At 62.7% G+C, this 56,968-nt stretch carries 53 protein-coding genes (2 of these 53 cut by a window edge); 35 read left to right on the top strand and 18 right to left on the bottom strand.

The window, feature by feature from the left end; all coding sequences use genetic code 11:
• The 7 genes from AB8A38_RS27075 to AB8A38_RS27105 form a co-directional block, all read left to right on the top strand.
• Nucleotides 1-1,359 carry the 3' portion of a glutamine synthetase family protein gene (locus AB8A38_RS27075; RefSeq protein WP_439088010.1) on the top strand. Its footprint begins 78 nt before the window's first position, so 1,359 of the gene's 1,437 nt are visible here — the last part of the coding sequence; the start codon falls outside the window, past its left edge; the stop codon is at nt 1,357-1,359.
• A 108-nt stretch (nt 1,360-1,467) separates the two neighbouring features.
• Nucleotides 1,468-2,643: an ABC transporter substrate-binding protein gene (locus tag AB8A38_RS27080; RefSeq protein WP_231079751.1), complete on the top strand. Its 1,176-nt coding sequence runs from the start codon at nt 1,468-1,470 to the stop codon at nt 2,641-2,643.
• A gap of 79 nt (nt 2,644-2,722) precedes the next feature.
• Nucleotides 2,723-4,357 carry an amidohydrolase gene (locus AB8A38_RS27085; protein WP_439088011.1) on the top strand — a complete coding sequence of 545 codons (1,635 nt, stop codon included), beginning with the start codon at nt 2,723-2,725 and terminating at the stop codon, nt 4,355-4,357.
• Between the two features lie 8 nt (nt 4,358-4,365).
• On the top strand, nt 4,366-5,235 hold the full coding sequence (locus tag AB8A38_RS27090; protein WP_315843230.1) for a branched-chain amino acid ABC transporter permease: 870 nt from the start codon (nt 4,366-4,368) through the stop codon (nt 5,233-5,235).
• The gene (locus tag AB8A38_RS27095) at nt 5,232-6,233 is read left to right on the top strand and encodes a branched-chain amino acid ABC transporter permease (RefSeq protein WP_439088012.1); all 1,002 of its coding nucleotides are present in this window, start codon (nt 5,232-5,234) and stop codon (nt 6,231-6,233) included. Before AB8A38_RS27090 ends, AB8A38_RS27095 begins: the two co-directional genes overlap by 4 nt.
• Nucleotides 6,230-6,994, top strand: a complete 765-nt coding sequence (locus AB8A38_RS27100; protein ID WP_439088013.1) for an ABC transporter ATP-binding protein — start codon at nt 6,230-6,232, stop codon at nt 6,992-6,994. Before AB8A38_RS27095 ends, AB8A38_RS27100 begins: the two co-directional genes overlap by 4 nt.
• Entirely contained in the window at nt 6,975-7,688 is a 714-nt protein-coding gene (locus tag AB8A38_RS27105; protein ID WP_315843227.1) for an ABC transporter ATP-binding protein, read from the top strand. The genes AB8A38_RS27100 and AB8A38_RS27105 overlap by 20 nt, the downstream gene beginning before the upstream one ends.
• Before the next feature lie 28 nt (nt 7,689-7,716).
• On the opposite strand, the gene AB8A38_RS27110 is transcribed toward AB8A38_RS27105, so the two are convergent.
• The gene (locus AB8A38_RS27110; RefSeq protein WP_089265352.1) at nt 7,717-7,890 is read right to left on the bottom strand and encodes a DUF1328 domain-containing protein; all 174 of its coding nucleotides are present in this window, start codon (nt 7,888-7,890) and stop codon (nt 7,717-7,719) included.
• A gap of 354 nt (nt 7,891-8,244) precedes the next feature.
• Between AB8A38_RS27110 and AB8A38_RS27115 the strand changes: the two genes are divergently transcribed.
• From AB8A38_RS27115 to AB8A38_RS27140, 6 genes are all read left to right on the top strand, one after another.
• Nucleotides 8,245-10,542, top strand: coding sequence for a GumC family protein (locus AB8A38_RS27115; protein WP_439088014.1), 2,298 nt, complete (start codon nt 8,245-8,247; stop codon nt 10,540-10,542).
• Nucleotides 10,542-11,696: a glycosyltransferase family 4 protein gene (locus AB8A38_RS27120; protein WP_315843225.1), complete on the top strand. Its 1,155-nt coding sequence runs from the start codon at nt 10,542-10,544 to the stop codon at nt 11,694-11,696. Before AB8A38_RS27115 ends, AB8A38_RS27120 begins: the two co-directional genes overlap by 1 nt.
• A gap of 70 nt (nt 11,697-11,766) precedes the next feature.
• On the top strand, nt 11,767-13,266 hold the full coding sequence (locus AB8A38_RS27125) for a lipid II flippase MurJ (protein ID WP_315843224.1): 1,500 nt from the start codon (nt 11,767-11,769) through the stop codon (nt 13,264-13,266).
• Nucleotides 13,267-13,320: 54 nt separating this feature from the next.
• Complete coding sequence (locus tag AB8A38_RS27130) at nt 13,321-13,563, top strand: hypothetical protein (RefSeq protein WP_439088015.1); 243 nt, start codon at nt 13,321-13,323, stop codon at nt 13,561-13,563.
• A 6-nt stretch (nt 13,564-13,569) separates the two neighbouring features.
• Entirely contained in the window at nt 13,570-14,343 is a 774-nt protein-coding gene (locus AB8A38_RS27135) for a polysaccharide deacetylase family protein (RefSeq protein WP_439088614.1), read from the top strand.
• Complete coding sequence (locus AB8A38_RS27140) at nt 14,336-15,502, top strand: glycosyltransferase family 4 protein (RefSeq protein WP_439088016.1); 1,167 nt, start codon at nt 14,336-14,338, stop codon at nt 15,500-15,502. Before AB8A38_RS27135 ends, AB8A38_RS27140 begins: the two co-directional genes overlap by 8 nt.
• Before the next feature lie 15 nt (nt 15,503-15,517).
• Here AB8A38_RS27140 and AB8A38_RS27145 read toward each other — a convergent pair whose 3' ends face one another.
• Entirely contained in the window at nt 15,518-16,696 is a 1,179-nt protein-coding gene (locus tag AB8A38_RS27145) for a glycosyltransferase family 4 protein (RefSeq protein ID WP_315843221.1), read from the bottom strand.
• A 452-nt stretch (nt 16,697-17,148) separates the two neighbouring features.
• Nucleotides 17,149-18,072 (bottom strand): helix-turn-helix transcriptional regulator, encoded by a 924-nt coding sequence (locus tag AB8A38_RS27150; protein ID WP_315843220.1) that lies wholly within the window; start codon nt 18,070-18,072, stop codon nt 17,149-17,151.
• A 149-nt stretch (nt 18,073-18,221) separates the two neighbouring features.
• Here AB8A38_RS27150 and AB8A38_RS27155 point away from each other — a divergent pair, with 149 nt between their 5' ends.
• From AB8A38_RS27155 to AB8A38_RS27180, 6 genes are read left to right on the top strand one after another with little or no spacing between them, the layout of a single operon-like run.
• Nucleotides 18,222-19,448: an amino acid ABC transporter substrate-binding protein gene (locus AB8A38_RS27155; protein WP_439088017.1), complete on the top strand. Its 1,227-nt coding sequence runs from the start codon at nt 18,222-18,224 to the stop codon at nt 19,446-19,448.
• Nucleotides 19,449-19,478: 30 nt separating this feature from the next.
• Nucleotides 19,479-20,348, top strand: a complete 870-nt coding sequence (locus AB8A38_RS27160) for a branched-chain amino acid ABC transporter permease (RefSeq protein ID WP_092144790.1) — start codon at nt 19,479-19,481, stop codon at nt 20,346-20,348.
• A complete protein-coding gene (locus tag AB8A38_RS27165; RefSeq protein ID WP_439088018.1) occupies nt 20,345-21,292 on the top strand; it encodes a branched-chain amino acid ABC transporter permease in 948 nt (315 codons plus the stop codon). The genes AB8A38_RS27160 and AB8A38_RS27165 overlap by 4 nt, the downstream gene beginning before the upstream one ends.
• Complete coding sequence (locus AB8A38_RS27170; RefSeq protein WP_315843217.1) at nt 21,289-22,032, top strand: ABC transporter ATP-binding protein; 744 nt, start codon at nt 21,289-21,291, stop codon at nt 22,030-22,032. Before AB8A38_RS27165 ends, AB8A38_RS27170 begins: the two co-directional genes overlap by 4 nt.
• On the top strand, nt 22,025-22,747 hold the full coding sequence (locus AB8A38_RS27175; RefSeq protein ID WP_315843216.1) for an ABC transporter ATP-binding protein: 723 nt from the start codon (nt 22,025-22,027) through the stop codon (nt 22,745-22,747). The genes AB8A38_RS27170 and AB8A38_RS27175 overlap by 8 nt, the downstream gene beginning before the upstream one ends.
• A 33-nt stretch (nt 22,748-22,780) precedes the next feature.
• A complete protein-coding gene (locus AB8A38_RS27180) occupies nt 22,781-24,232 on the top strand; it encodes an aldehyde dehydrogenase (RefSeq protein WP_439088019.1) in 1,452 nt (483 codons plus the stop codon).
• Between the two features lie 22 nt (nt 24,233-24,254).
• On the opposite strand, the gene AB8A38_RS27185 is transcribed toward AB8A38_RS27180, so the two are convergent.
• A complete protein-coding gene (locus AB8A38_RS27185) occupies nt 24,255-25,061 on the bottom strand; it encodes an IclR family transcriptional regulator (RefSeq protein ID WP_439088020.1) in 807 nt (268 codons plus the stop codon).
• A gap of 141 nt (nt 25,062-25,202) precedes the next feature.
• Here AB8A38_RS27185 and AB8A38_RS27190 point away from each other — a divergent pair, with 141 nt between their 5' ends.
• Genes AB8A38_RS27190 through AB8A38_RS27220 form a run of 7 tightly spaced genes read left to right on the top strand, consistent with a single transcriptional unit; the run spans nt 25,203 to nt 32,585 of the window.
• A complete protein-coding gene (locus AB8A38_RS27190; RefSeq protein ID WP_315843213.1) occupies nt 25,203-26,081 on the top strand; it encodes an FAD binding domain-containing protein in 879 nt (292 codons plus the stop codon).
• On the top strand, nt 26,078-26,575 hold the full coding sequence (locus tag AB8A38_RS27195; RefSeq protein ID WP_439088021.1) for a (2Fe-2S)-binding protein: 498 nt from the start codon (nt 26,078-26,080) through the stop codon (nt 26,573-26,575). The genes AB8A38_RS27190 and AB8A38_RS27195 overlap by 4 nt, the downstream gene beginning before the upstream one ends.
• Complete coding sequence (locus tag AB8A38_RS27200) at nt 26,572-28,866, top strand: xanthine dehydrogenase family protein molybdopterin-binding subunit (RefSeq protein ID WP_439088022.1); 2,295 nt, start codon at nt 26,572-26,574, stop codon at nt 28,864-28,866. Before AB8A38_RS27195 ends, AB8A38_RS27200 begins: the two co-directional genes overlap by 4 nt.
• A gap of 9 nt (nt 28,867-28,875) precedes the next feature.
• The gene (locus AB8A38_RS27205) at nt 28,876-29,880 is read left to right on the top strand and encodes an amidohydrolase family protein (protein WP_439088023.1); all 1,005 of its coding nucleotides are present in this window, start codon (nt 28,876-28,878) and stop codon (nt 29,878-29,880) included.
• A gap of 53 nt (nt 29,881-29,933) precedes the next feature.
• Complete coding sequence (locus AB8A38_RS27210) at nt 29,934-30,962, top strand: ABC transporter substrate-binding protein (protein ID WP_315843209.1); 1,029 nt, start codon at nt 29,934-29,936, stop codon at nt 30,960-30,962.
• A gap of 22 nt (nt 30,963-30,984) precedes the next feature.
• Nucleotides 30,985-31,815: an ABC transporter ATP-binding protein gene (locus tag AB8A38_RS27215; RefSeq protein WP_315843208.1), complete on the top strand. Its 831-nt coding sequence runs from the start codon at nt 30,985-30,987 to the stop codon at nt 31,813-31,815.
• Nucleotides 31,812-32,585 carry an ABC transporter permease gene (locus tag AB8A38_RS27220; RefSeq protein WP_315843207.1) on the top strand — a complete coding sequence of 258 codons (774 nt, stop codon included), beginning with the start codon at nt 31,812-31,814 and terminating at the stop codon, nt 32,583-32,585. The genes AB8A38_RS27215 and AB8A38_RS27220 overlap by 4 nt, the downstream gene beginning before the upstream one ends.
• Here the strand turns inward: AB8A38_RS27220 and AB8A38_RS27225 are convergent.
• From AB8A38_RS27225 to hemP, 7 genes are all read right to left on the bottom strand, one after another.
• The gene (locus AB8A38_RS27225; RefSeq protein WP_439088024.1) at nt 32,582-33,940 is read right to left on the bottom strand and encodes an FAD/NAD(P)-binding protein; all 1,359 of its coding nucleotides are present in this window, start codon (nt 33,938-33,940) and stop codon (nt 32,582-32,584) included. The genes AB8A38_RS27220 and AB8A38_RS27225 overlap by 4 nt on opposite strands.
• A 34-nt stretch (nt 33,941-33,974) precedes the next feature.
• The gene (locus AB8A38_RS27230) at nt 33,975-35,264 is read right to left on the bottom strand and encodes an amidohydrolase family protein (RefSeq protein WP_439088025.1); all 1,290 of its coding nucleotides are present in this window, start codon (nt 35,262-35,264) and stop codon (nt 33,975-33,977) included.
• 115 nt (nt 35,265-35,379) lie between these two features.
• On the bottom strand, nt 35,380-35,745 hold the full coding sequence (locus AB8A38_RS27235; protein WP_089265330.1) for a response regulator: 366 nt from the start codon (nt 35,743-35,745) through the stop codon (nt 35,380-35,382).
• A 143-nt stretch (nt 35,746-35,888) separates the two neighbouring features.
• Nucleotides 35,889-36,710, bottom strand: a complete 822-nt coding sequence (locus tag AB8A38_RS27240; RefSeq protein ID WP_439088026.1) for a heme ABC transporter ATP-binding protein — start codon at nt 36,708-36,710, stop codon at nt 35,889-35,891.
• Between the two features lie 5 nt (nt 36,711-36,715).
• A complete protein-coding gene (locus AB8A38_RS27245; RefSeq protein WP_439088027.1) occupies nt 36,716-37,813 on the bottom strand; it encodes a FecCD family ABC transporter permease in 1,098 nt (365 codons plus the stop codon).
• A 1-nt stretch (nt 37,814) separates the two neighbouring features.
• Entirely contained in the window at nt 37,815-38,795 is a 981-nt protein-coding gene (locus AB8A38_RS27250; protein ID WP_439088028.1) for a heme/hemin ABC transporter substrate-binding protein, read from the bottom strand.
• Nucleotides 38,792-38,986: a hemin uptake protein HemP gene (gene hemP, locus AB8A38_RS27255; RefSeq protein ID WP_068735289.1), complete on the bottom strand. Its 195-nt coding sequence runs from the start codon at nt 38,984-38,986 to the stop codon at nt 38,792-38,794. Before hemP ends, AB8A38_RS27250 begins: the two co-directional genes overlap by 4 nt.
• 256 nt (nt 38,987-39,242) lie before the next feature.
• Here hemP and AB8A38_RS27260 point away from each other — a divergent pair, with 256 nt between their 5' ends.
• From AB8A38_RS27260 to hutX, 3 genes are all read left to right on the top strand, one after another.
• On the top strand, nt 39,243-41,624 hold the full coding sequence (locus AB8A38_RS27260) for a TonB-dependent hemoglobin/transferrin/lactoferrin family receptor (protein WP_439088029.1): 2,382 nt from the start codon (nt 39,243-39,245) through the stop codon (nt 41,622-41,624).
• A gap of 98 nt (nt 41,625-41,722) precedes the next feature.
• The gene (locus AB8A38_RS27265; protein ID WP_068735293.1) at nt 41,723-42,061 is read left to right on the top strand and encodes an antibiotic biosynthesis monooxygenase family protein; all 339 of its coding nucleotides are present in this window, start codon (nt 41,723-41,725) and stop codon (nt 42,059-42,061) included.
• A gap of 47 nt (nt 42,062-42,108) precedes the next feature.
• Nucleotides 42,109-42,615: a heme utilization cystosolic carrier protein HutX gene (hutX, locus tag AB8A38_RS27270; protein ID WP_315843199.1), complete on the top strand. Its 507-nt coding sequence runs from the start codon at nt 42,109-42,111 to the stop codon at nt 42,613-42,615.
• A 5-nt stretch (nt 42,616-42,620) separates the two neighbouring features.
• Here the strand turns inward: hutX and AB8A38_RS27275 are convergent, their stop codons facing one another.
• Nucleotides 42,621-43,526 carry a LysR family transcriptional regulator gene (locus AB8A38_RS27275; RefSeq protein WP_315843198.1) on the bottom strand — a complete coding sequence of 302 codons (906 nt, stop codon included), beginning with the start codon at nt 43,524-43,526 and terminating at the stop codon, nt 42,621-42,623.
• A 158-nt stretch (nt 43,527-43,684) separates the two neighbouring features.
• Between AB8A38_RS27275 and AB8A38_RS27280 the strand changes: the two genes are divergently transcribed.
• From AB8A38_RS27280 to cnbZ, 6 genes are all read left to right on the top strand, one after another.
• Entirely contained in the window at nt 43,685-44,902 is a 1,218-nt protein-coding gene (locus AB8A38_RS27280; RefSeq protein WP_315843197.1) for an amino acid ABC transporter substrate-binding protein, read from the top strand.
• Between the two features lie 80 nt (nt 44,903-44,982).
• Entirely contained in the window at nt 44,983-45,849 is an 867-nt protein-coding gene (locus tag AB8A38_RS27285; RefSeq protein WP_439088030.1) for a branched-chain amino acid ABC transporter permease, read from the top strand.
• Nucleotides 45,846-46,796, top strand: a complete 951-nt coding sequence (locus AB8A38_RS27290) for a branched-chain amino acid ABC transporter permease (protein ID WP_439088031.1) — start codon at nt 45,846-45,848, stop codon at nt 46,794-46,796. Before AB8A38_RS27285 ends, AB8A38_RS27290 begins: the two co-directional genes overlap by 4 nt.
• Nucleotides 46,789-47,550 (top strand): ABC transporter ATP-binding protein, encoded by a 762-nt coding sequence (locus AB8A38_RS27295; RefSeq protein WP_439088032.1) that lies wholly within the window; start codon nt 46,789-46,791, stop codon nt 47,548-47,550. The genes AB8A38_RS27290 and AB8A38_RS27295 overlap by 8 nt, the downstream gene beginning before the upstream one ends.
• Before the next feature lie 7 nt (nt 47,551-47,557).
• Nucleotides 47,558-48,274, top strand: a complete 717-nt coding sequence (locus AB8A38_RS27300) for an ABC transporter ATP-binding protein (RefSeq protein ID WP_439088615.1) — start codon at nt 47,558-47,560, stop codon at nt 48,272-48,274.
• Between the two features lie 27 nt (nt 48,275-48,301).
• On the top strand, nt 48,302-49,057 hold the full coding sequence (gene cnbZ, locus AB8A38_RS27305; protein WP_439088033.1) for a 2-amino-5-chloromuconate deaminase CnbZ: 756 nt from the start codon (nt 48,302-48,304) through the stop codon (nt 49,055-49,057).
• A 5-nt stretch (nt 49,058-49,062) separates the two neighbouring features.
• Here the strand turns inward: cnbZ and AB8A38_RS27310 are convergent, their stop codons facing one another.
• The 6 genes from AB8A38_RS27310 to AB8A38_RS27335 all read right to left on the bottom strand — a co-directional run.
• Nucleotides 49,063-51,276: an SLC26A/SulP transporter family protein gene (locus tag AB8A38_RS27310; RefSeq protein ID WP_439088034.1), complete on the bottom strand. Its 2,214-nt coding sequence runs from the start codon at nt 51,274-51,276 to the stop codon at nt 49,063-49,065.
• Between the two features lie 129 nt (nt 51,277-51,405).
• Nucleotides 51,406-52,827 carry a glycogen synthase GlgA gene (gene glgA, locus AB8A38_RS27315; protein WP_439088035.1) on the bottom strand — a complete coding sequence of 474 codons (1,422 nt, stop codon included), beginning with the start codon at nt 52,825-52,827 and terminating at the stop codon, nt 51,406-51,408.
• 198 nt (nt 52,828-53,025) lie between these two features.
• Nucleotides 53,026-54,417 (bottom strand): MFS transporter, encoded by a 1,392-nt coding sequence (locus tag AB8A38_RS27320; protein ID WP_439088036.1) that lies wholly within the window; start codon nt 54,415-54,417, stop codon nt 53,026-53,028.
• 255 nt (nt 54,418-54,672) lie between these two features.
• On the bottom strand, nt 54,673-56,079 hold the full coding sequence (locus tag AB8A38_RS27325) for an MATE family efflux transporter (RefSeq protein ID WP_439088037.1): 1,407 nt from the start codon (nt 56,077-56,079) through the stop codon (nt 54,673-54,675).
• Nucleotides 56,076-56,579, bottom strand: a complete 504-nt coding sequence (locus AB8A38_RS27330; RefSeq protein WP_089265316.1) for a helix-turn-helix transcriptional regulator — start codon at nt 56,577-56,579, stop codon at nt 56,076-56,078. The genes AB8A38_RS27325 and AB8A38_RS27330 overlap by 4 nt, the downstream gene beginning before the upstream one ends.
• A 316-nt stretch (nt 56,580-56,895) precedes the next feature.
• Nucleotides 56,896-56,968, bottom strand: the 3' end of a protein-coding gene (locus AB8A38_RS27335) for an AMP-binding protein (RefSeq protein ID WP_439088038.1). The gene runs 1,490 nt beyond the window's last position; the window shows 73 of its 1,563 coding nt (coding positions 1,491-1,563); the start codon falls outside the window, past its right edge; the stop codon is at nt 56,896-56,898.

Below are 56,968 nucleotides of genomic sequence, written 5' to 3' on the forward strand. Positions count from 1 at the left end.
GAGCATAAGCTCGAAGTGATCCGGCTGTCGTTTCCGGATCAGCACGGCATCCTGCGCGGCAAGACGCTGATCGCCAGCGAGGCATTGCGCTGTCTCGAAAGCGGCTGCTCGATCACCACGACCATGTTTGCCAAGGACACGTCGCACAAGACGGTGTTTCCGGTGTTCACTGCGGGCGGCGGCTTCGGCATTCCGGAAATGCAGGGCGCGGCCGACGTGTTGATGATTCCCGATCCCAGCACGTTTCGGATCCTGCCCTGGGCGCCGGAAACCGGCTGGGTGCTGTGCGACGTGCATTTCGCCGATGGCCGCCCGGTGCCGTTCGCGACGCGCAACCTCTACAAGAAGGTGCTCGGCGATCTAGACGCACGTGGCTACGATTTCGTCGCCGGTCTTGAAGTCGAGTTTCATATCTTCAACGTCGAGAATAACCGCATGAAGCCGGAGGATGCCGGCCAGCCCGGCAATCCGCCGGAGGTCAGTCTGCTCTCGCACGGCTACAACTATCTCACCGAGCAGCGCTACGACCAGATGGAGCCGGTGCTCGAAATCATCCGGCGTGACGTGATTGCGCTCGGTCTGCCGCTGCGGTCTGTCGAAGTCGAATACGGTCCGAGCCAGTGCGAATTCACCTTCGCGCCGACCGTCGGCCTTACGCCGGCCGACAGCATGGTGCTGTTCCGTAGCGCCGTGAAGCAGATCGCGCATCGCCACGGCTATCACGCCACCTTCATGTGCCGGCCAAAGATTCCGAACGTCGTGTCGTCTGGCTGGCATTTGCATCAGTCGATCGTATCGCGTGCAACCGGCGCAAACGCGTTCATGCCGACCGAGGGCACGGAGCCGCTGTCATCGTTCGGGCAGGGCTATCTCGCGGGGCTTCTTACGCATGCGCGCGCGGCAACCGTATTCACGACACCGACCATCAACGGCTACAAGCGCTATCGCTCCTATTCGCTGGCGCCGGATCGTGCGATCTGGGGCCGCGACAATCGCGGCGCAATGCTCCGTGTGCTCGGCGGTGTCGGCGATTCCGCGACACGTATCGAAAACCGTGTCGGCGAGCCCGCCGCCAATCCTTATCTCTATATGTCGTCGCAGATACTGTCGGGTCTGGACGGCGTCGATCGCAAGCTCGATCCCGGTCCAAGCGCCGACACGCCTTACGAGACCAATGCCGATCTGCTGCCGAAGTCGCTGCGCGAGGCGACCTTTGCGCTCAAGGAAGATCCGTTCTTCCGCGAGAAGATGGGGGCGACGATGGTCGACTATTATACCCACATCAAGAATGCCGAGATCGATCGCTTCCAGGCGGAAGTCTCCGACTGGGAGCAACGCGAATATTTCGAGATGTTCTGACGCGTCATTTCGGCGCGCTCACGCCGGATCAAACGGGCCATCTCGGCACGTTTATTGAATACAGGTTTGCCGAATAGTTTTCTTAACTTTCCAACGGGGACAATCACAATGAACAGACGCAGCCAATCGATTCTTGCACTGGCCGTTCTCGGCCTGATGACCGGCACGGCCTCCGCCGACACCATCAAGGTCGGCGTGATCGGCACCATGTCGGGCCCTTACGCGCTGTTTGGCAAGAACTTCAAGATGGGCATCGACGCCTGGGTCGCCGAGCATGGCACCAAAGCAGGCAAGCATGACGTCGAATTCATCTATCGCGATGAAGAGAGTCCGAATCCCGCCAAGTCGAAGGCACTGGCGCAGGAATTGCTGGTCAAGGACAAGGTGCAATATCTCGCTGGCGTCTATTTCACGCCGAACGCGATGGCCATCGCGCCGCTGCTGGAAGAATCCAAGACTCCGCTGATCGTGATGAATGCGGCGACCTCGTCGATCGTCGAGAAGAGCCCCTATATCGTCCGCACCTCCTTCACCATGTGGCAGAACACCGTGCCTGCCGCGAAAATTGCGTTGAAGAACGGCGCCAAGAAGGTGGCCATCGCGGTCAGCGATTACGGTCCGGGTGTCGATGCTGAAGCGGCATTCAAGAAGACGTTCGAAGGTGAGGGCGGCGCGGTGGTCGAAGCGGTTCGCATTCCGCTCGCCACCACCGACTTCAGCCCGATCATGCAGCGCATCAAGGATTCCGGCGCGGACACCATCTTCACCTTCCTGCCCTCCGGCCCGCCGACGCTGGGCTTCGTCAAGGCCTATATCGACAACGGGTTGAAGGCGGGCGGAGTCAAGCTGATGTCGACCGGTGACGTCGTCACCGAGCCGGATCTGCCGAATATCGGCGATGCCGGCATCGGTATCCTTTCGACCTATCACTATTCGGTGTCGCACGACTCCAAGGAAAACGCGGCCTTCCTTGCCACCATAAAGAAGGGCGGCGGCAACCTCGACGAAGTCACCATGACGTCGGTCGCGGCCTATGACGGCGCGCGCCTGATCTACAAGATGATCGAGGCCACTGACGGCAAGCGCGATGCCGCCAAGGCAGTCGACGCCGTCAAGGATATGAAGTGGGTCAGCCCGCGCGGTCCGGTGTCGATTGATCCGACCACGCGTCACATTCGCCAGAACGTCTATCTGCGCAGTGTGGAGAAGGTGGACGGCAAGCTGATCAACAAGGAAAGCCAGACCTTCGCCGATCAGCCGGACTGGGCGCTGAGCACGAAGTAGGCAATGCCGGGGATTCCGCCTCGTTGCGGAATCCCCCTCTTTCTGCGACATCGTCGCGCGACATGAGATTTCCTTCGACATGACCAGCCGCGCGCGCTCGCTTCGACTGATCAATGCCCGCATCTATCGTTCTGCCTGGGATGAAACCCCCGCGGACAGCATCGTCGTCAGCGATGGCAAGGTGGTCTGGATTGGTGCAGCGGATGTTGCGCCATCCGCCGACGAGACGATCGATCTCGCGGGTGCCACCGTCATTCCCGGCCTCACCGACGCCCATATTCATCTGTTCGCCATCGCCCATGCGCGACTGCAAGTGCCGGTGACGCCGCGCGATGCGCCCACGATACCCGATGTGCTTGATTTTCTGGTTGCGCGTGCGCGCGCCATTCCAAGTGATAAATGGGTCTACGGCGCGGGCCTCGATGAGAACGGACTGGCGGAGCATCGGCTGCCGACACGGGTTGAGATCGATGTCGTCATTCCCGATCATCCGGTGCTGATCCGCCGCTTCTGCGGTCATGTCGCCGTCGTCAACAGTGCCGCGCTGCGACTGCTGGGCATCGACGATGCCACCGCCGATCCGGAAGGCGGCACGTTCGGGCGCTCCGAGGATAGCCGACTGGACGGCAGCGCCAAAGAAAGCGCAGCCGAACTGATTTTCCGTGCTGCGCCGCCGATGGATCGCAATGAGCTCACCACGGCTCTGCGCGCGACAATTGCCGATAGCGCCAGGTTCGGTCTTGTTGCTGCCGTAGAAGCCGCGGTCGGGTTCACCGTCGGCTTCGATGATGAATTCGCCATCTGGAACGAGATCCGCGCGAATGGCGATGTGCTGCCAATGCGGCTCGGCTTCATGAACCAGCTCGACCCAGTTGAAGCGGCTGCGCGTGGGTTGGCGCCGACGCAAGACGCCAACTGGCAGTCCATGACGCTGAAATATTTCGCCGATGGCATCGTCGGCGCGCGAACTTCGGCGGTGAGCGAGGATTTCTTCGATACGCCGTCCCGCGGCATGTTCATGCGCGATGAAACCGAACTGCAGCGCGTGATCGCCGACGCGCATGCGGACGGCTGGCAGGTCGCCGTTCATTGTACCGGCGATCGCGGAATCGATTGCATCATCGAAGCCTATGAGAAGGCGCAGGCGGCACATCCCCGCGCCGATGTCCGGCACCGCATCGAACATTACTTCGTGCCGCCCGCCGGTGGACTGGCGCGGATGAAGGCATTGGGCGCGCTCGTCGTCACCCAGCCAAGTTTCCTCTCCCGGATGCGGCGCTCGATTGCCGGTGCCTTCGGTCCGCGCGCCGATCGTTGCTATCCCGGCCGCTCGGTGATCGACGCGGGTGTCACTTACATCGCCAGCTCTGATGCACCGACCGGGTCGTGGTCTCCGTGGGATGGCATCGCCGATGCGGTGAACCGCGCCTCGGACAGCGGTGCGCCGATCGGGCAGGGTGAAGTCGTCAGCGTCCGCGAAGCCATTCACAGCTACACGGTCGGTGGCGCCATCGCGATGAAGCAGGAAGACTGGCGCGGCACGCTGATGCCGGGCATGGCGGCCGATTTGATCGCCCTTGATCGCGATCCGTTCGCCGCTGAGTGCCTCCCTTTGAAAGAAACGAAGGTGCTGCTCACCATGGTGCGTGGCGCCGTCGTCCATGACGCCTTGCCGCAGTCGCCGGAATGGCGTTCGGTCGCTGCTTCGGTATAGGATCAATCATGCGTACCATCTTCAGCATCATGACCGACGCCGTCGCCTATGGGATGGTGCTGTTCATCATTTCCATCGGTCTGTCCATCATGATGGGGCTGATGCGCGTAGTGAACCTCGCCCATGGTGCTTTCGCCATGATTGGCGGCTATCTGGCCTCCTATGCTATCCGCGACCTGCATGTGCATTATAGCGTCGCGATCCTGATGGCAGTGATCGGTACCATCATCGTTTCGATCCCGTTCGAGATTCTGCTGTATCGTCGAATCTACCGGAAGTCCGATCCGCTAATTCAGGTGCTGATGACCATCGGCATCACGTTCTTCATTATCGGCATCGTCAATTTCATTTTCGGCCCGTCGCTGAAATCGATTCCGCTGCCACAGACCCTCAGTGGTCCGCTCGATATCGGTTTCCGCATGCTGCCGACTCATCGCATCTTTGTCATCGCCTGCGGCGTGGTTACGGCGCTGGCGCTGTGGCTTCTGATCGAGAAGACGGAGTTCGGAATCAAGCTACGCGCCTCGGTCGATCATAGTGGTATGGCGGACGCCTTGGGCATCCGCACCGAAATCATCTATGCAGTGACCTTCGCGCTGGCGATCGGGCTCGGCGCATTCGGTGGCGTGGTCGGCGCGGAGATCCTGCCGATCGAACCGTTCTATGCACTGCGCTATATGGTGACGTTCCTCGTCGTCGTCTCTGTCGGCGGCGCAGGCTCGATCCTTGGTGCTCTGTCGGCGTCGCTCCTGCTCGGCCTCGCCGACACCACCGGCAAATATCTCGCGCCGGAGTTCGGCGACTTCTTCTTCTATCTGTCGGTGATCGTCGTCGTGTTCCTGTTTCCGCATGGCCTATTCGGCAGGTCGCACGCATGAGCGAGATCGCCGCGACCCACGTTCCGCACAAGCGCAGCACTCCCTTCGGTCAGGAGGGCGCAGGTGCGCTGAGTATCGTCGCGCTCGGTGCCATCGGCTACTTTCTGTATCCGGACGATCTGGCGTTCCTGACGCGGCTGATCGGCATCGCATTCCTGGTGCTGTCGCTCGATCTGGTCACCGGTTATTGCGGCGTCGCCACCCTCGGCCATGCCGCGCAATTCGGCGTCGGCGCCTATGCCGCCGGCATTGCTTGCGTGCGTGGCATCACCGATCCCATCGCGTTGCTGGCGATCGGTGTATTCGCGGGAACGGTCATGGGGCTGATCTCCGGTGCGCTGATCACGCGGTTTCGCGGGCTCCCACAACTGGTGCTGTCGATTGCCGTGGGGCAATTGGTCGCCGCACTTGCGAACAAGCTGTCGTGGCTGACCGGCGGCAGTGACGGCCTGTCAGGCATCACACCGGGCAAGGTGTTCGGCATCTTCAATTTCGACATGTACAGCCGCACGGCATTTTTGTTCTCGCTGGGCGTGCTGGTCATTGTCTTCGTGCTGCTGCAGCGTTTCGTGCGCTCGCCGTTTGGTCTGATGTGCCGTGGCATCAAGGACGACGACCTGCGCGCCAAGATGATCGGCGTCTCGATCTACCCGCGCCTTGTCGTGATGTATGGCGTCGCTGGTGCCGTTGCCGGGATCGGTGGAGCGCTGACGGCGATCAGCACCGGCGTCGTCGGTCTCGATAGCGTCAGCTTCGAACGATCAGCCGAAGTTCTGGTGATGCTGGTGCTTGGCGGTGCAGGGCATCTGTGGGGCGCGCTGGCGGGGACGATCATCTTCATGATCTTCGAGCATATCGTGGCCGCCGCCAACCCGTTCCACTGGATGACGCTGGTCGGCCTGCTGCTGATCCTGATTGTGGTGTTCGCGCCGCGCGGGCTGATCGAACCGGTGCTGTCGCTCGCCTCCCGCTTCAAGCGCAAGGGAGAGGCGGCATGACCAATCTCCTCGAAGCCCGCGGCGTGTCGTGCTCGTTCGGCGGTCTGCATGTGACGCGCGACGTCACTTTCAAATTAACTGCCGGCGACCGCGTCGCGCTGATTGGCCCGAACGGTGCTGGCAAGACCACGCTGGTCAATCTGATCACCGGCGACATCGCGCCGAGCGAAGGCCAGTTCTTCATGGGCGGTGACGAGATCACCGGTCTCAGCATTCCCGATCGTGTGCGTCGCGGTCTGGTGCGCACGTTCCAGACCACGCGGCTGTTTGCCAATCTCACTGTCGCCGACAATGTCGCGCTGGCGGTCATGCAGCGCAAGCGCATCACGCGGCGGTTTTTCTCGAGCTCGACGGAGCTGCCGGAGGTGCGTGCCGAGTGGAGCGAGATTCTTAGCCATCTAGGTCTCGACAGGCTGGCCTATCGCAAGGTGGTCGAGCTCGCCTACGGCCAGCAGCGCCTGATCGAGCTCGCCATCGGCCTCGCGCTGCATCCGAAGGTGCTCTTGCTCGACGAGCCTGCCGCCGGCGTGCCGCATGACGAGGCGCCCAAAATCCTTGAGGCGATCAATCGGCTGCCACCTGATATCGCCGTGTTGATGATCGAGCACGACATGGATCTGGTGTTCAAGTTTGCCAGGCGCGTGCTGGTGCTGGCTGCCGGACGGCTGATTTTCGAGGGATCGCCCGATCAGGTCACCGCCGATCACGAAGTGCGCCGCGCGTATTTGGGGAGCTATGCCGATGCCCGCCGCGCCACTTGATATCCAGAACCTGAGCGCGGGCTATGGCGCGACGCGGATCATCGAGGGCATTTCGTTCTCGGTGAAAGCAGGTGATCGTCTCGCCGTGCTCGGCCGCAACGGCATGGGCAAGACCACGCTGCTGGCGACGCTGATGGGCCTGACGACGCGCCATGGCGGCGAGATCAGGATCGGCGACCAGGACGTCACGGCCAAGCGGACCTCGGCGCGCGCCGATCTCGGTATCGGCTATGTGCCGCAGACCCGCGACATCTTCGCCTCGCTGACGGTGGAGGAGAATCTGCGCACCGGGCTGAAGGGCCGGCCGGCGTCGGCGCTCGATGAAGCCTATGCGATGTTCCCGCGGCTACGCGAACGCCGCGGCAATTACGGCAAGCAGCTGTCAGGCGGCGAGCAGCAGATGCTGTCGATGGCCCGGACACTGCTGGGCAAACCCTCGATCCTGTTGCTCGATGAGCCTCTGGAAGGTCTGGCGCCCGTGATCTGCGACGAGTTGATGGCACTGCTGGCGAAGCTGGCCGCCACTAGTGAAGTCACCATCATTCTGGTCGAGCAGCAGATCGAACGCGCGCTGGATTTCGCGAGCAGCGTCATGGTGATGGAGCGGGGCCGTACCAGCTGGAGCGGCACGCCGGATGTGCTGACTGCCGACCGCGCCCTGGTCGATCGACTGGTCGGCGTCGGCATTCACTAGATCCCGGATTGGCGTGCCGCCCGGCGCGTCAGGCCCGAAAGATCGTGATCCCCAATACCAGCAGCACGATGCAGATCACGAGGAAGATATAAAAAAGCACGCGCGCGACGTCGGCCGTCGCGGCGGAGATGCCGGTAAAGCCGAACAGGCCGGCGGCGACGGAAATTAGAAAGAAGATCAGCGCCCATTTCAGAAGGCTCATCGGGGAACTCCGGTTGCAGCAATTCCGGAACGCCCCGCTGCGAGATTTGGTTCCGGCTCGCAACCAAAGCTGCCGTACCTACCTAGCTCGCTAATGCGGCACCGGTCCGGGGGGATGCGTAACAGCCTACTAATTAGGCAGCGCAAAGGTATTGGTTAGCATTTTAAACCCGCCCTTAACCAAAACATCCCTAATGAATGGATAGTAGACCTGCTCCCCGCAGTGGATTTGTGGTTCGGGGGACAAAGGGTTCAGTATGCGTGTCGCGGTCGGTCATGGGTGGTTGCGCTGGGTGAGCACCGTTACGGCGCAGGGATGTGCGGTGCCAGCGCCCCGTAGTAAAGTCTGACGCGCATGTTCACCAAACGCGCCATCGTTACGAATACGGAAGCCGCCGATGGCGCGGCGGGCGAGAGCCCGCTGCTCAGGGTTTGGCGCAATCGTAGCCTGTTCGGCGCTGTGTTTCTCGGCGTGATGATCCTGACGGTCATTGCGCTGGTCGTGCTGCCGGTGCGCTATCTCGCCACAGGTTCGGTGATCGTCGCCGAACAGGAACCCAGCAACAGCAACGCATCGGCCGCATGGGCGCAAAAAATCGGTGACCCCGCCGACGTCGAAAGCCAGCTGCTGATCGCGCGCTCGCCGCGGGTGATGCGGCTCGCCATGCAGCAGCCGGGCGTCACGGATGCCGCGATTGAAGAGTGTCAGAGCAGAAGCAGCAGCTCCACCTGCGAAAAGATGCGGACCGATACGGCGGCGCTGATCGACTACGTATCTGGGAATTTCGCGATTGGTGCTGTTGGACGTTCGCGCGTCATCAATATCTCCTACACTTCGTCGATCCCCGAAGTCGCGCAGAAGATGGCGAATGCGCTGACCAATGCGTTTCTCGACGAGCAGCGGACATCGGGTGCCAGCAGCCGCGAGGTTGCCGCGTCCTATCTCTGGAAGGAAGCCAAGCAGCTGGATGCAGAGTTGCGCGATGCCGATACCAAGATCCAGGCATTTCGCCGCAACAAGGGCTTGATGCGCGGATCGCTGGCGCCGATCAGCTCGGAGCGGCTGAGCAGCATCAGCCAGCAATTGTCCACTGCCGAAACCGCGCGTGCCGATGCGCTCGCCCGCTTGCAGGAGATCAAGGCCAATCAGGCGCGCGCTGTCGATTCCCCTTCAGTGCTGTCAAACCGCTCGATCGCCGATCTCAAGCAGCAGCTCACGGTCGTCACCGCGCAGCTCGCCAGCCAGGCCAATGTGCTCGGGCCGCGGCACCCGTCGCTGCGTGCGCTGGAGCAGGAGCAGTCCGCGATCAAGGAGCGCATGGCCACGGAAGTGGCGAGCATCGCCGCCAGCGCGCAGAAGGCGTTCGACGCCAATGATTCCCTCGTGAACGCGCTCAGAAAGCAGATGGATGCCGTGAAGTCTGAAGTCGGCTCGGCGACATCGGACGAGGCCTCGATCGAGAGCATGGTGCGCAGCACCGAGATCAAGCGCCAGCAATATGCCGATCTCTACAAACGCGCCAGCGAACTCGAAACCGAGCGCCGCGTGCTGATCGGCAATACACGGCTGGTCAGCCTTGCCGAACTGCCGACCAAGCCGTTTTTCCCGAAGAAAATTCCGTTCCTGGCCGCTGGCGGCACGCTGGGCCTGCTGCTCGCATTCGTCGCTGCCTTCTTCGGCGATCGCGTCAATCTTGCGGGTCTGTCCCGGCTGCGGACTGCAACTATTCGCCCGGTGCGTGCAGCCGCGCCTGCCGCCGTAGCTGCACCTGTCGCAGTCGCCGCACCGGTCGCTCCGGCCCCTGTTCAGGCGACTGCCCCCGTGACGCCGCGTCCTGGACCGCCACTGCCGACGTCGTCATCGGAATTGGCCGTCGTCACCGGCGCGCCCGTTTTGGCACGATTGCCGACCGTCAAGCGCGATCCATCGGAATCGCCTATCGGTGCGATCCTCATAGCGCAGTCAGGCGCCTCGCTGGCGCGTGCGCTGCCGCTCGCGCTGCAGGATCGCCACTATCAGGATGCACTCCGCGATCTGGCGACGGGCCTGCTCGTGTCGAACGACGCCAGGACACGCCGCAAGATTCTGGTCGCGTCGCCGACGACGGCCGAGGGCAAAACGTTTCTGACCCTGACGCTGGCGCAATATCTCGCAACGGCTGGCCGCAGCGTGCTCGTGATCGAATGCGATTTCGGCGCGCCGAAGTTCGAAACAGCCCTGGGCTTGCGCAGCAGCATGGGGCTGCAGGGAATTCTGCGCGGCGACATCACGCCGCGCGAAGCGGTGGTCCGCACCGCGACTCCTAATCTCGACGTCATTCCTGCTGGGCCGTTCTCGGCATCCGCCGAGTTGCTGATGCGTAAACCGCTCGGTGATCTCCTGCTCTGGAGCCAGATCTACGACGTTGTCCTGATCGACGCGCCATCGCCGGGCATCCAGACCGATCTGGGCGTGCTGGCCAGGCAGGTCGATGGCGTGCTGCTCTGCATGCGTTCCGGCCGCTCGTCGATCGGGCAGGCAGTGGCGACATCCAGCGCGATCCGTGTCGCGGGCGGCAGCGTCTTCGGCATTGCCGTCACCATGATGCCGGACGCCAATACGCCGAGCGGCACAGACCGGGTTTCGAATAATGCTTATGCCGGAGCGACGTGATGCCCGCTCCCAGCGTTCTGTTTGTCTGCCATACGGGCTCGATCTCCGGCGCTGAGCTCGTTCTGATTGATATTGTTCAGCCATGGGCGGGCGAGGCGGCCTTCCTGTTCGAGGATGGCCCGCTGCATCAGGCGCTTGCAGCCAAGGGCCTGAAGGTGCGTGTGTCGCGCTGGGGCGAGGGGCTCTCGGATGTCAGGCGCGACAGCTCGATCCTGAAAGCCTTTCCGCTGATTGGTCGGCTCGGGGCCATCATTGCCGAATTGACGCGCGAAGCGCGCCGTCATGACGTCATCTATGCGAATTCGCAGAAGGCCTTTGTGTTGTCGGCTGTCGCCGCCACGCTGGCGCGGCGTCCGCTGATCTGGCACCTGCACGATATCATCAGCAGTGAGCATTTCGGCGCCACGCAGCGCCGCGTGCAGGTGGCGCTGGCGAATTATTGTACGGCAAAGGTGGTCGTTCCTTCGCAAGCTGCTGCAGATGCCTTCATTGCGCAAGGCGGCCGCAAGGAGCTGGTCGCGATCGTGCCCAACGGCCTTGATGTGCCACCGGACGCCAGCACGCCGCTCGAGATCAGGCGCGAGTTGAAATTGCCCGAAGGACCGCTCGTCGGCGTCTTCAGTCGCCTCGCGGCCTGGAAGGGGCAGCATATCGTGTTGCAGGCTCTGGCAAAGACGCCGGGCGTCAGCTGTATTATTGCGGGGGCTGCGCTGTTTGGCGAAGAGTCTTATGCCGAGAAGCTCAACCGGATGGTGGCGGATCTCGGTCTTGGCGATCGCGTGCATTTCCTCGGCCAGCGCGGCGACGTGCCGAGGCTGATGCGCGCCGTCGATGCGATGATCCATCCTTCGATTGATCCTGAACCCTTCGGTCGCACACTCGTCGAAGCCATGCTCGCGGGTGTGCCTGTGATTGCGACGGATGCCGGTGCGGCGTCCGATATTCTCGAGGTCGGCAAGGCGGGAACGCTGGTGCCGCCAGGGGATGCCGATGCGCTGGCCGCCGCTATCACCAAGGTCATGTCGCGCCCGCCTGAACTGGCGGGCCAGTTGCAATATGCCGAAGCGCGAGCGCGCTCGCATTACAGCGTCGATCAGATGCTGCAGACGGTTTCCAACTTGATCGGGCGAGCGGCCGCGGGAGCGCCCGTGTGACCGCGCATGACTGCTCAGTTTGCAATTTGAGTTCTCGGACGGCCCCTGATCGGGCCGTAGCGGCGCGCTCATGAGCGGCGCCCGGCACTCGACGCGGAAGTTTACAGCCATTCTCATCAGCGGTGCGCTGACCAGCAAACTGCTGGGCTTCGGTCGCGAGATTCTGATGGCGCAAGTGCTTGGCGCTTCGCTGGTCGCGGACGGTTTTCGTGGCGCGATCACGGCGGTGATGCTGCCGCTAGCCTTCCTGCAGAACGAAACTGTACCCGCCGTGATGATCCCGATGCACCGGGATGCGCTGAAGGATGGCAACGGACCTCAGCGGCTGGGCGCCATGACGGTGGCGATCACCGGCATCGCTATGATCCTGATGATCGGGCTACAGGCGCTCGGCGAGCGGGCTGTGGACGCGCTGGTCGGCGGCTTTTCGGCGGAGGGGCGTAGCCTCACTCTCGACTTCATTCGCATCATGGCGCTGGGCATGCCGGCCTCGGCGATGATCAACGTACTGGCCGCGGGGGAAATCGCACTCGGCCGGACGCGCCTGACGAATATCCGCGCCAGCATCCTGAACATCGCCGTGCTCATGGGTATTGCGCTGGTCGCTGTGTCCGGCAACTTCCATACACTGGCCTGGTCGTTCTCGATTGCCTTCAACGCACTCGGCGCCTGGGGCCTCTACACGATGTGGCGCGAAGGGGTGCTCAGCTTCAAGGGCCTGTCGCTGTCATCGGTGCTGGCATCGGGCCGCGAATTCTTCCGTCGGCTGCGACCGCTGCTCGCGCTACCGGTCGCCGAACAGGCCAATGTCTGGATCGAACGCCTGCTGGCATCGCGGGTCGGGACCGGTGCGGTGGCCTCGCTGGATTATGCGCGGACATTGACCGAAAGCGCGCTGCTGCTGATCAGTCAGCCAGTCGGGCTCGCGGTACTGTCCAGTCATCCGCCAAAGGATGTCGGCGCGCAGATCGAAGGGATCGCGCGGCCTATTCTCGCACTCGCAGTGCCAGCGTCAGTCTTTCTCGCGATGTTTGCGCCGGAGATCGTGCGACTGGTGTTTCTGCGCGGCGCCTTCAACGAGCAGGCGCTGTTCCTGACCAGTCAGGCTTTGCGCGGCATCGCACTTGGCCTATGGGCTGCGACGCTTGGCTGGATCCTGATCCGCATTCTCAATGGTGCAGGCCGGAACTTTGCGGCCGCTGCCATCATCGTCAGTGCCTATCTGGTTAATATCGTAGTTAACCTTCTCACCTCATACCTGCCCACGGCGCATGAATGGGGCACCTTGTTGCTTGGACTGGGTGAAGCCGCCCGTGGTATCGTTCTTCTGGCTGGCGTCATGATCGTCCTGGGGTCCCGGCGCAAGCTGCTCTACCTGATGTTTCTCGCGTGTTTCCCGGCAGCGCTGATGGCACTCTTCAGCTGGCAAATTCATGAGGTTCTGACGGGCCCGTGGCAGCGGCTTTTCGCCGGTGGTTTTGCCTATCTGGTCTGCCTTGCGCTGTCTGTCGCGATGCTGATGCCGGGCGTCTACATTGCGGCATTTGCGCGCGTCCGGGGGCGCTTGTGATTTTGATATGCGTTTTTGTATTAGAGAGTGCCTTGATCGTCTGAGGACTTTTCGATGAAGCACCTGTTATCCAGCGCCGCCCGACGCATGGCGTCTTCCGAAGCGCTGGTTCGCCCGATCAGCATGGCTGCCGATATGTTCATGGGCACGCGTGGCTGCCTGATGACCTTTCATCGCGGCGCCTCCGCTCGGGCCTGGGAGAAGCTGCCGAACCGCGACTTCTATCTCGATACGAATTTTCTCGATCAGTTCCTGTGGCATCTGAAGCAGCGCGGCTGGGATGTCGTGACGATGTAAGAAGCGATCCAGCGCTCGAAGGCTGGAAAGTCCAACGATCGCTTCGTCAACTTCTCCGTCGACGATTGCTATCGCGATACGTATGAGGAAATTGTCCCGCTGTTTCGCCGTCACAATGTGCCGGTGACGCTGTTTGTCACGACGGGCATTCCTGACGGTACGCTTCCGCTATGGGCCGCAGGTCTGGAAGATACCTTGCTCAACAACGACCAGGTCATCCTTGAGGACGGTGCGATCGACGTGCCGACGTCTGATGCCAAGCGTGCGGCGTTCTATCGTATTGCAGACCGTTGGGATGGTCCGCAAGCTGCGGCTTCTTACAAGAAATTTTGCGAACTCAATGGTGTCGACATCGACGCGATGCACTGGAAGCACGCGATCACCTGGGAGATGCTTGAAGAGTTGCGCAACGATCCGTTGGTGGAGATCGGCGGCCACACTGTGACGCATGCCCGCATTTCGTCGCTGTCGCCCGATGGCGCACGCTTCGAACTCAAGGGCGGTCGCGACCGATTGGTCGAGCGCCTTGGCATCCCCGCCAGGCATTTCGCATTTCCCTATGGACGTTCGGGCGATTGCGGTCCGCGCGATTTCGCGATCGCGCGTGATGCCGGTTATGCGAGTGCAGCGACGACCCGCAAGGGCCTCGTGCGCAATGGCCAGGATGCCTACAACCTGCCACGCTGCACGATCAATGGTTCGGATCGTAGTCTCGCGACCATGGAGCTCCATCTGTCTGGCCTGACGGGTGTGGCCGCGAGGATGACGGGGCGTGTCTAGCAGTCGTCGTCTCAAGGTCCTCTCGATTGCACATTCCGCCGTCAGCCGCGATGCGGGGCGTCTGCGATACTACCCACTCGTCGGACGCGATGACGTCGATATGCATCTCGTCGTCCCGGCTACCTGGTATCAGTTCGGCCGTACGATTATTGCAGATCCATCCGACGATCCCGGCATGACCGTGCATGTGATGCCGATCTGCCTGCCGCGTGCGGGCCCGATGAGCTGGTATCTGCATTTTTATCCGGGCTTGCGGCGTCTCATCCGTGAGGTCGATCCGGATGTGATCCATCTCTGGGAAGAGCCGTGGAGCGTCGTCGCGATGCAGGCGCGCATCCTCAAGGGGCGCGCTGCGATGGTCCTGGAAGTCGACCAGAACATCCTGAAGCGCTTGCCGCCGCCATTCGAGTTCATCCGCAAGGACGTGCTGCGGAACACGGATCATATCCTCTCGCGCAGTCCGGAGGCGACAGCAGTCGTTCGCGCGTGCGGCTATACCGGCCCAGCGTCGCCCATCGGCTATGGCGTCGATCTCGCGACCTTCAATCAGACCGGCGTGCGCCAGGCGCCGATTGCGCCCGGGCGGGGACTACGCATTGGCTATGTCGGGCGTCTCGTCGAGGAGAAGGGTCTCGACGACGCGCTCGATGCCATGAAGCGCGCCACGGCACATGTGACAGTTACGATCATGGGTGAAGGCCCGCATGAGTCTGCACTCAAGCAGCGTGTCGCCGAGCTGGGCCTGACCGATCGTGTCACGTTCCAGGGCTGGGGAAAACCGGCCGATGTCGCGTCGTTTCTGGGCGGTCTCGATGCAATGATCTTGCTGACACGCACCACCAGCGCCGTGCGTGAGCAGTTCGGCCGGGTGATCGTCGAGTCGCAGGCTTGCGGCGTGCCGGTGATCGGTTCGACGGGCGGCGCTATTCCCGATGTTATCGGTAAGGGCGGCTGGATCATTCCCGAGCGCGATCCGGATGCGCTGGCGACACTGCTGGATCGGCTTGCTGCCTACCCGCAGCAGTTGCTGGACCGAGGCGCGGCTGCGCGCGGCAACGTGCTGACGCGTTTCACTTACGAGGTGGTGGCGAATGCGCTGGTGTCGGCCTGCCAGCAGGCCGCCGATGCAAAGCAGGGAGCGGGCCGACCAATCCCTTGAAGCGGGCGTCTGCGATCAGGCGCCGACCGCCATGGCGCCCGGCGCAAATTCGTTCTTCGACGCCTGTACCTGCTCCAGCAGCTCGATGTAGCGCGAACCGACATAGTCCCAGCCGTAATTCAGTGCTGTGGCATGCGCGCCTTCGCACAGCCGAGCCAGTGTCGCCGGATCGGAGAATGCCATCGCGATCTTCTCGGCGATGTCTGCGCCGTCCATCTTGATCTGATAACCGTTCACGCCGTCGACAAGGTAATCCTCGATCCCACCGACCGGTGTCGCAAACACCGGCGTCGAGCAGGCCATGGCTTCCATGCAGACCAGCGAGAAAGTTTCATAGGCAGTCGGCAGTACAAAGGCGTCGGCCGCAGCGTAGAGGGCCGGCATATCGGTGCGGGATCCCGCGAAGACCAGCCGATCGGCGGAGGTTGTCGCCAGTTTGCGATAGGGCGCGGGATTATCCGAACCCACCACAAGCATCCAGACATCGGAGCCGAGGCGCTCGAGCGCGCCGATGGCATGCGCCAGACCCTTGCGGCGAAATTCATGGCCGGCGAACAGCAGAAGCCTGGCGTTTGCGGGGATGCCGAATTCCTCACGAATCCTGAGACCGGCCGCGGTGTCGCGGGCGAAGCGATTGAGGTCGATGCCGTTGGGGATTACGCGGATGCGCGACGCTGGTACCTTGTAGATCTCTTGCAGTTCGGTTGCGACGCGCGGCGAGACCGCGACATACATGCGATAGCGAAGGCCGCCGATCATCCAGCGATCACGCAGGGCCACCCACAGATGCATGGGATTCAGCAGCCATGACCAGGAGCCGGCGTTGCGCTTTTCGGCGAGGCTCTGCGCATTGACGGCGTGTACGACAAGCACGTCGCCCGTCAGGCTGTCGCCGTGGCTGATGATGACGGCTTTGGGATGATGATAGGCGGCGCGCGTCGCCAGCAATGTGAAGGTGGGAACAACAAAAGCGCGACCAAGATAGCGCAGGATGCCGCGCGTCTTGATGTGCGAAAGCCAAGCGCCGACCCGCTCGATGCGCGTACCTGGCGTTGCCTTTTCGCCGACGGCGCTGGCAAGAACTGTGTTGGCGATCTTGGCGCGGCTGAATGCGCATGCGAGTTCGCTGGCCACGCTCTCAACGCCGCCGACTGAACTCAACTCCTGGACGATCTGGACGATCTCGATGGTCATGGGCCGACACTATGAAAACGGGTGAACGCCAATACCGTAGGTGCGCTGATAAGTCGCAATTTCATCAATATCCTGCTTTCGCAGGCTTTTGTCACCAGCACAACGTCTAAGATTTTCACCTTCGCGATAAGGCATATCGGCGGAAACACTCGGACACAGTCGAGCAAATGCAGCCCTGCCGCGCCAAGTAGTATTCCGCTCCACCTGGAGTCGGTAATTGGCGCCGTCGCATGCGTCTTATGGGTGCGATCCTACGTCGATGACGATCTCGTAGGCACCTTTCACCCCGCTTTGGGCCGAATAGTGAACGGCGTCATGAAGTGACATCTGAAACAGAGCGCGGAAATGGATGTTGTGACCCCGATTCAATATCGAGTCATGCTTAACGCGCGCTGTTCCAAATTGATCACGCAGGTTTCAAAGAGACACAGCACTGATCGACGGTGGGACAGTCACGGCCATGCCGCATAGGACGGACCGTGCTGACCTGGATCGAGCCGCACGCGGCGCCGATAGGCGCCTGGCGAGGCGTTTTGATACTTGCGAAAGAAGCGATTGAAATAGCCGGGATCGCGAAAGCCGAGACCATAGCCGATCTGCTCGACTGGCAGATCGAGCTGCCGCAACCGCATACAGGCTTCGTGGATCAGGCGCTGATGCACGATGGCGCGCGGGCTGTAGCCCTTCTCGCGCTTGCAATGTGCGTGCAGCTTGTCGTCAGTGACGCCGAGTGCAGCCGCATAGCGTGCGATAGGCCAGCCGTCGCGATAATGCAGTTCGACCATCTGCAGGAAATTGCCAACGAGGCGAGGACCGTCGCCGCGCTGTGCGGCATCGTCGGGGGCTTCCTCCGAAATCACCGAGCGCCAGAGGTGGAGGCACAGCAACAACACATGCGTCGATGTCATCGTCGCGCTGCCGCGGCCCGGCGTATTCAATTCACGCACCAGCGTGCTGCAGGATTCCGTGACGGCCGCAAAAGTCGTCGCGAGTTGCGCGCCTTCGCGCAGCACCAGCCGGTCGATGGTTCGCCGCAGGTGCAGCGCCTCGGCACTGCCGGCGACGGTGCGGGTGAGGACATCGTCCGACACTGAAATCAGATAGCCTTGTGCGCCGGCTTCGACTTCCAACGTGCCTTCGTGATCGCCGGGAAGCCACAACAGGCCGGGGGACTGAATGGCAACCGTGGTGCCGCGCATCGTGGCGGTGCCGCGCCGGGTTTCGATCACCAGCAGGTGCGAGCGCCTGGCTACCGACTGCCGGATGATCCAGCTGCGCGGCGCCAGTCCGGGTGCGAATCTTTCCGCATGCAATGCCGGAAGCGGCTTCTCCGCGAAGCCGGTGGGACCTGAAACGATGTGCGCGGTCTCGAGCACTGGGACAATCCGTCGCGTGAAATAGCTCGCCTACACGGATCAATACAATCTTTCCCCGGATGCGTCCAATTCCCAGCCCCAAACGCTGGACTAGTCTCCGGCCATCGAACGCCACAAGGCGTCGGTGAAAAGAATTCGGGGAGGATAACATGGTGTCAGCAGTCAAGCGCCTTGCGGCAGGACTACTCGCAGTGGTCGGTGCGGCGGCCGTCGGATGGGGCGGCGCAGCCGAGGCCCAGACGTCGGTCAAGATCGGTTATGCGATCTCGCGCACGGGCCCCGCCGCCGGCGGCGCCGCGGTAACGACGATTCCCAACTACGAGCTGTGGGTGAAGGAAGTGAACGCCGCCGGCGGGCTCAAACTCGGCGACAAGCGCGTCCCAATCGAGGTCGTCCAGTATGACGACCGGTCGAGCGCCGAGGAAGCCGCCAAGGCGCTGGAGCGGCTGATCACCCAGGACAAGGTCGATTTCATCCTGCCGCCCTGGGGCACCGGCCTGAATCTCGCGGTTGGCCCGATCCTGAACAAGGCCGGCTATCCGCACATCGCCTCGACGGCGGTGACCGACCGTGCGCCCGAACTGGCGAAGCGCTGGCCCAACAGTTTCTGGCTGCTCGGCACCAGCGCCGATGCCGCCAAGACGCTGGTCGAGCTGCTGGTGAAGCTGCGCACCGAAGGCAAGATTGGCGACACCGTGGCGATGGCCAGCATCGCCGACGGCTTCGGCATCGATCTCTCTGGCGCGGCACGCCCTGCGCTGACTGCCGCCAAATTCAAGTTGGCTTATGACAAGACCTATCCGGTCGGCACGCAGGATCTCAGCCCGATCATCAATGAGGTGAAGGCGCTGAACCCCGACGTGTTCATCGCCTTCAGCTATCCGCCGGACACGATCGCCATCACTGAACAGTCTCGCATCTCCGGCTTCAATCCGAAGATCTTCTACACCGGTGTCGGCACGGCATTTCCGCTGTTCAAGCAGAAATTCGGCGCCAATGCTGAAGGCGTCATGGGCATCGGCGGCTGGAACGGCGACAGCCCGGCCATCAAGGACTATCTGGCGCGGCACAAGGCGTCGGCCGCGAATGGCGCGGAGCCGGATCGCTGGGCCAGTGCGGTCACTTATGCCGGGCTGCAGATGCTGCAGCAGGCGATCGAGCGGGTTGGCAAGGTCGATCGCGCTGCGGTCATCAAGGATCTGCAGAGTGGCACCTTCGAGACCGTGATCGGCAAGGTGAAGCTCGAGAACAACATGCCGACAAAATACTGGTGGGTCGGGCAGTGGCAGGACGGCGAGTTCTACGGCGTCGGCCCGTCGGGTAACGAGGGCGCGCGTGCGCCGGTCGTGCCGAAGCCGGCATGGAAGGCGCAGTGATCGCGTCCCTCCTGTATCTGGTCTGACAGAATGACAAACGCGGTTCTCACCGGCCTCGTGCTGGGCGGCATGTACGCGCTGATCGCTATGGGATTGACCCTGCAATATGGCGTGGCGCGGATCATGAACCTGTCCTATGGCGAGTTCCTGATCGGCGCGGCCTTTGCGTCCTACTGGCTGTTCACCGGCTGGGCGCTCAATCCGCTCGCAGGACTGGCGTTTGTCATTCCGGTCAGTTTCGGCATCAGCTATCTCTTGTATCGCGTGCTGCTCACGCCGCTGGTGCGCCGGGCGCGCACCCGCGACGCCCTTGAGGTCGATAGTATTCTGGCGACCTTCGGCATGATGTTCATCGTGCAAGGCATCATGCTGACCATGTTCGGTGGCGCTTACTTCAGCTATTCGTTCCTTGCCATTCCTGTGAAGATCGTCGGCGAAGTGTTGGCGCTCAACCGCCTGATTGCTTTTGGCCTCGCGGTCGTCGTCGGCCTTGCACTCTATCTGACGCTGACCCGCACACGGATCGGCACCTCGATCCGCGCCGTGGCTGTTGATCCCATCGCGGCGCAGCTTGTTGCCATCGATGTCACCAGGACATCGGCACTGGCCTTTGCGCTCGGCGGCGCGCTGGTGGCGTCTGCTGGCGTGCTGATCAGCATGTTCCTGACCTTCAGCGCCACCTCCGGCGTGGTGTTCACCATGAAGGCGCTGATCGTGGTCGTGATGGGCGGCGTCGGAAATTTGCTGGGCTGTCTCGTCGCAGGGCTGGCGCTGGGATTGAGCGAAGCGCTGGTGGCGACCTTTATCGATCCCGGCCTGACGCTTGCGGTGAATTTCGCGCTGTTCCTCGGTGTGCTGCTGGTGAAGCCGGCCGGTATTTTCGGCAGGGCGCAGCGATGAGCCGTACCCAAATGATGACCGGCGCGATCTGTCTCGCAGCCGTGGTTGCGCTCGCATTCGTCCCGATGATTGTCGATGCCTATCACCTCGCGCTCGCGATCAGTCTCCTGCAATTCACGGTGCTGGCGACGGCTTGGGGCATGTTCTCCGGCCCGACGCGCTATGTGTCGCTGGCGACCACAGCCTTCTTCGGTGTCGGCGCATACACCGTCGCCGTTCTGGGCGAGCAATTGCCGTGGTCGCTGGTGCTGCTGATCGCGGCCGTGATCGGCGCGGTCATGGCCGTCATCGTCGGCCTGTCGACGCTGCGGCTGAGCGGCGTGCATTTCGTTATCTTCACCTTCGGTCTCGCCGAACTCGTGCGCCAGATCGTGGTCTGGTACGAGGTCAACAAGACCCGCGTGCTCGGGCGTTACGTCTTTGTCGATATCACCCAGAACGACATTTACTGGCAGCTGCTGGCGCTTGCCGTCATCGTGTTCGGTACTGGCTGGCTGATCGCCCGCTCGCGCTTCGGCTTCGCACTGCGCATCATCGGCGAGGACGAGACTGTGGCGCGGCATTGCGGCATCAACGTCACCATCGCCAAGGTCGCGCTGTTCACCATCACCGCCACCTTCATGACGCTGGTTGGTGCGATCATGGCGCCGCGTTTCACCTATATAGAGCCATCGATCGCCTTCAACGCGACCATTTCCTTCGAAGTGGTGATCATGGCGCTGCTCGGTGGCGCCCATCGCCTGTGGGGTCCAGCGCTCGGCGCCATTCCGCTGACGCTGCTGTTCGACTTTCTGTCCGCGCGCTTTCCCAGCACATCGACCTTGATCATGGGCGTGGTGTTCCTGCTGATCGTCTATGCGCTGCCGTCGGGTGTCGTCGGCCTCTGGGAGAAGCTCAAAGTCTGGCGACCCACGGCGTCGAAGATGCGGGGAGCGCAGGCATGACCCCCAGCGCAACGCCAGTGCTTCGCATCGAAGGCCTGACCCGCGCCTTTGGCGGTCTCATCGCCGTCAACGGCATCGACCTGACGGTGCATGCCGGCGAGATCGTTGGGCTGCTCGGTCCCAACGGCTCCGGCAAGACCACGGCGCTCAACCTGATCTCCGGCGTGCTGTCGCCGAATGCGGGCGTGATTGCCTTCGCCGGCCACGATATCGCGGGCTGGCCGACCCATCGCATCGCGCGACTCGGTCTCGCGCGCACGTTCCAGCTGGTGCGCGTGCTCGACGGCATGACCTGCGGCGAGAATGTTGAGGCCGGGCTGGCCTTTCATCATGCGCCGCTTGCACGCGACGCGATGGCGGCAGCTGCGGCCGGCCTGCTCGCGCGGGTCGGTCTCGCCGGCTTTGCCGGACGGCCCGCATCGGAACTCACTTATATCGACCGCAAGCGGCTCGAACTGGCACGCGCGCTGGCGCTGCAGCCGCGCCTGCTGCTGCTCGACGAATGGCTCGCCGGTCTGAACCCGTCCGAATTGCTGATCGGCATCGAGCTGATCCGATCGCTCAAACAGGAGGGGCTGTCGATTCTGCTGGTCGAGCACGTGATGGATGCGATCCGTTCGCTCTGCGATCGCTGTGTGGTCATGAGCAGTGGCCGCAAGATTGCAGAAGGGCCTGTAGCTGCTGTGCTGAGCGACCCTGCGGTGATCGAAGCCTATCTGGGAGTGCCGGCGGATGCTTGAGGTCTCCAATATCAGCGTCACCTATGGCCAGCATCACGCGTTGAGCGATGCGGCGCTCCATGTCGAGCGCGGCGAGATCATTGTCATTCTCGGCGCCAATGGCGCCGGCAAGTCATCGTTGCTCAAGGCCATCGCCGGCTTGCTCCCGTCACCAGCCAAGATCGTCAAACTCGCCGGTCGTGATCTGTCCCGTCTGCCGCCTCATGAGATCGTGGAAGCTGGGCTTGCGCTGGTACCGGAAGGGCGTGGTGTATTCGGCGAGTTGACCGTGGCCGAAAACCTGCTGCTCGGCGCCAATCCGAAGCGTGCGCGGGCTGTCGAGGCAGCGCAGCGTGCCAAGGTGATGACGCTGTTCCCGCGGCTCGGCGAACGCTTGGCGCAGACGGTGCGTACCATGAGCGGCGGCGAGCAGCAGATGGTCGCTATCGGTCGCGCGCTGATGTCGAACCCCGACATCCTTCTGCTCGACGAACCGTCCCTTGGCCTCTCGCCACTGCTGGTCCGCGAATTGTTCGCCGCTTTGCGCAAGGTGCGTGAGACCGGTGTCGGCCTGCTGCTGGTGGAGCAGAACGCCCGCGAAAGTCTCGCTATCGCCGATCGCGGCTACCTGATCGAGAACGGCAGGATCACCGGCAGCGGCACCGCTGCAGCCCTTCAATCCGACGACGCCGTGCGCCGCGCCTATCTCGGCGGTCTCGCCAGCGGCGCGGCCTGAGCATTTCAAAAACATCCAACGGAGGACATCGCGATGAACCAGATCAATCTGCTGCTCGAGAACCAGGATGTGCAGGCCATCGACGGCGCGACATTCGATCGCCTCAATCCGATGACCGGCGATATCGCCTCGCGCGCCGCGGCAGCCCAAATCGCCGATGCCAAGCGTGCCGCTGATGCCGCTGCCGCTGCTTTCCCTGTATGGTCGGCGACGGGGCCGGGAGCACGGCGCGCCATTCTGTTGAAGGCGGCCGATATCCTTGCCAGCAAGGCGCCTGACTTCATCGCACTGATGGCATCAGAAACTGGGGCCACCGCCGGCTGGGCCGGCTTCAATGTTCATCTCGCCTCCAACATGCTGCGCGAGGCGGCGGCGATGACGACGCAGATTTCCGGCGAGGTGATCCCGTCCGACAAGCCCGGCTGCATCTCGATGGCGATCCGCCAGCCCGCGGGTGTCGTGCTCAGCATCGCGCCGTGGAATGCGCCGGTTATTCTTGGCGTGCGGGCTGTGGCGCTGCCACTGGCCTGCGGCAACACTGTCATTCTCAAGGCATCGGAAATCTGCCCGGGCACACATCGGTTGATCGGCGAATGCCTGCGCGAGGCCGGTCTGCCGCGGGGCGTACTTAATGTGATCACCAACGCGCCGGAAGATGCGCCCGCGCTGATCGATGCACTGATCTCGCATCCCGCCGTGCGCCGGATCAACTTTACCGGTTCGACCCGCGTCGGCCGCATCATTGCGCAGACTGCCGCGACATATCTCAAGCCGGTGCTGCTCGAACTCGGCGGCAAGGCGCCGCTGGTGGTGCTCGACGATGCGGATCTTGATGCAGCAGTGGCTGCCGCGGCCTTTGGAGCATTCATGAACCAAGGGCAGATCTGCATGTCTACCGAGCGCCTTGTGGTCGATCAGAGGGTCGCTGATGCTTTCGTGGCCAAGCTCGCCGCCAAGGCCGGTCATCTTGTCGCTGGCGATCCCCGCAAGGGCGATACACCGCTCGGCTCGCTGATCGGCAAGGATGCTGCGGATCGCATGCAGGCGCTGATCAAGGATGCCGTGGGCAAGGGCGCTCGCGTTGTGGCAGGCGGCAGCGTCGATGGCACGCTGATGTCGGCTACAGTGCTCGATCACGTCACCTCGGCGATGCGCATCTACAGCGAGGAATCCTTCGGTCCGATTGTCAGCGTGGTGCGCGTGGATGGTGTCGAGGAAGCCGTGCGTGTGGCCAACGATACCGAATACGGACTATCGGCAGCGGTGTTCGGCCGCGATATCGCCGGCGCGCTGGATGTCGCCAAGCGGATCGAGTCTGGAATCTGCCACATTAACGGCGCGACCGTGCATGACGAGGCGCAGATGCCGTTCGGCGGGGTGAAGGCGTCGGGCTACGGTCGGTTCGGCGGCAAGGCCGGCATTGCCGAATTCACTGAACTGCGCTGGATCACCATCGAGACCGGCCCGCAGCACTATCCGATCTGATCGTGTCTGTTACACGCGGCCGTCAGAGGCTGACGGCTGCGTAAGCCTTGCTGATATCCGTGGCCGCATGCTGCAGATGTTCGCGCAGCCTGATCTGGCTGGCTTTCGGCGTGCGGAATGCCGGCGTCACGAAAGAGATTGCGGCGATCACGCCGCTGGAATCGCGGACGGGAACGGAGACGGCATAGACATGCGGTGTGATTTCCGCGCGCGACTCCGACCATCCCTGCTCGCGGATCACGGCGAGTTCGCGCACCAGCAGCCTGCGATGCGGTGCGAAGCCGGGATCGCGCCGAACGGCGTCGTCGAGGATTGTCTCGCATTCAGCTTCAGGCATATGCGCGAGCAGCATCTTCGGGCCCGCACCGCGGTGCAGCGGCAAGGCCGTTCCGACCTCGAAGGTCAGGCGAATGCGTGACGACGATTCGGCGCGCTCGATACATACGGCGCGATCGGCCGAGCGGCGCAGCAGGATGATGGTTTCTCCGACTTCCTGAGAGACGCGCTTCATGAAGGGGCGTGCAATGGAGGCGAGATCGGTGCCGGCTCTAGCCGCCTGAGCCAGGCCGATGACGCGTGGCGCAAGCACGAACGAGCCGCGGCCGTCTTCGTCGATGAGGTCGGCTTCGCGCAAGATACCAATGTACCGATAGGTCGACGACAGTGGCACCCCGATCTGTTCAGACAGGCTTTCTGCGGAATGCCGCGGACGATCGGTGGAGAAGGCCAGCAAGGCGCGCAGTATCTTTCGCGAACTGCCATCCGCAGCAGCAGGACGGTCCGTCTGGTCGACGCGTTTCGACGCAGTTGCGGCTCTCTTGATGGCCAACGGAACCTCCATTCGGTAATGCTTGCCGATGGAAACGGCAGCATGTGGATATCATTTGCGCACCAACAAACATTGCCGTGCGCGTACCTTCTTATAAGATAAGATAGTGTTCTCAGCAATTGAGAAGTAGCAAATCAGCCCATGAAGCTTCCGCCGCTGGACTATATTTGCCCTGCTACGCTGACCGAGGCGATTGCCGCGCTCGCGGCGCATGGTGGCAATGCCAAGGTGATCGCGGGTGGGCAGAGCCTGATGCCGATGCTTGCTTTCCGGCTGGCGGCACCAAGCGTGCTGGTCGATATCGGACGGCTGCCAGATCTCAAAAGTATCAGTATTTCCGCTGAGGGCATCGACTTTGGCGCCCTCGTGACCTGGCGGGATATCGAGCGTGATGCGCGGCTCGCACAGGCGCATCCGCTACTGGCGGCGGCCATCGCCCATGTCGCGCATTACCAGGTTCGTAACCGCGGCACCGTCGGCGGGAGCATGGCCCATGCCGATCCGGCCGCCGAGATGCCGGGCATTGCGGTGACCTGCGATGCGATGCTGACGATCGTCGGATCGACCGGGACCCGCATCTTGAGCGCAAACGAGTTCATCACCGGCGGTCTCAGCACGGTTCTGGAGGCCAACGAAATCTTGACCAGCATACGTCTCCCGCTTTGGAAGAAGGCGCGGCGCTGGGCCTTCGAGGAATTTGCGCGCCGCCGCGGAGATTTTGCGCTGGCGGGTGTTGCCGCATTTTACGACATCGACGCGCAGGGCCTGGCGTATAACGCGCATATCGGGGTCATCGGCGTTGCGGATCGCCCCATGCGACTGCCCGGTGTCGAGGCCATCCTCGATGGCCGCCGGATCGATGCCGACGTGATTTTACAGGCCGGGGCTGCCGCGCGGGACGCGGTCGATCCTGCCGATGATATCCACGCGGAGGCTGCCTATCGCCGCGATCTTCTCGGTGTGTTGCTGGAGCGGGCGCTGGCGCGTGCGGCCGACATCACTTTGCCGGAGGCAGCATGATATCGGCGCGCCCCGTCCGTTTGACCGTCAACGGCACGCAAACGACCGTCACGGTCGAACCACGCGCCACGCTGGCGGATGCGCTGCGCGACGAATTGCACCTGACCGGCACACACCTGGGCTGCGAGCACGGGGTCTGCGGTGCCTGCACGGTCATCGTCGATGGTGCCGCCGTCCGCGGCTGCCTGATGCTGGCGGCGCAGGCAGAAGGACGCGAGATAACCACCGTCGAGGGTCTTGGCAGCGCAGCGCATCTCAGTGCGTTGCAGCTTGCGTTCCGCAAACATCACGCTTTGCAATGCGGCTTCTGTACGGCCGGCATTCTCACGACGGCGCATGCATTGCTGACCCACGAGCCGCATGCAGATGAGGATCGCATCCGAGAAGTGATTTCCGGAAATCTATGTCGCTGCACCGGTTATCTGCCGATCATCGCGGCGATCATGGAAGCCCGCATTGCCTATAGCGACGTGCAATGCGAGGCGGCGCAATGAGCGATATCGCCAAACTCCTGGTCGGCAGCGCGGTCGAGCGCATGGAGGATGCGCGCTTCCTGTCGGGATCCGGCAAATTTGCAGATGACCTTGCCGTCGAGGGGATGCTGCATGCCGCGATCCTGCGCAGCCCCATCGCCCATGCGCGGATCGCGTCCATCGACGCATCGGCTGCGCTGGCGATGCCGGGTATTCACGCCGTGCTTACGGCGCAAGATATCGGCGGCACCATCCCCATCATCCCGCTTCGCCTGGCGCCGCTGCCCGAATTCGAGCCATTCCGTCAGCCTGTCATCGCAAGCGACAAGGTGCGTTATGTCGGTGAGCCCATCGCTATCGTCGTCGCCGACAGCCGCGCCTTGGCCGAGGATGCGCTGGAGACGATCGGCATCGAATTTGAAGCGCTGTCCGCAGTCACTGAGCGCGGCGCAAGTGAAACTCCGCTGTTCGACTTCGCCGAAGATAACGTTGCGCTGCGCTACGATGCCGGGTTTGGCGATGCCGATGCGGCCTTCGCGTCGGCGGACTATGTGCGCACCGAGCGCTTCAGCGTGCAGCGCCACACGGCGCTGCCCATGGAGACGCGGGGCCTTCTCGCAGAATGGAATTCATCGGCCGGTCGGCTCGTCGTCACAGGCGCGACAAAGGTTACGTTCTATAACCGCCGCGCGCTGGCGCAGATGCTGGGCCTTCGCGAGGATGACATCGATCTGATCGAGATCGATGTCGGCGGCGGCTTCGGTGTGCGCGGCGAATTCTATCCCGAGGATTTCCTGATCCCCTTCGCTGCCCGCAAACTGGCACGCCCGGTCAAATGGATCGAGGATCGCCGCGAGCATCTGATGGCGATCAATCACTCACGCGATATCGCCTGCGAATTGTCGCTCGCCTGCCGCAGCGACGGAATGATGCTGGGTTTGTGCGGCCGGGTATTCGCCGATATGGGCGCCTATATCCGCACCAATGGCGGCGTGGTGCCGGCCAAGGCAGCGCAGTTTCTGCCCGGCCCTTATCGCATCCCCAATGTCAGCGTCTCCGTCGAAGCCTTCATGACCAACAAGACGCCGGTCGGCACCTATCGCGGGCCGGGCCGCTTCGAGGCGAATTTCTTTCGCGAGCGGCTGATCGACATGGCCGCCATGGATCTCGGCATCGACATCGCCGAATTCCGGCGCAAAAACCTGATCACCGAACAGGAATTGCCATATCCGATCGATGGGCTCGTGCCCTATGAGGGGCCGACATCCTACGACACCGGCGACTATGTCGAGGTGTTCGAGCGCGCCTTGAAAGAGATAGGCTGGTTCGAGAAACGTCATCTGCAAGGCAAATTGATAGATGGCGTACGTCATGGCATCGGGCTCGGCTGTTTCGTCGAAAGCGGCGGCGCCGGCCCGAAGGAGAACGCCGCGCTTACCCTCGAAAAGGACGGCTCGCTGACGGTGGCCGTCGGCTCATCCGTGCTAGGGCAGGGTCTGGAGACGGTGCTCGGCCAGATCGCATCGGATACGCTGTCGATCCCGTTCGATCGCATCCGTGTGCTGCATGGCTCGACCACGCTGCTCGATGAGGGCTTTGGCACCTATCATTCGCGTGCGGTGGTGATGGGCGGTTCGGCCGTGCTCGACGCCGCCACCCGGCTCCGCGAGAAGATCCTGCAGCAGGCGTCCAATCATCTGGGCAGGCCCAACAGCGAATTGAAGATCGTGAACGCGAACGTCATCGCCGATAACGGCGCATCCGTGTCGCTCGTGTCGCTCGCCGCCGATAGTGAATTACAAGCTGACGGCACATTCTCCAACGATGTGCGCACCTATAGCTACGGCACCCATGCGGCACATGTCACCGTCGATCCACGTACGGGCGCGGTGAAAGTTCTCGATTACATCGCAGTCGAAGATGTCGGGCGTGCTATCAATCCGGCCATCGTGCACGGGCAGGCGATCGGTGCCATCGTGCAGGGACTGGGTGGCGTTTTCCTCGATCATCTGATCTATGACGATCAGGGACAGCTCTTGAACGCCTCTCTGGCCGATTATCTGGTGCCGACCGCGAGCGACTTTCCAGTCCTGCGCGCGGTGACGCTGGAGCTGCGGCCGTCGCCGAGCAATCCGCTGGGTGCCAAGGGCGCGGGCGAGGGCGGGATCGTTGCTGTGGCTGCAGCGACGGCCAATGCGGTGGCGGCAGCACTGGCGCCGCTCGATGTCGAGATTCATCACTTGCCGCTGACGCCGCCGCGTCTGTGGCGCCTCATCAAGGATGCGCGCGAGCGCACGACCAATGCCGCATAGGGACTGATTGTGCCGATCGATATCCATGCCCATTACGTGCCGCCGCAGTTGCTGTCCGCGATCGATGGCCGCGGCGCCTATTGCGGTGTGAGGCTGCTGCCATCAGGGAATGGCAAGCCGCCGGCCCTCGGCTTCGACTATGGTTTCAGGGTTCGGCCGTTCTTCCCGCAACTGGTCGAGCCGGTTGAACAACGCCGTGCCAGCCTCGACCGCCAGGGTCTCGACCGGCAACTGGTCGCCACATGGCCGGACATCTATGGCTATGGCCTTCAGAAAGATGCCTGCGCGCATTGGCATCGTATGCTCAACGATACGCTGGGCGAGTGGTGCCATACTAACAATGACCGCTTTTCCTTTGTCGCCTCGGTGCCGCTGGTCGACGCTGCCGATGCTGCGGCCGAACTCGACCGCGTTGTGGGTCTCGGCGCCGTCGCGGTCATGGTCCCGGCCAATGTTGAAGGCGTCAATATCGGCGAGAAGCCGCTCGATCTGTTCTGGGCCAAGGCGGAAGCCTTGGGGCTGCCGGTCATCCTGCATCCCGTTTTGGTGGATGCTGCGCCGCGTGCCGCGAAATTCGCGCTGACGCAGATCGCCCAATACACGTTCGATACCACACTCGGAATTGGCTCGATCATCTTCTCAGGTGTGCTCGATCGCTTCCCGGCGCTCTCGATCGTCCTCAGCCATGGCGGCGGCACATTTCCTTATCTGCTGGGTCGCTTCGACGTGATGCATGCGCGGATGGATCGCGCGGGGCAGGGCGATGTCGCGCAATGCGATCCATCGGTCTACGCCTCGCGCATCGGCTATGACAGCATCGTGCATGCGCCGAAAGCGTTGCGTTTCCTCGCCGATACCGTAGGCATCGAACGCGTCGCGCTCGGTACTGACGAGTCCTTCCCGCCGGCGGATCGCGATCCCCTTGCCAGCGTCAAGGCTGCGGGCTTTTCCGCTGCCGATATCGAACTGATTGCTGAAACCAATCCGAGGCGTCTGTTTCCGCGCTTGCCCTGAGCTGCAGCGCGTTCTGCTGTATCACTTTCATGCGAAATAAAGAGGGACCGATCATGCTGAAACGTCTGCTTGTTGCCGCCGGTGTTGCGATGTCGATGCTGGGTCTTGCGAACGCCCAGGAGATGAAGACGGTCAAGGTGGGGACGACCAATCTGTCATCGGATATCGGTCTGTTCCTCGCGGAGAAGCGCGGTTACTTTAAGGAAGAGGGCGTCAAGGTTGAACTGATCCCGTTCGATTCCGGTGCCAAGATGGTGGCCCCGCTCGGCGCTGGCGATCTCGACGCATCGGCAGGCGCGGCTTCCGCCGGGCTCTATAATGCCGTCAATCGTGGCCTCAAGCTGAAGATGGTGGCCGACAAGGGCACCAATATCGCCGGTTACAGCTACAAGGCGCTGATGGTGCGCAAGGATCTGATCGAGTCTGGCGCGTTCAAGTCGCTCACGGATCTCAAAGGGAAGAAGGTCGCGATCATCGCCAATGGCGCGGCCGATGAGTCCGTCATCAACCAGGCGCTGAAAAAGGCCGGGCTAAAGGACGAGGATATCGAAAAGGTCTTCCTGCCATTCCCGCAGCATCTCACCGCCTTCGCCAACAAGGCGATCGACGCGGCGATCTCGGCGGAGCCGGGTGTGACGGCAATGGTGCGCAACAATGTCGCTGTGCGCTTCGTCGGCCTCGATGATTTCTATCCGGTGCAACAGACCGCCATGCTGCTGATCAATGGCAAGTTCGCCGAGGACCGCAAGACCGTCACGGCCTTCCTCAAGGCCTATCTGCGCGGCGTGCGCGCCTATGCGGCGACGCTGAAGGACGGCAAGATCGCGGGGCCCGGCGCCGAGGACATGATCAAGGACATCGCCGAAATGACGGGGATCAAGGATATGGCACTGCTGCATCAGATCGTGCCGGTGTTCATCGATCCCGACGGTCAGATCAATCTGCCCAGCGTCGAAACCGATCTCGCTTACTTCAAGTCGCGCGGGCTGGTCACCAGCGACATCGAGGCAGCCAAGGTCGTCGACATGTCCTATGTCGATGGACTGAAGCCAGTCCTGGGGCCGTTCGCGCGGCCCAAGTAAAACGGCGTAGAGAAACGTAACGATGGCAGTGCAGATGTCGACAGCAGGAATCGGGGATAGCGGGCCAGTGCCCGCGGCGAAGATCAGTCTGCGCGACGTCACCAAGCGGCATGATACGCAGTTGGCGCTGGACCGGATCACGCTCGATATCCCGGCCAGCACCTTCTTCGTGGTGGTCGGTCCAAGCGGCTGCGGCAAGACGACCTTGCTGCGCATGCTTGCCGGACTGGATGCGCCATCGGAAGGCCGGATCGATATCGCCAATCCGCAGCCCGGCCATCCGCAAAATTCCATGGTGTTCCAGGGGGACTCGTTGTTTCCCTGGATGACCGTGTGGGACAACGCCGCCTACGGTCTGACGATGCGCAATGTTCCGAAGGCGCGCGTCGATGACGTGGTTGGGCACTATCTGAACAAGACCGGCATGTATGGTGCGCGCGTGCTTTATCCGCATCAGCTCTCCGGCGGTATGCGCCAGCGCGTCTCCATCGCGCGGGCCTTCGCCAATGATCCCGATATCCTGCTGATGGACGAGCCGTTCTCGGCGCTCGACGAGCAGAACAAGACATTGCTGCACGAAGAACTGCTGCGGATCTGGGAAGAGACCCGCAAGACCGTGGTCTTCATCACCCACAGCGTCGACGAAGCCGTGACGCTCGGTGATCGCATCATGGTCATGACAGCGGGGCCGGGGCGCATCAAGACCATCGTGCCGGTGGACCTGCCGCGGCCACGCAACGTCGTCGAACTCCGGCACACGCCGGCTTACGGCGAACTGGTCTATGACATCTGGGCGCAACTGCGCGAAGAGGTCGATCGCGCGCGCAGCCGCGAGCCGGGGAGCAAGGCATGAGTTCGGTCCGCGCCCGCTCGCTGTGGGGCGATCGCACCATCAGCATCCTGTCGCCGCTGGTGCTGCTGGGCCTGTGGGAAATCTGCGCCCGCACTGGCATCGTTGATGTCAGGTTTTTCCCGGCGCCCTCGAACATCATTGGGCATCTGTTCGAGCTCGCTTCCTCCGGCGCGCTGTGGCGTCATGTGGGAGCCAGCCTGTATCGCCTCGCTGCCGGTTTTATCGTTGGCTGTGTGCCGGCCATCGTGATCGGCCTTGCTATTGGGCTCTATCGGCCGATACGTGCGGCCTTCGATCCCCTGATCTCCGCGACTTACCCAATTCCGAAGAGCTCCCTGCTGCCGCTGATCCTGCTGATCTTCGGCCTCGGCGAAAGTTCGAAGATCGCAATGGTCGCGATCGGCGTGTTCTATCCGGTGGTGATCAATACCGCGGCCGGCGTGCGACAGATCGCGCCGATCTTCCTCGACGTCGGCCGCAATTTCGGCGCCAGCCGCTTCAACATGTTTCGTACCGTAGCGCTGCCCGGCGCATTGCCGCTGATCATGACCGGCATCAAGCTCGGCGCCGGCATGGGCCTGGTGCTGATCGCCATCGCCGAGATGGTCGGCGCCAAGCAGGGGCTCGGCTACATGATCTGGAATGCGTGGGAGCTGTTCGACGTCCAGACCATGTATGTCGGCCTGTTCGTCATCGCGATCATTGGCTTCGTGATGAACGCCAGCTTCGACGCGCTGGAGCGCGCCATCGTGCCGTGGCGGAAGGGCTAGAGCGTCTTCAACTGCTCGCTCACGGCCAGCAACTGCCGCCGAATGTTGGACGCCGCAGTCACTTCCCAGAACGCGCCGCGCGTCGCCGGGCCGATGGCATAGAAGCCGGGCTGAACATGACCGGCGCTGTCACGCAGCTCACAGGTTGGGGCGACATCGAGGCCGAGGCCGTTGAAGCCAGTGCGGACGTAGCCGGTTGCGAGCAGGGATTTGATGAGCGGATCACCCAGGCGATCATAACGCTCTTCCGGGCCGGTACAGTTGAGAATCCAGTTGGTGGCGAGGTTGATCATCTCGCCGTGTCCACGCTTGCGGATAGTGACGTCATGTCCCGACGGTGTCGCAATCGCGCTGGCCATGCGACCAGCGACCACGTCGAGGAGGTTGTCCCGCTGTAACTCTTCCAGGAGTTCGGCGACGTCGGGCGCCAGCCGATGACGATGCACCATCCAGATCGCACGCAGGTGTCGCGCAAAACGGGCACGTTCGGTCTCGGAGGCATTCCTGTAGAGTTCACCGATCGACAATCGAAACGTGTCGACCATCGTCTGCCATGGAATTCCTGAGGCAACCTTGCGGCGGGTGTCCCTGAGCAACGCCGCCAGAAGGCCGCGCGCAGTGGGCACCGGGAATGACGTCATCGGATCAGGATCGGTCTGCGCCGGCACGTCGATCAGCGGCAGCAACCCGCGCCGCGAGACCATCGTGATGGGCGCGCGCATGCCGCGATGGACGAGATCGATCACCATATCGACCGCGGTGGCGCCGGTGCCGATGACCAGCACGCGATCGTCCTTTCCGATCGGATCGAGCGCGCCCGGCGTCCAGACATTGGTGATCGAGCGCGGCGATGCCTCGATGCCGGGAAATGGCGATGGTGGCTGGTTGCCAAGACAGAGGAACACCAGATCGGCGTCGATGATCGCGCCCGATGCCGTCGCAACGCGATAGCCATCGCTCTGCCGCGCCACACTCAGAGCCACATCCTGCCGTGGCGTCGCACGCCCGGTGCCGGTCAGTTCGTTGAACTTCGTCGAGATGTAGTCGCCATAGACCCGGCGGGGCACGAAGGATGTCGAGTAATCCGGCCAGTCAGTTTGGCCAGTCTCCGTCAGCCATTCGACGAAGCCATCATCGTCGGCGCCGAGGCCGCCCATCTTGTAAGCGGGGACGTTGATGCGGTGCCACTGGGCTTTCGCGGAATAGGCGAGCCCACGTCCGAAGGCGCCGTCGCGATCCAGCACGGTGATCGTCCCGATCTGCGGCAGCTTGGACAGAATGAGCGCGGCAAACGCGCCAGCCACGCCGCCGCCGATAACGGCAACGCGCAGAGAATGGGGAGAGGCTGATGTCATGCTGCCAGACGATGCGAGGGAGGGGGTCGAGAGATCAAGTCGGCGGCGCGTAGGCGGCCGGATCGACCGATGTCGGGCGGCCATCGAGCGCAAGCCGGCCGATCCGCGCGGGCGTTTCGGCGATCACCTTGCCGCGGCGCACGACCGCGAGCCGCGTTGCCTTCAGGCGGATCGCTTCGATGGGATCGTGCGCCTGCAGCAGCACGAGGTCGCCGTTGCAGCCGACATCGAGGCCGTAGCCATCGAGGCCCATGATCTTTGCCGGATTGGTGGTGACCGAATCGAAGCAGAAACGCATCGCATCGCGGCTGGTCATCTGTCCGACATGCAGGCCCATATGCGCGACTTCGAGCATGTCTGCCGAGCCCAGCGAGTACCACGGGTCCTTGCAGCAGTCCTGGCCGAATGCCACATTTATTCCGTGAGATCGCATCTCCGGAACGCGGGTCTGGCCGCGGCGCTTGGGGTAACTGTCGTGGCGGCCCTGCAGCACGATGTTGATCAGCGGATTGGCAATGGCCGCGACGCCGGCTTCGGCGATCAGGGGCAGCAGTTTCGAGACATAGTAGTTGTCCATCGAATGCATCGAGGTCAGGTGCGAGCCGGCAACGCGGCCCTGCAATCCCAACCGCTGGGTTTCATAGGCCAGCGTCTCGATATGGCGTGAGAGCGGATCGTCGCTTTCGTCGCAATGCATGTCGACGCGCAGGCCGCGCGCAGCAGCGATCTCGCAGAGTACCTTCACCGATGCGGCACCATCCGCCATGGTGCGCTCGAAATGCGGAATGCCGCCGACGATGCTAACGCCCTTGTCGAGGGCACGGGCGAGATTTTGCGCAGCCGTCGGCGAGCGGAAATAGCCGTCCTGCGGGAACGCCACCAATTCGAGATCGAGATAGGGAGCGACCTGCTTCTTGACGTCCAGCAACGCATCTACGGCGAGCAGCCGGTCCTCGCAGATATCCACATGGGTACGCACCGCGAGCAGGCCCTGCGCCACCGCGAGATCGCAATAGCGCAGCGCGCGTTCGACCAGAGCCTCATAGGTCAGCAGCGGCTTCAATTCGCCCCACAGCGCGATGCCCTCGAGCAGGGTACCGGACACATTCAGGCGGGGCAGGCCGAGCGACAGCGTCGCATCCATATGGAAGTGGATGTCGACGAACGGGGGCGAGACCAGATGCCCGGCAGCATCGATCACACGTCCGGCCTCTCCCGCCAAATTGGGCTGCACCGCGACGATACGGCCCCCTTTTATGGCGATATCCTGGCCCGTGCGGCCGTCGGGAAGCGTGGCGTTGCGAATGAGGAGGTCGAACGGCATGAAACCCTTGCTGCTGCAGGTGTGATCGCCGAATTATCGGCGTTGCGCTGCAGCAATGCAAGACGGTCCCACGCGAGCGGCATCCGCCGGTCCGCGCGGACCGATTTGACCTGTATCAGTGAAACGATTGTTGTGCGGCGCGGAGCAGATCGATCGGGCTCCATGGCTTGGCCATGAACAGTGTGCCGTCGGGCAGGCGGCGCACGCGAGGTGCACCTGAGGTCACGATCACATGCATATCGGGGTATCGTTGCTTGGCGAGATAAGCGAGCTCTATGCCGTCCATCATGCCCGCGAGTTCCACGTCGGTAAAGACCATTGCAACATTGTCGCCGGATTCCTCCAGCACCAGCACAGCCGCCTCCGCGCTTTCGCATTCGATGACGTTCATCTCGCTCTCTTCGAGCAGTAGGCTGACCAGTGTGCGTTGTGCTTCGTCGTTCTCGACCACCAGCGCTGTCGACCTGTGTGCATACCCCATGGGGAGCCCTCCGTGGTTTGGTTGCGGCAGGAGGGCAATGCGTGAGTTCATCAGGGGTTCAGATAAAAGTGAGTTCCCGTGAGCAACAATGTTACGCACGCATTGCATGCCTGCGCAGGATGATACGCACGGCAGAAATGCAGTTAACCCGCTACGGAAGTTGAAGTCGCAATCTGTTGCATCATCTGCGGCAGCAGATAGGGCGCGCCGTCATCGGTGCGTGCGACGACTACGTCGATATCGAACACGCGGCGGATCACATCGCTGGTGATCGTTTCCGCAGGCGTTCCTTCCGCTGCAACGGCGCCGTTGCGCATCACGATGATACGATCCGCAAAACGAACTGCGAGATTGAGATCGTGCAGCACTGCGATCACGGCCGTGCCGTTGCGTGCACGCTGCCGTGAAATTTCCACCAGCTCGATCTGATGGCGCAGATCGAGCGATGATGTGGGCTCGTCGAGCAGCAGGATGCCAGGACCATGCGCAGCTTCGCCGCAGGCGAGCTGTACGAGGATGCGTGCGAAATGCGCGCGCTGTTGCTCGCCGCCTGACAGCGTCGGCAATTCGCGATGACGGAAGTCGCCAAGTCCCACTTCATCGATGGCTGCATCGACGAGCGATTGCGCAGATGCCAGCGGCAGGTTGCCCCGACCCATCTGCACGACTTCCTCGACCGTAAACGGGAAGCTCACACTGACATGTTGCGACAGCATCGCACGCCGCATCGCGAGTTCGGCGGGCGACCAGGAATGAAGGTCGCGGCCCTTCAGTGTAATGCTGCCGCGCGACACGCGTAGATCGGCCGACAGCAGGCGCAGCAGCGTCGACTTGCCGGCGCCGTTGGGGCCGACGATGGCGACCATCTCGCCGCTGTTGACGGTGAGATCAACATGATTGAGCAGCGTGGCCTGGCCGATCGTCAGCGAGACGCCGGATGCTGTGAGGACGGATGTGCCGGCCATCGACGTCACAGCCCCACCAGCCCGCGTTGACGCAGCAGGATCAGCAGGAAGATCGGCGCGCCCACGGCGGCAGTCAGGATGCCGATGGGCATCTCGGCCGGCGCCACGATGGTGCGGGCGAGCGTATCGGCTCCGACCAGCAGGCTGGCGCCGAGACCGACGGATGCCGGCAGTAACAGCCGATGACCCGGTCCAATCATCAGCCGTAGCAGGTGTGGCACGACGATGCCGACGAAGCCGATCACGCCGCAGACCGATACCGCCGCGCCGGTCATGACCGACACCAGCACGATGCAGATGCGCTTGAGGCGCTCGACATCGACGCCGGAATGGAAGGCCTCGGATTCGCCGAGGATCAGCACGTCGAGGCCGCGGCTGGTGAAGAGCATCCCGATCAGCCCCAGCGCCAGCATGGGCGCAATCGTCGCCGCCTTGCTCCAGGTCGCGCCGCTGAGCGAGCCGAGCAGCCAGAACGTGATGTCGCGCAATTGCCGGTCGTCGGCGATGAACACCAGAAGGCCGATGCCCGCATTAGCGATCGCGGCGATAGCAATGCCGGCGAGCAGGAACAGCGCGATGGAGGTGCGTCCGCTGCGGCTGGAAATTCGATAAAGAATGATGGTGGTGAGCAGCGAGCCGATGAAGGCCGCAAGCGGCAGCAGGAACGGCTGCAGAAAAGCAACGTAATGCGCAAAGCGGCTGTCGCTGATGACGATGGCGCCCGCTGCAGCAAATGCCCCGCCGCTGGAGACGCCGACCAGCGCCGGATCGGCGAGGGGGTTGCGAAACAGGCCCTGCATGATCGCGCCGGCGGCGCCCAGCATGCCGCCGATCATGGCGGCGATGGCAATGCGCGGAATCCGTATCGACCACAGGATCAGTTGATCGCGCGCAGCAAATGGATTGGCGGGATCGGCAGCCGCGAGGCCGAGTGCTGCGGGCAGGCGGGACAGTGGGATGCCGGCGGCGCCAAGCGTGGCGGCAAGCAGCACCGTCAGCAGGAGTGCTGCGAACAGGCCGCACAGGACAACGATGGTTGCAGGGCGGCGCACCCGGCCCCTCGTTCTGACAAACGCAGTCAGCTTGGCGTCGGCAGCAGTCATCTTATTGACGACAGTTGACGGCGAGCGAGGCGGGCTTGAACGAGGCTGCGTCAGCGGTCAGTGCCGGATCGAGCTTCACGGCAAGGTCGCGCGCGGCAGCTGCCGTGCGTGGGCCGAAGCCGAGCAGATAGAGGCCGTCCATGGCGACCAGATTCTTGGTCTTCGCGGCGGGTGTCAGTGCGAATGCCGGGCTGGCAAACACGGTGTCGGCCTGTAGCGTATCCTTGCCGCGCTCCATCGAGAGCACGGTATCCGGCTTGGCTGCGGCGATGGCTTCATCGCTCATGATCTTGTAGCCGTCGAAACTGTCCGCGACATTCAAACCGCCGGCCAGCTTGATGATTTCGTTGGCTGCCGTCTTCTGGCCTGCGACCATGGCGCGGCCATCGAGGAAGGACATCACGAACATCACCCGTGGCGGGGCTTTCACCTTGGCGCGCAATTCACGCAGTGCGGCAAGATCGCCGGCCACGGCGTTGGCGAGACATTCGCCGCGTGCCTCGACGCCTGCGACCTTGGCGACCAGCCTGATCTTCTCCACCATGCCGGCTTCGGTAAACGTATCCGGCACCATGATCAGCGGTATCTTGGCGGCGTCGATGACGTCGATGGTTTCTTTCGGGCCGGAGCCCGCGATGGCCAGCACAAGCTGCGGATTGAGCCCGAGTACGCCTTCCGCCGAAAGCTGGCGCATGTAACCGACATTGGGTTTGTCGGCCATGGCCTTCGGCGGATACAGGCTGGTCGTATCGACGGCGACGATGCGGTCGTCAGCGCCGAGAGCATAAAGAATTTCGGTTACCGCGCCGCCGATCGAGACGATGCGGGTCGGATGGCCGATGGTGACGTCGCGTCCACGTGCGTCGCGCACAACGGCGTCTTCCGCTGAGGCCGCGGCAGAGAATGCCAGCGTGCCGGCAAGCGCTACACATTGCAGCGCATGCGCGATGCGATGACGTCGAACAGGGAGGCCGGCGGTCATTTGGTGAGGATCAGCTTGTTCTGGAACGTCAGGCGCAGGCGATAAGTCTCGTCGCCATGCGTAATCAGCAACTCACGCTGATCCGCGAACAGCTCCTTGCTGTCCATCCGGTCGCCATTTATGACCACATTGCGTCCGGCTGAGGATTTGGCGTGAGCGGCAGCGCTGCCGTCGTGAGAACCCGTATCCATAGCGCCGATCTATCCCATCCGTAAAAGTCTCTGTCATCGTTATAGGTTTTGTCGCACCTCATCGCCAAGCACTGCAGTCTATAATCAGTATAAACAGGGCGGGGATTGCTTGACCCCCCCGTTAATGAACCGTAATCGAAAATGGCAACTTGGTGGCAGGGGTCCCCGAGTCGCATTCGAGAGCCAGCAAGCTCACTGCCTCGTGCAGCGCCAGCCAGCCACGATCCGTTGAAAAATTGTGTTTGGGGATTAGGCTATGGCTCTTGGGGGCATGACTACGCGCGCCTTGTTGTTGGGTGTGTCGATCGTATCAATGGGGGCGTTGGTCTCCGAGACCGCCTTTGCACAGGCCGCCGCGCAGCCAGGCGACGTGCAGCCGCAAAAGCCGAAACCCGCCAAGAAGAAGCGTGCAGCCGCCAAGCCGGCCGCCGTGCCGGCGCAGGTGGCTAACGCCAATGCGCAGGCCAGCCGCACTGGGCAGTCACTCGATGAAATCACGGTGACGGCTTCGAAGACCCAGGAGCGCGCCATCGATGCGTTGGCCCCGGTCAGCGTCGTGACGCAGGAACAGATCCAGTTGCAGCAGCCGAGCCGGCTGAGCCAGCTTTTCTACAATGTTCCTGGTGTCTGGATGCAGGATCGTGGCGATGATCCGTCTACGGCGATCAATATCCGCGGCTTGCAGGACTTCGGCCGTGTCGCCGTTGTGGTCGATGGTGCGCGCCAGAACTATCAGCGCTCCGGTCATAATGCGAATGGCTCGTTCTTTCTGGACCCCGAACTGATTGGCGGCATCGATATCACCCGCGGTCCGACCGCCAATATCTACGGCTCCGGCGCTATCGGCGGCGTGGCCTCGTTCCGCACCAAGGATATCAATGACGTCCTGCGGCCCGGCGAGCGCTGGGGCGTGGATATGAGCGGCTCCTACGGCTCCAACAATGCCCGTGGCATGGGTTCGGTGTTCGGCGGCGTGCGTGTCGATCCGACGGTCGACGTGTTCGGCGGCGCGGTCTATCGGACGCAGGGTAACTACAAGGACGGCGACGGCACCGAGATTGGCAATACCGGAAATGATATTGCCGCCGGCTTGATGAAGCTGACGGTCCGTCCTGCTGATGGCCACGAGATCAAGTTCGGCGGTATCTTCCAGGACTATCAGTACAGCATCGGTCAGATGAACCGTGGCGGGACCACCACGGCGGCGCCGGCAGCGGCCATCGCCGGTTCGTCGGTCTATGGCTCCACGGCGAAGACCTATACCGGTACGGTGACCTGGAAGTACTCCAAGCCGGATGACATGTTGTTCGACTGGAGCGCCACGCTGTACGGCAATCGCACCGACAACGATCAGGTCAAGACCTACAACAACCGTATCACCGCGGGCTCAGGCACCTGCACACTGGCCAACCCTGGCAACAATATTTCGGGTTGCGTCGGCGACCGCCGCGGTTACCTGCTGGATACGATCGGCGTGGACGTCAATAACACGTCGCGTTTCGATGTCGGCGGATGGCGCAATGCCGTCACCTACGGTTTCGACGTCTTCAACGACAAGGTTTCCACGTTCGACTCACGCGGTAACTCCAACATCACCACGCCGAGCGGCGACCGAACGGTGGGTGGCGGTTTCATCCAGTTGAAGAACAACTATTCGACCTGGCTCGAAGTCATCAGCGCGTTGCGTTACGATCACTACGAACTGAATTCGTCGGGCACGGGGGGTGCCGGAACAACTTCGTCGAGCGGCGATCGCCTTTCGCCGAAGATTACGGTCGGCGTTACGCCCGTTGCTGGTTTCACGCCTTATGTGAGCTACGCCGAGGGCTATCGCGCGCCGTCGATCACAGAGACGTTGATCGCGGGTGGCCATGCCACCGGTGGCGGTCCGACGCTGTTCAACTGTCCCGATGGCACCTCAGGTTTGTTCTGCTTCCGGCCGAACCCGAACCTGCGTGCTGAAGTCGGAAAGAACAAGGAAGTCGGCGTCAATCTGAAGTACAACGGCATTTTCACGGCTGGCGATAGCTTCCGCGCCAAGTTCAACTTCTTCCGCAACGATGTCGACGACTATATCGATCTGGTCGCTTCGACCCCGGTCGCTTCACCGCTGACTTTCATGGGCTTCCCGATTCCGGGTCTGTTCAGCCAGTTCTACCAGTACCAGAATATCGCCTCGGCAAAGATCGAGGGCTTCGAAGCCGAAACATCGTATGATGCAGGCGACTGGTTCTTGGGTGTCGGCGCCACGCTTCAGCGCGGCAAGAACACCCAGACAAATGTTGGTCTGGCGACGATCCAGCCGCGCAAGGTCACGACCACCGGTGGTGTCCGTTTGCTTGACCGCAAGCTGGTCATCTCGGCTCAATGGGCCTCAGTCGGTGCCAACACCGATATCCCGGTCGGCTATGTACCGTCGACCGCCTACGATCTGGTCAATCTGTACGTGGCCTATCAGCCCACGCCAGATATCACCCTCAACTTCGGCGTCGACAACATCTTGAATCAGTACTATCGCCCCTACGCCATTCCAGGCGCGGGTGCCGATGGCACCACTCAGAATGACGTTCTCTGGACCGCCCCTGGTCCGGGCATCGTTTACAAGGGCGGCATCAAGGTGCATTTCGGCGGCGCATAATCGCCATCTGCATCCACCAGCCTCCAAGGAATCGCGCTCATGTCCGGGCGCGATTTCGGTTATGATAGGTTCTCGACGTCACGAAAGGAAAGACATCCATGTTCATCGCCATGAACCGTTTTCAGGTCAAAACCGGATCCGAAGCCGCTTTTGAGAATATCTGGGCGACCCGCGAATCCTATCTCTCGGAATTGCCGGGCTTCATCGAGTTCAGCCTGTTGAAAGGTCCGGTGGCCGAGGATCACACGCTGTATTCGTCGCATACGGTCTGGGCCAGCAAGGCAGACTTCGAGGGCTGGACCAAGTCCGAGCAGTTCCGCAAGGCGCATGCCCGCGCGGACAACAAGTCGGAAGGCGCCAGCCTCTATCTCGGTCACCCGAAGTTTGAGGGTTTTGAGGTGATCCAGTCCGAGCGCCGCAAGAGCGCTGCGGCCTGATCGCTGGCACTGCGTCTCACGTCAATGATCGATCACGGAGCCATCTCATGCTGAATACGGATCTCGCTGCGCTGAAGACCTATATGGCGGAGAATCCCGGCGCCGTGATCGAGACCGTTGCGCGTGAGCGCAATGTTACGGCGCGTGCCGTGTTGGAAGCGCTGCCTTCGGAAATGGTGACCATCGGCGGTGGCGCCGATGCGTTCGTCACGGCGATGACGGATATCGCCGAGTGGGGCGAGGTGACGCTGATCGTTCACACCGAGGATGGCATCTTCGAAACCACGGCGCCGCTGTCGCCGGGCGCCATCGGCCACGGCTACTACAATCTGACGCAGCCCAAGGGGCTGCACGGCCATCTGCGTCATGAGCGCTGCGGCGGCGTGGCGTTTGTCGAACGCCCATTCATGGGCAAGTCGTCGGCCTTCGTCGCCTTCCTCAATGTCGATGGCGGCGTGATGTTCAAAGTCTTCGTGGGCCGCGACGAGACCCGTGCGCTGAAGCAGGACCAGCTCGAACGGTTCCGCGCGCTGGCCGGAAAGCTCGCTGCTTAAGGCGTCTATCCTTCCTCGTTGTCCTTCATCTGCGCCACCAACATTTCGGCAACCAGTCGCGTTGAGGGCGATGCCATGCGCGCGGCCGATTGCACCAGAGTCACCTGGGTTGACTCCAGTCTGCGGTCGCGCGGCGGTATGGCGACCAGTGTGCCGGCATTGATGGCCGCCGTCGCCGAGACCATCGGCAGGAAGGTCGCAAGGTCGGTGCGGGCAGCCACGGTCTGGGTGAAGGCCAGCGAGTTGGTCTCGCTGCACATTTCCAGCCGCACATTGGCCTGTGCGCAGGACTTGTCGAGTTCCTGACGAATGCCGAACGATGGGTCCGGAAGGATCACGCGCAACCCTGCGAGATCCTTCATCGCGTATGAGTTTTGGCCGGCGAGCGGATGCGTGGGCGCGACGATCAGGCAGACCGGTTGTCGCATGCGTCCGAGTTCGATCAGGTCGCGTCGCGGCGCGCGGCCGAAGATCAGGCCGAGATCGACCTCGTTCTGGCTGACCATCTCGACCACATCGCGAGCGCCCACGGCGGTGACAGATAGTGTGATCCCCGGATATTGCTGCGACAGGTCGACGAAGGAGTTGGGCAGGAAGCTCGACAGCATGCCTTCGACGGTGGCGATCTTCACCTGGCCGCGGCGCAGCGATGCGAATTCCTCGACCTGGCTGCGCAGTCCGTCGAGCTGGCTGCGGTTCTCGACTGCATAGCGATAGAGCACATGGCCGGCATCGGTCAGGTTCATGCCGCGCGCGCCGCGCTCGAACAGCTTGACCGCTAGCTCCTCCTCCAGCCCCTGAACTTGTCGGCTGATGGCGGAGGGGGCGATGCGGAGCGCGGCGGCGGCCTGTTTGATCGATCCGGACTCGGTAACAACGCGAAAATAGCGAATGGCGGTGGATTCGATCATCGTTGGTCCCTCGCGACTGGCTGCCCAGCGCGATGGCAGGACCTGACTAGCGTTCTGATTTTCAGACCTCTCACATCGAAATTCAATGCTTTTATTCGAAATCTAAATTTGACAGAGTTTTGATCAGGTCACGGTCCCGTCATCGATGGAGAATTTGGATGTTTCATCCCCGGCTTGCTGTCTCGGCTTTTTCCGCATCCCTTCTGCTGGCTGCGGCTGGCCTGGGAGCGACATCCTCGGTGGCCTCGGCCCAAGATGTCATCCGCTTCGGCGCACCGTTGCCGATCACCGGGCCGCTGGCGCCGGAAGCCGTGAAGCAGCAGCAGGGCTATGACCTCTGGGCCGAACAGGCCAACAAGGCCGGCGGCATCGATGTCGGCGGCAAGAAGTACAAGGTCGAGATCGTCTATTCGGACTATCAATCCAACACGCCGCGCTCGGTGCAGACCACCGAACAGATGATCACCCAGGACAAGGTGAATTTCATGTTCGGCCCGTTCGGCTCGGGCGCCGCCAAGGCCGCCAGCACGATCGCCGAGAAATACAAGGTGCCGATGCTGGCCGCGACCGCGTCGTCGTCCCAGGTCTACGACCAGAACTACAAGTATCTGTTCGGCACCTTCACGCCGAATGACACGCTGACGACGCCGCTGACGCAGCTCGTCAAGGCCAAGGCTGCCGACGTCAAGAAGGTCGCGATCCTTGCACGTAACGATCTGTTCCCGCTGGCCATTGCGCAGGAGATGGAAAAGTCCGCCAAGGCCAACGGTCTCGAAGTCGTTTACTTCGAGAAATATGCCATCAACACGCTCGATCACTCCGCGACCCTGTCGCAGATCAAATCGCTGAATCCGCAATGGGTGTTCGTCACCGGCTACACCAACGATCTCCTGCTGATCCGCAAGCAGATGGTCGATCAGCAGATGAAGGCCAATGTCGTCACCATGATCGCCGGTCCGGCCTATCAGGAATTCATCGAATCCGCCGGCCAGAGCGCCGAGAACATCTCCAGCGCCTCGTGGTGGCATCCGGCCGAACAGTACAACGGCAAGGACATTTTCGGCACCACGGCCAATTTCGTGAAGCTGTTCAAGGACAAATACAAGCTCGAGCCCGATTACGCTCACGCTTCGGCTGCCGTCTGCGGCGCGCTGTTTCAGATGGCCATCGAAAAGGCCGGCTCGCTGGACCGTGACAAGGTGCGTGATGAACTCGCCAAGATGGACGTCGTGACCTTCTGGGGGCCGGTCAAGTTCGGCGCCAATGGCCAGATCAACTCGCTCGAACCGCCGGTCTTCCAGATCCAGGCCGGCAAGCCCGTGGTGCTGTTCCCGGATGCGATCAAGCAGGGCGACTTCAAGCTCGGCGTGAACTGAGCATGATCCCGAAAAGTGGATGCCGGTTTTCGGACAAGATCATGCTCAAGCAAGTCTGCTGAGACCGGCGGGGAAACGATATGCTGGCCATCCAGGTCCTGATCAATGCACTCGTGCTTGGGTGTCTCTATGCCTGTATCGCGATCGGTTTCTCGCTGGTCTGGGGCGTGCTCAACGTCATCAACCTGATCCACGGCTCGTTCATCGTGCTCGGCGCCTATCTGGCCTGGGGCGCCTATAACTCGCTCGGGCTGTCGCCTTGGTATGCGCTGCTGATCGCCGCGCCGGCCTTCTTCGTGTTCGGCTATCTGCTGCAGCGGCTGCTGCTCAACCGCGTCATCACCGCGCCGGTGCTGGTGACGCTGACGCTGACCTTCGGGCTCGATCTGATCCTGAACAATGCGATGATCTATTACTTCAAGGCGGACTACCGGAAGCTGATCCTCAATCCGCCCACGGGTTCGATCTCGATCTTCGATGTGGTGGTACCGGTCGATCGCCTGATCGCCACGGCCTCTGCACTGGCGCTGACATTCCTGCTCTATCTGCTGCTGCGTCGCTCGAAAGTCGGCCGCGCCATCGTGGCGGTCCGGCTCGACTGCGATGCCGCGGTGCTGATGGGGGTGGACGTCAAATCGATCTATGCCACTGCCTTCGGTCTTGGTGCTGCGCTCGCCGGCTGCGCCGGTGTGCTGATGGCGCTGATCTTCCCGATCTCGCCGCTGACCTCATCAGCCTATCTCGGTAAGGCTTTCGTGGTCTGCGTGCTCGGCGGACTCGGCAGCGTGTCAGGTGCACTGGCCGGTGGTCTGTTGCTGGCGCTCGTTGAAGGCGTTGGCTCGGTCTATCTCGGCCCGGCCCATGCGGTGACGCTGTCCTTCGTCCTGCTCATCATTTTCCTTGTCGTCAGGCCGCAGGGCTTGCTCGGCCGAAAGGGTTTTGAATGACCCGGACCAATATCGCGCTTCTCGTTCTCATTGCCTGCGTCGCTGCGCTGCCGCTGTTCGGTGATGCCTATGCGCTGCGTCTTGGCACCATGGCCTGTATGTATGCGATCTTCGCGCTGTCATGGAATATCGTCGGTGGTTTTGCCGGCTATCCGTCTTTTGCCACAGCCGCGTTCTTTGGGCTCGGCGCCTACACGACCGGCATTCTCATGAATAAGGGCGTGCCGCTGTCGGTGTCCCTGCTGGGCGCGCTGGTCCTGTGTCTGGTGCTGGCCGCAGCGCTCGGCGCGGTGCTGCTGCGGCTACGCGGGCATTACTTCGCGATTGCCAGCCTGTCGCTGGTCGAGGTGTTTCGCGAACTCGTCAACAACGCCACCGATCTCACCGGCGGCGGCATGGGCCTGAACATTCCGCTGGTGTCGGGCTCCAGTGTGCTGTTCGACGCGACGTTCTTCTTTTACGCCATGTGGGGATTGCTGCTGATCACCGCGCTTGTGGTCATCGCGGTGTCGATGTCGAAGCTCGGTTTCGGCCTCAACTGCATCCGGCAGAACGAGACGGCTTCGAACATGGTCGGTCTCAATTCGACGCTTTACAAGGCCATAGCCTTCGGCCTGTCGGCCTGTTTCGTCGGTGCGGCCGGCGGGCTCTATGCGGCCTGGGTGCACTACATCGACCCGTCCGACGTGTTCGACATCCTCTATTCGGTGAAGCCGATCGTGATGGCGCTGATGGGCGGGCTCGGATCGCCGCTCGGGGTGGTATGCGGCGCCTTCGTCTATCTCGGCCTCGAGGAAGTAGTCTGGCGGAATTACATCCAGATCCATTCCGGTGTGCTGGGCGTGCTTATCATCCTGCTGCTGCTGTTCCTGCCACACGGGCTGATATCGCTGCACGCCGGCAAGGTCTGGCGCGGGTTGTTCGGACGAAAGGCAAAACATGTCTGAGATCCGTCACGAAATCCTTCATCTGAGCAACGTCTCGCGAAACTTCAGTGGGCTGAAGGCGCTGAGCGATGTCTCGCTGTCGGTCAACAAGGGTGAGGTGGTCGGCCTGATCGGCCCAAACGGCGCTGGCAAGACCACGCTGGTCAACACCATCTGCGGTGTCACGCCGGCATCGTCGGGCGTCGTCACCTTCGATGGCCGCGACATCACGCGGATCAAGACCTATCAGTCTGCGCGGCTCGGCCTGTCGCGCACCTTCCAGATCGTGCAGCCATTTGCGGAATTCTCGGCGCTCGACAATGTCGCTGCCGCCGCATTGTTCTCGCAGCCGGGCGAGAGCCTGAAATCGGCGCGCGAGGCCGCCCGCGCGCATCTCGCATTCGTTGGCCTCGACGCCCAGGCCGACCAGTCCGCGGCGACGCTGACATTGGCTATGCGCAAGCGGCTCGAACTGGCCAAGGCGCTGGCGATGAAGCCGAAGCTGCTGTTCCTGGACGAGGTCAATGCCGGCCTCAACAGCGCCGAGGTCGAACGCGCCACAAGACTGATTCATCAACTCGCCGCCGATGGCATCACCATCGTGATGATCGAACATCTGATGAAGGTCGTGCTTAATGTCTGCACCCGCATCGCAGTGCTGCATAACGGACGGCTGATTGCCGACGGCGCGCCGCGCGACATCATCAAGGATCCCGCCGTCGTCGATGCCTATCTGGGCCAGCAATATGCACAACGGAACGCCGCCCGTGGCTGATCATCCGATGCTCGAACTGAATGGGGTCTGCGCCGGTTATGGCGAAATCCAGGTGCTGTGGGGCATCGACATGGTGGTGCGCTCCGGTGAGATCACCGCGCTGATCGGTTCGAACGGCGCTGGCAAGACCACGCTGATGCGCGCGCTGTCCGGACTGATCCCGTTGGTCTCGGGCAAATATGTCTCCGAGGGCGTCGATCTGTCGAAAGCGACGGCGGCCCAGATGCTGGCTCATGGCATTGTCCATGTGCCGGAAGGACGCCGGCTGTTCGGCGCCATGAGCATCAAGGACAATCTCCTGATGGGCGCCTATTCGCGCAGCGTCAGCCGCACGGAGCTCAATCGCGATCTCGATCGTGTCTACGCGACCTTCCCCAAGCTGCGCGAGCGTCGCAACCAGGCGGCGGCGACATTGTCTGGCGGCGAACAGCAGATGTGCGCCATCGGCCGCGGGCTGATGAGCGCGCCGCGTCTCCTGATGATCGACGAACTGTCGCTCGGTCTGTCACCGCTGCTGGTCGAGCAGCTCGTCGCAGCACTGCGGCAGTTGAACAACGAAGACATGTCGATCCTGCTGGTGGAGCAGGATGTCACCACGGCGCTCGATCTCTGCCATCACGCCTACATCATGGATATGGGCCGCATCGTGCGCACCGGGCAGGGCGCCGAATTGCTGGCCGATCCCATCATTCGCGACGCCTATCTCGGCGTCCTCGAAGACTGACTTTGATTTCACCTGAAGAGGCCAACCATGATCGAGACCGTCGAAGCCCCCAATAGCGGCTACCGTTACATGCCGGGCGTGTTCCAGTATTCCTGCGGCGTCGGCGCGCTGCCCGGCTTCGCGCTGGAGCGCGTGCGTTTCTCCAAAGTCGTGCCGTTGAAGGAAGGCTTCGCCAAGGTCGCCGAGATCATCAAGGCGGCGGGCCGGCCGCTGACCGCCTTTGCGGCCTGCGAACTGCGCTCGCCGGCGCCGTTCACGGAGCAGGGCTTCATCGACTTCAACGAGATCTACATCAAGACGCTCGAAGACTGGGGCATCATGAAGGACCGCGTGAACCCGATCGCGCGCAGCAATGTGTGTCCGAAGATTGATCCGCCGTCAGAGCCCGGCTTCCACGCCTTCTCTTTCACGACCGTCGCGCCGAATGCGCCGACCTCCTTCGTCATCGCCGGCAGCGGCGAAGCGGCTGAGGGCAAAGGTGACTATCGCGACAACACGGTACGCCTCGGCGATATCAGCCCGTCGGGTATGCTGGAAAAAGCTAAGTTCGTGCTCGACGAGATGGAGCGCCGCATGAGCGCATTCTCCGGCACTTGGGAGCAGACAACCGGCGCGCAGCTCTACACGGTGCGGGACGTCTATGCACTGCTGGAAAGCGAACTCGGCCGCCGCGGCGTGTTCCGCAATGGCCTGACCTGGCACTTCAACCGCCCGCCGGTCGTCGATCTCGAATATGAGATGGATTGCCGCCGCGTGCATGTCGAGCGCGTGGTCGAGGTTTAACCGCCTCAGTGATGACTGACGCGCAGATCCTGCGAGGTCTGCCGCAGTCGCCGGGTGAGTTCGCGCGCCAGGTTGCCCAGCAGCCTGGTGGCGAGCACTGGATTTTTCTTCAGGATCAGGTCGAAGCCGTCGCGCGGGAATTCGTAACAGACCACCTCGTCGTCGGCGACGATGGTCGCAGAGCGCGGCACTGACTCCACCAGCGCCATTTCACCGACCGTGGTGCCGCGGCCAAGTCCGGCGATGCGGCGTCGCTCGTGATGTCCGTCGGTGCGCAGCAGCACGCTGACGCTACCTTTCAGGATCAGCCACATCCGGTCGCCGGCGTCGCCCTCGCGGCAGATCGTATCGCCGCACGCGAATTTGCGTCTGGTCATCACCGGGGTCAGTTCGGCCATCTCGTCGGCTGAAACGCCGTCCAGAAAATCGATCCGCTCGAGAGCCAGCTCGTCCGCTTGCCCCTGTCTCGCAGCGGAGCGATCGAGCATGGTCTGCTCCATCCACTCCAGTGCGGAATCGAGATCCTGCGTCATGGACGGCGATGCGGGATCGTGCCCGACCCCGTTGCCGATGATGGCGGCATGGACGGGCCGGACATTGCAGTAGATCAGTCGCCGTTTCTTTTCAGTCGCCTTCTGGCGCAGGGTTCGCAACGCGTTGATGCCCGAGACGTCGAGGTCGGAGATGGCACCCATGTCGAGCAGGATCATATCCGTGCTGTTGAACAAGTCCTTGACGCGGAGCGAGAGGTCGTCGGCATTGCCGAAGAACAGCGCGCCTTCGAGCTGCAGGATGGCGCGCTGCTGCCCGGTCTGCTGCAGGATCGCGAGATCGTCGGCCGAGCGAATGCGCTTGGAGAACAGCGTGTCGCCGAGATGCGCGCGGCGCACCAGCGGCCGGCTCATATTGATGACGAAGATGATGCAGGACAGGATGATGCCGACGATCACTCCAGAAACGACGGAGCTGAACACGGTCACGGCCATCACCGCGAGCACCACGATCAGGTTGTAGACCGCGTGCCGACGAACCTGCGGCTCGCTTTTTTGTCTGACATCGGCCAGCAGTTGCAGGTTCCAGCGATCGAACAGCACGATGCCGATCACGAGCAGCAGGCCGGCGAACACCGCGCGCGGAACCTGTGCGAGCACCGACGACAGCGCGAATGTGATGGCCAATAGGCTGAGCGCCACGAAAATGCTGGTCCAGCGCGTGCGGCCGCCCATGCGATAGCCGAGCAGGATGACGGAAGGGATCGCCGATCCGCCGATGCCGCCGCCCAGCGCTGCCGCTGCATTGGCGATGCCTTGTGCGGCGAGGTCGCGTACCGGGTGGATATGCGTGTCGTCGAGCTGCTGCGCCACGCGGAAAGCCAGCATGGTCTCCACCGTGCCGATGATCGCCAGCACCAGCGAGACCAGCACGACATGCGGAAGCACGGCGGTCAGTTCCGATGTGATCGAGCCGTCGAACACTGGGCCGAGCGGCATGGCCGGCGGGAAGCTGACATGGATCTCACCGATGGTCGGCCCGAGATCGAGACCGGTCGGGACGCTGATCAGATAGTAGAGCGCGGTGCCGGCAATGAAGCCTGCAAGCGATCCCGGTATCTTCCGCAGCCAGTCCGGCAGCCGCAGCCAGCCTGCTATGGCCGGATAGTTCAGAACAAAGAGCGCCAGGGCCACGACGTAAACCAGCATCGCGGGCTTGTTCGGCCACAGCGTATGCCCGGCAAAGAACGGCTTGAACTGGGAAATCACGATCAGCATCCCGACGCCGTTGAGTAGGCCGGTGAGTACCGGGTGCGGCGCGAATTTGATGGCGCGCGTCAGGCCGAGCAGTCCGAACAGGACCTGCCACAGCCCGGCCAGGAACAAACACAGCATGATCGCGGTCACGATCATCGCGGGCTGGCTCGCAAGCGTCGCGTCATTGACCAGCGTCGTGGTCAGGCCAGCCTGCACCAGGGCCATGCTGACGCGGCTCGTCGTCACGATATAGGACGAGGTGGCGACCACGGCCGCGACGAGGCCGACGATGGCGCCGCCATACAGGCCGGCTGCCGCGCCCGCTGCGACATAGTCGGGGCCGAGCGGCGCAAACACCAGCAGTCCGCAAGCGAGGCAGAGCGGCAGACAGACGAGGCTGGAGATCAGGCCGGCGCTGATTTCCGATCGCCAGTCGACGATCGGCTCGGCGGGAGGCGAAGCTTTGAGCACGGGCTGGCCTTCATCACGGAGGGACCGGCCACGTCTTCATGGATAATGATTGTTGCCAGCTTTCGCCATTATTGTGAAACGGAACTGATCCGCAAGCCAAGATCGGGGTTCGCCTGCCGATTTCCCGCGCTACACTCCGGCGACGATGGTCTTGCGATACAGCGCGCTGTAGCTGGCGGCAGAAATATTCCAGCTGAACGATTTCGACATGGCGCTGCGACGCATCGAGTTCAGGCGTTCTTTGGAGCCATAGGTCGCGAAGGCCCGCAGGATGCCACCCAAAAATGACTCGGTGGAGGGCTGCGTGAACAAGAAGCCGGTCTCGCCATCGACGATGGTTTCGGCAAGGCCGCCCGTCTGGTGGCCGATCGGCAGCGAGCCGAAGCGCTGCGCATACATCTGGCTTAGTCCGCACGGCTCGAAGCGCGACGGCATCAGGGTGAAGTCGCTGCCGGCGAAGATACGCCGTGCCTCGCGGTCGTTGAAGCCGATGGCGACGCCGATCGCATCCGGACGGCGGCGATGCGCTTCCATCAGCGCATTCTCGATCGCGGTTTCGCCGCGGCCGGTGACGACGATCTGGCCGCCCGCGGACACGATGGCGTCGGCGGCCGACAGCACGAGGTCGACGCCCTTCTGATGCACGAGGCGGGCGACCAAACCAAAAATGGGCCCGCGGGAGAGCGCGAGCCCAAATTGTTGACGTACCCCATCGGCATTGGCGCGTTTGGCTTCCCAGTCACCCGCGCCGAACGGTCTCATGAGCTCCGCGCAGACGCGCGGATCCCAGCTTTCGTCGATGCCGTTGAGGATGCCGGTAAGCCGCGACTCATTCGAGCGCTTGGTCAGCAGGCCTTCCAGCCCGCAGCCGAGTTCCGGCGTGGTGATCTCGCGCGCATAGGTCTCGCTCACGGTGGTCAGATGCGACGAGTAGATCAGCCCGCCCTTGAGGAAGGAGAGCTTGTCGTAGAATTCGAGCCCGTCGATGTGAAACGACTCCGCAGGTGCACCGATCCGGCGCAGCGAGGTCTTCGGGAACAGACCCTGATAAGCGAGATTATGGATCGTCAGGATGGTCGGGATCTTCACCCCGCTCCAGGCGAGATAGGCCGGCACCAGGGCCGCCTGCCAGTCATTGGCGTGGACCAGATCGGCCGACCAGTTCTTGTCGAGCTTGCCCGAGGCGAGCAGCGCCGCGGCTGAGGCGAAGCGCGCGAAGCGGATGTCGTTGTCCGGCCAGTCCCGGCCGCAGGCATCGCCATACGGATTGCCGGGACGATCGTAGAGCTGCGGGCACAGCAGGATATAGATCGGCAGTCCATCCTTGGTCGCGGCAAGGCCGACCGAGCAGGCGGGCATTTCCGCCAGTGCCGGGCATTCGCCGACGATCTCGATGTCAGGAAACTGCGTGACGACGTCGCGGTAGCCGGGAAGGATGATGCGAACGTCGCTCCAGATACGCAAGGCTCTAGGGAGGGCGGCGGAGACGGCTGCGAGGCCGCCCACCCGGATGAAGTCGTCAATCTCTGGAGTGACGAACAGTACCCTCAAGAAATGCCCTCGTGCCCGCCGCGACTACAAGGATACAAGACTGGTCCAGCGTCTTTGGGTACTTACGGAACCGAAGGGCAATGGAACTCAGTTTTGTTACTTGCGCTGCAAAATATCTGTCTCTGCACTGCAGTATATCACATCACTTAATACGGCATTGCAAAAGAGAAATGTGAGTTCGCAAAATTATCTCTGAAATCAGTGACTGGGTGACGACGGGACGATCAGCCGCAGGAAGCTCATGACGCAGCCGAGCGCGGCAAAGCCGGCGCCGAGCGCCAGCGCCCACGTCGCGCCGCCATGGCCGAACAGGCCGAAGCAGAAGGCGGCGAGCGCCGCGCCCATGCTCTGGCCGGTCAGCCGGGCGGTGGCAACGATACCGCTGGCGCCGCCGCTGCGGCCGGCGGGAGCGCTCGACATGATCGCCTTCATGTTCGGGGCCTGGAAGAAGCCGAAGCCGGCGCCGCAGATCACCATCCGCCAGACGATATTGGTGACGCTCGGGTCGGGCGGCAGGGTGGCCAGCAGCACCATGCCGGCGCCCAGCAAGGCCATGCCGATACCGCCAAGAAGCCCGGCGGGATAGTGGTCCGACAACCGGCCGGCGATCGGCGCCATGATGCCGACGACCAGCGGCCAGGGCGTCAGGAAGAAGCCGGTCTCGACTGCCGAACGATGCAGAACTTCTTCGAAATAGAACGGCAGCGACACGAAGGCGAGGCCCTGGACGGAGAAGGAGCAAACCGCCGTGGCCGCCGACAGCGCGAACAATGGGCGGCGAAACAGGTCGATCGGCAGCATGGGCGCAGGGTGATCGGCCTGCCGGCGGAGCAGCAGCCAGCCGAACAACAGGCCGGCAACCAGTTCGGCGACGACAATGGACGGCGCCGTGTGATGGGCGGCGCTGTCGATGCCGAGGATCAGCAGGCCGAGGCAGAGCGAGGTCAGGAGGGCGCCGAGAAAATCGAAACGATGGGTGGCGCGTGTGGTCTTTGGCAGTGTCTTCAGGCTGATGACAATGGCGGCGAGGCCGAAGGGCAGGTTGATCGCGAACAGCCAGGGCCAGGTTGCAACCGACAGGATGCCCGAGGCGATGGTGGGGCCGAGGGTGAAGGCCGTCGCGACGACAAGGGCGTTATGACCGAGCCCGCGGCCGAAATGGCTTGGGGGATAAACCACGCGGACCAGCGCGGCATTGACGCTCATGGCGCCGGCGGCGCCGAGGCCCTGCAGCACCCGCGCGAACAGTAAAGTGTCCAGGGACCACGCGAATGCGCAGGCGACCGACGCGATCGTGAACAGGATCAGCCCGCCGAGATAGATGCGCTGATGGCCGACGATCTCGCCCAGCGCGCCGAGCGGCAGCAGCGTGGCGACCATGGCGATCTGGTAGACATTGACCACCCAGATCACATCTGCTGGCGTGGCATGCAGGTCGGCGGCGATGGAGGGCAACGCGATATTGGCGATGGCGGTATCGAGCGAGGCCATGGCAAGGGCGGTAAAGATGGCAAGCCGCGCCCAACGCTGCTGGCTCGGCGTCAGCCCTTCCGTCGGCTGGGGAGCCTGTGCCGCGATACCGTCTGCCATAGCTGGGGATTCCTGGGTGCGGCCGAACTGACCGCCGATCCGCGCTATCTAGGATAGTTCGCTTAGCCCCTACAGGCGTGTAACTGCATGAGGCATATGCAGGTCAGCGTGTAGGATGGGTAGAGCGTCTTTCGCGAAACCCATCACTCTTTCCCGCGGACCATGATGGGTTTCGCTGCGGCGCGTCGCGCCTCCGCTCTACCCATCCTACACGCCACGCGCTGTTTGAGACGGCACCGGCCGGGTACATCGGCGTCACCGCGGCTTCGTCTTGAACCAGGTCCCGGACGCCACCGCCGTGGCGATGATGGTGCCGTAGACGACCAGCGCAAACGTCAGGCAGGCGAACAGCCAGGTCAGCGATCCCGTCAGCCGCAGCGCCAACCAGCCGCCGCCGATGGAAATCAAGAGGCGCAGCACGCCGGCCAGCAGCGGATAGAGCATCTTGCCGGCGCCCTGCGAGGCGAAATAGAGCGACAGGCCCAGGCCGAAGAAGCCATAGGCCGGACCGACAATGCGTAAGTAAGCGCTGCCGGTCTCGATCATCTGTGGGTCCGACCCGAACAGGCCGAGCCACGCGGCTGGCCAGATCGCGGCCGCCAGGCCGACGGTTTCGGTGATCACGAACACCATGCCGCCGCCGATCAGCGCCGCCCGCAGTGCGCGCTGCTCCTGTCCCGCGCCGATATTGGTGCCCACCAGCGCCACCAGCGGTCCGCCAAACCCGAACGCCAATGGCACCATCAGATATTCCAAACGCACGCCGGTGCCGAACCCGGCCACGGCGTCGCCGCCAGCAAAGCCGCCGACCAGTGCGGTGGTCAGCAGCACCGTGAAGCTCGTCTGCAGGGAGATGACCGCGGCGATGGCGCCGACGCGCAGGATGTCGGCTGACAGATCCCAACGCAGCCGCGCCAGCTTGAAATGCACGATGCAGCGGCCCGAGAGGATGTAGCCGGCGAGTACGGCGCCGACGGTGAAGGTGGATAGCACCACGGCCCAGCCGCCGCCGGCAATGCCGAGGGCCGGAATCGGTCCCCAGCCGAAGATCAGTAGCGGCGACAGCGGGATCAGTAGCACCACGCCGATACAGATCGACAGCGACGGCACCAGCATGTTGCCGGTGCCGCGGATGATGCTGGCAAAGCCGTTCATCAGCCAAACTAAAACGCTGCCGCCGAACACCACGTTGGAATACTGCATGGCCGCGTCCAGCGCGCCGCCGCTGACACCCATCGCGGTGTAAATCGCACGGCCCCAGATCAGGAAGATCGCCGAGCCGATGAGGCCGAGCAGGATATTGATAAGGGTCGCGTGCATTACCAGCGCCTCGGCATCGTCGGTGCGCCTTGCGCCGAGCGCACGCGCAATCGCCGAGGAAATGCCGCCGCCCATGGCGCCAGCCGACAGCATCTGCATCATCATGAAGCCGGGAAACACCACGGCCATGCCGGTCAGCGCGTCGCTGCCGAGATGCGACACCCACCAGGTCTCGATCAGGCCGGTGGAAGCCTGCGCCAGCATCACCAGCAGATTGGGCCAGGCGAGCTTGACCAGCGTGGAGGCGATTGGCGCCTGCAGCAGCATCCGCGTCCGCGGGTTCATCTCGTGGACGGGCGCAGCCGTGGCGGCGACGATGGCCTGCGGCGTTTCCAGTTTCATGGTGATCCGTCCTTCTGCGGGCGCGGTTTGCTGAGCCGCCGTTGCACGCGTGCGCTGGCGGCAGGGCCGGGCGCATTGGCGTGGGTGGCTTCGGTGATTGGTTTGCCGGTACGGCGATCGACCAAGATGGGATCGGCGGTCTCGCCGGTCTCCTTGTCGATCAGAACAACGCTTTCACCCTCAGGCGCGAAGTGCCGGTTGCCCCAGCTTTGCAGCGACCACAGCACGGAGCGGAAATCCCGGCCGCGCGGGGTCACGATATATTCGTAACGCGGCGGCTTTTCGCAATATTGCCGCCTCGTGAGCAGGCCGGCCTCGACAAGGACTGCCAGCCGGCGGGTCAGCATGTTCGGCGCGATGTTGAGGTTCTTCTGGAACTGGTCGAACCGCGTCATGCCGTAGATGGCATCGCGCATGATCAGAATGCTCCACCACTCGCCGACGCGCTCAAGGCTGCGGGCAACCGGGCATTCCAGTTTTTCGAAACTTTTGCGCTCCATGGAGGGAGGATAGGCCAGTAACTATCATCATGCAAGTCACTTGGCGGTGTCTTCCCACCGTCATTCCGGGGCGTGCGCGCATCTTCGCGCGCGCGAACCCGGAATCCCGAACTGTTCATCACCTCTCTCCACCCACACGAGAGAGGTGATGAACAGTTCGGGATCGCTGCGCGCTCGGTCTGCCCCGGAATGAGGAGCGCGAGGCAGCCTCCGGCGCCGGCCACGCTGTCAGGCACACCAACTGGTGTGCCGGGAATGACGAGCTGGGCGGGGCGGGGTGTCGGTCCGACGCACCCCGGAATGCGCTTGAATTCGGCTACCCCACCATCCGCTCGCGCCCGACCCAGAAGCTCGCACGCAGTGCCTTCTTGTCGATCTTGCCGACGCCG

It is taken from the genome of Tardiphaga sp. 839_C3_N1_4 (assembly GCF_051811045.1).
Lineage (GTDB): Bacteria > Pseudomonadota > Alphaproteobacteria > Rhizobiales > Xanthobacteraceae > Tardiphaga.

What these genes read in the sequence shown, in the direction of transcription:
- AB8A38_RS27080 (WP_231079751.1), top strand. Translation starts at nt 1,468, where the DNA reads ATGAACAGACGCAGCCAATCGATTCTTGCACTGGCCGTTCTCGGCCTG.
- AB8A38_RS27085 (WP_439088011.1), top strand. Translation starts at nt 2,723, where the DNA reads ATGACCAGCCGCGCGCGCTCGCTTCGACTGATCAATGCCCGCATCTAT.
- AB8A38_RS27090 (WP_315843230.1), top strand. Translation starts at nt 4,366, where the DNA reads ATGCGTACCATCTTCAGCATCATGACCGACGCCGTCGCCTATGGGATG.
- AB8A38_RS27095 (WP_439088012.1), top strand. Translation starts at nt 5,232, where the DNA reads ATGAGCGAGATCGCCGCGACCCACGTTCCGCACAAGCGCAGCACTCCC.
- AB8A38_RS27100 (WP_439088013.1), top strand. Translation starts at nt 6,230, where the DNA reads ATGACCAATCTCCTCGAAGCCCGCGGCGTGTCGTGCTCGTTCGGCGGT.
- AB8A38_RS27105 (WP_315843227.1), top strand. Translation starts at nt 6,975, where the DNA reads ATGCCCGCCGCGCCACTTGATATCCAGAACCTGAGCGCGGGCTATGGC.
- AB8A38_RS27110 (WP_089265352.1), bottom strand. Translation starts at nt 7,890, where the DNA reads ATGAGCCTTCTGAAATGGGCGCTGATCTTCTTTCTAATTTCCGTCGCC.
- AB8A38_RS27115 (WP_439088014.1), top strand. Translation starts at nt 8,245, where the DNA reads ATGTTCACCAAACGCGCCATCGTTACGAATACGGAAGCCGCCGATGGC.
- AB8A38_RS27120 (WP_315843225.1), top strand. Translation starts at nt 10,542, where the DNA reads ATGCCCGCTCCCAGCGTTCTGTTTGTCTGCCATACGGGCTCGATCTCC.
- AB8A38_RS27125 (WP_315843224.1), top strand. Translation starts at nt 11,767, where the DNA reads ATGAGCGGCGCCCGGCACTCGACGCGGAAGTTTACAGCCATTCTCATC.
- AB8A38_RS27130 (WP_439088015.1), top strand. Translation starts at nt 13,321, where the DNA reads ATGAAGCACCTGTTATCCAGCGCCGCCCGACGCATGGCGTCTTCCGAA.
- AB8A38_RS27145 (WP_315843221.1), bottom strand. Translation starts at nt 16,696, where the DNA reads ATGACCATCGAGATCGTCCAGATCGTCCAGGAGTTGAGTTCAGTCGGC.
- AB8A38_RS27155 (WP_439088017.1), top strand. Translation starts at nt 18,222, where the DNA reads ATGGTGTCAGCAGTCAAGCGCCTTGCGGCAGGACTACTCGCAGTGGTC.
- AB8A38_RS27160 (WP_092144790.1), top strand. Translation starts at nt 19,479, where the DNA reads ATGACAAACGCGGTTCTCACCGGCCTCGTGCTGGGCGGCATGTACGCG.
- AB8A38_RS27165 (WP_439088018.1), top strand. Translation starts at nt 20,345, where the DNA reads ATGAGCCGTACCCAAATGATGACCGGCGCGATCTGTCTCGCAGCCGTG.
- AB8A38_RS27170 (WP_315843217.1), top strand. Translation starts at nt 21,289, where the DNA reads ATGACCCCCAGCGCAACGCCAGTGCTTCGCATCGAAGGCCTGACCCGC.
- AB8A38_RS27175 (WP_315843216.1), top strand. Translation starts at nt 22,025, where the DNA reads ATGCTTGAGGTCTCCAATATCAGCGTCACCTATGGCCAGCATCACGCG.
- AB8A38_RS27180 (WP_439088019.1), top strand. Translation starts at nt 22,781, where the DNA reads ATGAACCAGATCAATCTGCTGCTCGAGAACCAGGATGTGCAGGCCATC.
- AB8A38_RS27190 (WP_315843213.1), top strand. Translation starts at nt 25,203, where the DNA reads ATGAAGCTTCCGCCGCTGGACTATATTTGCCCTGCTACGCTGACCGAG.
- AB8A38_RS27195 (WP_439088021.1), top strand. Translation starts at nt 26,078, where the DNA reads ATGATATCGGCGCGCCCCGTCCGTTTGACCGTCAACGGCACGCAAACG.
- AB8A38_RS27200 (WP_439088022.1), top strand. Translation starts at nt 26,572, where the DNA reads ATGAGCGATATCGCCAAACTCCTGGTCGGCAGCGCGGTCGAGCGCATG.
- AB8A38_RS27210 (WP_315843209.1), top strand. Translation starts at nt 29,934, where the DNA reads ATGCTGAAACGTCTGCTTGTTGCCGCCGGTGTTGCGATGTCGATGCTG.
- AB8A38_RS27215 (WP_315843208.1), top strand. Translation starts at nt 30,985, where the DNA reads ATGGCAGTGCAGATGTCGACAGCAGGAATCGGGGATAGCGGGCCAGTG.
- AB8A38_RS27220 (WP_315843207.1), top strand. Translation starts at nt 31,812, where the DNA reads ATGAGTTCGGTCCGCGCCCGCTCGCTGTGGGGCGATCGCACCATCAGC.
- AB8A38_RS27225 (WP_439088024.1), bottom strand. Translation starts at nt 33,940, where the DNA reads ATGACATCAGCCTCTCCCCATTCTCTGCGCGTTGCCGTTATCGGCGGC.
- AB8A38_RS27230 (WP_439088025.1), bottom strand. Translation starts at nt 35,264, where the DNA reads ATGCCGTTCGACCTCCTCATTCGCAACGCCACGCTTCCCGACGGCCGC.
- AB8A38_RS27235 (WP_089265330.1), bottom strand. Translation starts at nt 35,745, where the DNA reads ATGGGGTATGCACACAGGTCGACAGCGCTGGTGGTCGAGAACGACGAA.
- AB8A38_RS27240 (WP_439088026.1), bottom strand. Translation starts at nt 36,710, where the DNA reads ATGGCCGGCACATCCGTCCTCACAGCATCCGGCGTCTCGCTGACGATC.
- AB8A38_RS27245 (WP_439088027.1), bottom strand. Translation starts at nt 37,813, where the DNA reads ATGACTGCTGCCGACGCCAAGCTGACTGCGTTTGTCAGAACGAGGGGC.
- AB8A38_RS27250 (WP_439088028.1), bottom strand. Translation starts at nt 38,795, where the DNA reads ATGACCGCCGGCCTCCCTGTTCGACGTCATCGCATCGCGCATGCGCTG.
- hemP (WP_068735289.1), bottom strand. Translation starts at nt 38,986, where the DNA reads ATGGATACGGGTTCTCACGACGGCAGCGCTGCCGCTCACGCCAAATCC.
- AB8A38_RS27260 (WP_439088029.1), top strand. Translation starts at nt 39,243, where the DNA reads ATGGCTCTTGGGGGCATGACTACGCGCGCCTTGTTGTTGGGTGTGTCG.
- AB8A38_RS27265 (WP_068735293.1), top strand. Translation starts at nt 41,723, where the DNA reads ATGTTCATCGCCATGAACCGTTTTCAGGTCAAAACCGGATCCGAAGCC.
- hutX (WP_315843199.1), top strand. Translation starts at nt 42,109, where the DNA reads ATGCTGAATACGGATCTCGCTGCGCTGAAGACCTATATGGCGGAGAAT.
- AB8A38_RS27275 (WP_315843198.1), bottom strand. Translation starts at nt 43,526, where the DNA reads ATGATCGAATCCACCGCCATTCGCTATTTTCGCGTTGTTACCGAGTCC.
- AB8A38_RS27280 (WP_315843197.1), top strand. Translation starts at nt 43,685, where the DNA reads ATGTTTCATCCCCGGCTTGCTGTCTCGGCTTTTTCCGCATCCCTTCTG.
- AB8A38_RS27285 (WP_439088030.1), top strand. Translation starts at nt 44,983, where the DNA reads ATGCTGGCCATCCAGGTCCTGATCAATGCACTCGTGCTTGGGTGTCTC.
- AB8A38_RS27290 (WP_439088031.1), top strand. Translation starts at nt 45,846, where the DNA reads ATGACCCGGACCAATATCGCGCTTCTCGTTCTCATTGCCTGCGTCGCT.
- AB8A38_RS27295 (WP_439088032.1), top strand. Translation starts at nt 46,789, where the DNA reads ATGTCTGAGATCCGTCACGAAATCCTTCATCTGAGCAACGTCTCGCGA.
- AB8A38_RS27300 (WP_439088615.1), top strand. Translation starts at nt 47,558, where the DNA reads ATGCTCGAACTGAATGGGGTCTGCGCCGGTTATGGCGAAATCCAGGTG.
- cnbZ (WP_439088033.1), top strand. Translation starts at nt 48,302, where the DNA reads ATGATCGAGACCGTCGAAGCCCCCAATAGCGGCTACCGTTACATGCCG.
- AB8A38_RS27320 (WP_439088036.1), bottom strand. Translation starts at nt 54,417, where the DNA reads ATGGCAGACGGTATCGCGGCACAGGCTCCCCAGCCGACGGAAGGGCTG.
- AB8A38_RS27325 (WP_439088037.1), bottom strand. Translation starts at nt 56,079, where the DNA reads ATGAAACTGGAAACGCCGCAGGCCATCGTCGCCGCCACGGCTGCGCCC.
- AB8A38_RS27330 (WP_089265316.1), bottom strand. Translation starts at nt 56,579, where the DNA reads ATGGAGCGCAAAAGTTTCGAAAAACTGGAATGCCCGGTTGCCCGCAGC.